Origin of the sequence: Nocardioides jensenii JCM 1364 = NBRC 14755, from assembly GCF_001552535.1 — a bacterium.
Lineage (GTDB): Bacteria > Actinomycetota > Actinomycetes > Propionibacteriales > Nocardioidaceae > Nocardioides > Nocardioides jensenii.
In genome coordinates this window covers 1-54,032 of sequence record NZ_BCRJ01000004.1, presented here as the reverse complement: position 1 = coordinate 54,032, position 54,032 = coordinate 1, and the positions used below count along the sequence as shown (strand labels likewise).

The 54,032-nt window shown below is 68.3% G+C and carries 65 protein-coding genes and 1 riboswitch (1 of these 66 running past the window's edge); of the genes, 41 read left to right on the top strand and 24 right to left on the bottom strand.

Annotated elements, in window-relative coordinates; genetic code table 11:
- The 14 genes from NJ4_RS02300 to NJ4_RS02235 form a co-directional block, all read left to right on the top strand.
- Positions 1 to 1,244 carry the 3' portion of a helix-turn-helix transcriptional regulator gene (locus NJ4_RS02300; RefSeq protein WP_067429570.1) on the top strand. It extends 409 nt beyond the left edge of the window, so only the last 1,244 of its 1,653 coding nucleotides appear in the window; the start codon falls outside the window, past its left edge; it ends in the stop codon at positions 1,242 to 1,244.
- 36 nt (positions 1,245 to 1,280) lie between these two features.
- Complete coding sequence (gene dop / locus NJ4_RS02295) at positions 1,281 to 2,789, top strand: depupylase/deamidase Dop (protein ID WP_067429567.1); 1,509 nt, start codon at positions 1,281 to 1,283, stop codon at positions 2,787 to 2,789.
- A gap of 84 nt (positions 2,790 to 2,873) precedes the next feature.
- A complete protein-coding gene (locus tag NJ4_RS02290) occupies positions 2,874 to 3,071 on the top strand; it encodes a ubiquitin-like protein Pup (protein ID WP_067429563.1) in 198 nt (65 codons plus the stop codon).
- 4 nt (positions 3,072 to 3,075) lie between these two features.
- Entirely contained in the window at positions 3,076 to 3,918 is an 843-nt protein-coding gene (prcB, locus tag NJ4_RS02285) for a proteasome subunit beta (RefSeq protein WP_067429560.1), read from the top strand.
- Between the two features lie 21 nt (positions 3,919 to 3,939).
- A complete protein-coding gene (gene prcA, locus NJ4_RS02280) occupies positions 3,940 to 4,884 on the top strand; it encodes a proteasome subunit alpha (RefSeq protein ID WP_082748104.1) in 945 nt (314 codons plus the stop codon).
- A gap of 235 nt (positions 4,885 to 5,119) precedes the next feature.
- Complete coding sequence (gene pafA / locus NJ4_RS02275) at positions 5,120 to 6,481, top strand: Pup--protein ligase (protein WP_067429557.1); 1,362 nt, start codon at positions 5,120 to 5,122, stop codon at positions 6,479 to 6,481.
- A 65-nt stretch (positions 6,482 to 6,546) separates the two neighbouring features.
- Complete coding sequence (locus NJ4_RS02270) at positions 6,547 to 7,473, top strand: FKBP-type peptidyl-prolyl cis-trans isomerase (RefSeq protein ID WP_067429554.1); 927 nt, start codon at positions 6,547 to 6,549, stop codon at positions 7,471 to 7,473.
- A 30-nt stretch (positions 7,474 to 7,503) separates the two neighbouring features.
- Positions 7,504 to 8,478 (top strand): helix-turn-helix transcriptional regulator, encoded by a 975-nt coding sequence (locus NJ4_RS02265; RefSeq protein ID WP_067429550.1) that lies wholly within the window; start codon positions 7,504 to 7,506, stop codon positions 8,476 to 8,478.
- A complete protein-coding gene (locus tag NJ4_RS02260) occupies positions 8,475 to 9,458 on the top strand; it encodes a helix-turn-helix transcriptional regulator (protein WP_067429547.1) in 984 nt (327 codons plus the stop codon). Before NJ4_RS02265 ends, NJ4_RS02260 begins: the two co-directional genes overlap by 4 nt.
- Before the next feature lie 37 nt (positions 9,459 to 9,495).
- Positions 9,496 to 9,765, top strand: a complete 270-nt coding sequence (tatA, locus tag NJ4_RS02255) for a Sec-independent protein translocase subunit TatA (protein ID WP_067429545.1) — start codon at positions 9,496 to 9,498, stop codon at positions 9,763 to 9,765.
- A gap of 19 nt (positions 9,766 to 9,784) precedes the next feature.
- Positions 9,785 to 10,624 (top strand): twin-arginine translocase subunit TatC, encoded by an 840-nt coding sequence (gene tatC / locus NJ4_RS02250; RefSeq protein ID WP_067429542.1) that lies wholly within the window; start codon positions 9,785 to 9,787, stop codon positions 10,622 to 10,624.
- Positions 10,621 to 11,046, top strand: coding sequence for a hypothetical protein (locus NJ4_RS02245; RefSeq protein WP_067429539.1), 426 nt, complete (start codon positions 10,621 to 10,623; stop codon positions 11,044 to 11,046). The genes tatC and NJ4_RS02245 overlap by 4 nt, the downstream gene beginning before the upstream one ends.
- Before the next feature lie 28 nt (positions 11,047 to 11,074).
- Positions 11,075 to 11,956, top strand: coding sequence for a diacylglycerol kinase (locus NJ4_RS02240; protein ID WP_082748102.1), 882 nt, complete (start codon positions 11,075 to 11,077; stop codon positions 11,954 to 11,956).
- Complete coding sequence (locus tag NJ4_RS02235; protein WP_245644412.1) at positions 11,953 to 14,694, top strand: DEAD/DEAH box helicase; 2,742 nt, start codon at positions 11,953 to 11,955, stop codon at positions 14,692 to 14,694. Before NJ4_RS02240 ends, NJ4_RS02235 begins: the two co-directional genes overlap by 4 nt.
- Before the next feature lie 9 nt (positions 14,695 to 14,703).
- Here NJ4_RS02235 and NJ4_RS02230 read toward each other — a convergent pair whose 3' ends face one another.
- A complete protein-coding gene (locus tag NJ4_RS02230) occupies positions 14,704 to 15,072 on the bottom strand; it encodes a DUF3054 domain-containing protein (RefSeq protein WP_067429530.1) in 369 nt (122 codons plus the stop codon).
- 53 nt (positions 15,073 to 15,125) lie between these two features.
- Positions 15,126 to 16,034 (bottom strand): 5'-3' exonuclease, encoded by a 909-nt coding sequence (locus NJ4_RS02225; RefSeq protein ID WP_067429978.1) that lies wholly within the window; start codon positions 16,032 to 16,034, stop codon positions 15,126 to 15,128.
- A gap of 52 nt (positions 16,035 to 16,086) precedes the next feature.
- Between NJ4_RS02225 and NJ4_RS02220 the strand changes: the two genes are divergently transcribed.
- Complete coding sequence (locus NJ4_RS02220; RefSeq protein WP_217996718.1) at positions 16,087 to 16,527, top strand: Lrp/AsnC family transcriptional regulator; 441 nt, start codon at positions 16,087 to 16,089, stop codon at positions 16,525 to 16,527.
- Positions 16,528 to 16,599: 72 nt separating this feature from the next.
- Here NJ4_RS02220 and NJ4_RS02215 read toward each other — a convergent pair whose 3' ends face one another.
- Positions 16,600 to 17,073, bottom strand: a complete 474-nt coding sequence (locus NJ4_RS02215; RefSeq protein WP_067429524.1) for a VOC family protein — start codon at positions 17,071 to 17,073, stop codon at positions 16,600 to 16,602.
- Positions 17,074 to 17,209: 136 nt separating this feature from the next.
- Complete coding sequence (locus tag NJ4_RS02210) at positions 17,210 to 18,664, bottom strand: KamA family radical SAM protein (RefSeq protein ID WP_067429521.1); 1,455 nt, start codon at positions 18,662 to 18,664, stop codon at positions 17,210 to 17,212.
- A 634-nt stretch (positions 18,665 to 19,298) separates the two neighbouring features.
- Here NJ4_RS02210 and lnt point away from each other — a divergent pair.
- The 3 genes from lnt to NJ4_RS02195 are packed head-to-tail and all read left to right on the top strand — an operon-like array spanning position 19,299 to position 22,115.
- Entirely contained in the window at positions 19,299 to 20,837 is a 1,539-nt protein-coding gene (gene lnt, locus NJ4_RS02205; protein WP_067429519.1) for an apolipoprotein N-acyltransferase, read from the top strand.
- Positions 20,834 to 21,586 (top strand): polyprenol monophosphomannose synthase, encoded by a 753-nt coding sequence (locus tag NJ4_RS02200; RefSeq protein WP_407668038.1) that lies wholly within the window; start codon positions 20,834 to 20,836, stop codon positions 21,584 to 21,586. The genes lnt and NJ4_RS02200 overlap by 4 nt, the downstream gene beginning before the upstream one ends.
- Positions 21,587 to 21,605: 19 nt before the next feature.
- Complete coding sequence (locus tag NJ4_RS02195; protein ID WP_067429515.1) at positions 21,606 to 22,115, top strand: FxsA family protein; 510 nt, start codon at positions 21,606 to 21,608, stop codon at positions 22,113 to 22,115.
- Here the strand turns inward: NJ4_RS02195 and NJ4_RS02190 are convergent.
- From NJ4_RS02190 to NJ4_RS02180, 3 genes are all read right to left on the bottom strand, one after another.
- Positions 22,112 to 22,501: an RNA polymerase-binding protein RbpA gene (locus NJ4_RS02190; protein ID WP_067429512.1), complete on the bottom strand. Its 390-nt coding sequence runs from the start codon at positions 22,499 to 22,501 to the stop codon at positions 22,112 to 22,114. The genes NJ4_RS02195 and NJ4_RS02190 overlap by 4 nt on opposite strands.
- Positions 22,502 to 22,679: 178 nt before the next feature.
- Positions 22,680 to 24,038 carry an MFS transporter gene (locus NJ4_RS02185; RefSeq protein WP_067429509.1) on the bottom strand — a complete coding sequence of 453 codons (1,359 nt, stop codon included), beginning with the start codon at positions 24,036 to 24,038 and terminating at the stop codon, positions 22,680 to 22,682.
- A gap of 4 nt (positions 24,039 to 24,042) precedes the next feature.
- Positions 24,043 to 24,837 (bottom strand): glycerophosphodiester phosphodiesterase, encoded by a 795-nt coding sequence (locus tag NJ4_RS02180; protein WP_245644411.1) that lies wholly within the window; start codon positions 24,835 to 24,837, stop codon positions 24,043 to 24,045.
- Between the two features lie 105 nt (positions 24,838 to 24,942).
- Between NJ4_RS02180 and NJ4_RS25885 the strand changes: the two genes are divergently transcribed.
- Positions 24,943 to 25,206 (top strand): TFIIB-type zinc ribbon-containing protein, encoded by a 264-nt coding sequence (locus NJ4_RS25885; RefSeq protein ID WP_067429503.1) that lies wholly within the window; start codon positions 24,943 to 24,945, stop codon positions 25,204 to 25,206.
- A gap of 127 nt (positions 25,207 to 25,333) precedes the next feature.
- Here the strand turns inward: NJ4_RS25885 and NJ4_RS02170 are convergent, their stop codons facing one another.
- Positions 25,334 to 26,863, bottom strand: a complete 1,530-nt coding sequence (locus NJ4_RS02170) for a UDP-N-acetylglucosamine 1-carboxyvinyltransferase (RefSeq protein WP_067429500.1) — start codon at positions 26,861 to 26,863, stop codon at positions 25,334 to 25,336.
- A 66-nt stretch (positions 26,864 to 26,929) separates the two neighbouring features.
- On the opposite strand from NJ4_RS02170, the gene NJ4_RS02165 reads away from it, so the two are divergent.
- Together NJ4_RS02165 and NJ4_RS02160 are read left to right on the top strand one after the other, a co-directional pair.
- Positions 26,930 to 27,946, top strand: coding sequence for a zinc-binding dehydrogenase (locus NJ4_RS02165; protein ID WP_067429497.1), 1,017 nt, complete (start codon positions 26,930 to 26,932; stop codon positions 27,944 to 27,946).
- Positions 27,943 to 28,131, top strand: a complete 189-nt coding sequence (locus NJ4_RS02160; RefSeq protein ID WP_067429495.1) for a hypothetical protein — start codon at positions 27,943 to 27,945, stop codon at positions 28,129 to 28,131. The genes NJ4_RS02165 and NJ4_RS02160 overlap by 4 nt, the downstream gene beginning before the upstream one ends.
- A gap of 25 nt (positions 28,132 to 28,156) precedes the next feature.
- Here NJ4_RS02160 and NJ4_RS02155 read toward each other — a convergent pair whose 3' ends face one another.
- Entirely contained in the window at positions 28,157 to 28,474 is a 318-nt protein-coding gene (locus NJ4_RS02155; protein ID WP_067429492.1) for a hypothetical protein, read from the bottom strand.
- 103 nt (positions 28,475 to 28,577) lie between these two features.
- Complete coding sequence (locus tag NJ4_RS02150; protein ID WP_067429973.1) at positions 28,578 to 28,892, bottom strand: HU family DNA-binding protein; 315 nt, start codon at positions 28,890 to 28,892, stop codon at positions 28,578 to 28,580.
- A 247-nt stretch (positions 28,893 to 29,139) separates the two neighbouring features.
- Here NJ4_RS02150 and NJ4_RS26850 point away from each other — a divergent pair, with 247 nt between their 5' ends.
- The 3 genes from NJ4_RS26850 to NJ4_RS02140 are packed head-to-tail and all read left to right on the top strand — an operon-like array spanning position 29,140 to position 31,134.
- Complete coding sequence (locus tag NJ4_RS26850; RefSeq protein ID WP_281178237.1) at positions 29,140 to 29,820, top strand: potassium transporter TrkG; 681 nt, start codon at positions 29,140 to 29,142, stop codon at positions 29,818 to 29,820.
- On the top strand, positions 29,757 to 30,470 hold the full coding sequence (locus tag NJ4_RS26845; protein ID WP_281178236.1) for a potassium transporter TrkG: 714 nt from the start codon (positions 29,757 to 29,759) through the stop codon (positions 30,468 to 30,470). The genes NJ4_RS26850 and NJ4_RS26845 overlap by 64 nt, the downstream gene beginning before the upstream one ends.
- On the top strand, positions 30,463 to 31,134 hold the full coding sequence (locus tag NJ4_RS02140) for a potassium channel family protein (protein ID WP_245644410.1): 672 nt from the start codon (positions 30,463 to 30,465) through the stop codon (positions 31,132 to 31,134). Before NJ4_RS26845 ends, NJ4_RS02140 begins: the two co-directional genes overlap by 8 nt.
- Before the next feature lie 11 nt (positions 31,135 to 31,145).
- On the opposite strand, the gene NJ4_RS02135 is transcribed toward NJ4_RS02140, so the two are convergent.
- Positions 31,146 to 31,460, bottom strand: a complete 315-nt coding sequence (locus NJ4_RS02135) for a DMT family transporter (protein WP_067429491.1) — start codon at positions 31,458 to 31,460, stop codon at positions 31,146 to 31,148.
- Positions 31,461 to 31,472: 12 nt separating this feature from the next.
- Positions 31,473 to 31,537, bottom strand: a riboswitch (guanidine-III (ykkC-III) riboswitch).
- 57 nt (positions 31,538 to 31,594) lie between these two features.
- Here NJ4_RS02135 and NJ4_RS02130 point away from each other — a divergent pair.
- Together NJ4_RS02130 and NJ4_RS02125 are read left to right on the top strand one after the other, a co-directional pair.
- Positions 31,595 to 32,134 carry an MOSC domain-containing protein gene (locus NJ4_RS02130; protein ID WP_067429488.1) on the top strand — a complete coding sequence of 180 codons (540 nt, stop codon included), beginning with the start codon at positions 31,595 to 31,597 and terminating at the stop codon, positions 32,132 to 32,134.
- A gap of 19 nt (positions 32,135 to 32,153) precedes the next feature.
- A complete protein-coding gene (locus NJ4_RS02125; protein ID WP_067429484.1) occupies positions 32,154 to 32,507 on the top strand; it encodes a DUF488 domain-containing protein in 354 nt (117 codons plus the stop codon).
- Between the two features lie 36 nt (positions 32,508 to 32,543).
- Here the strand turns inward: NJ4_RS02125 and NJ4_RS25880 are convergent, their stop codons facing one another.
- Positions 32,544 to 32,690 carry a hypothetical protein gene (locus NJ4_RS25880; protein ID WP_169799200.1) on the bottom strand — a complete coding sequence of 49 codons (147 nt, stop codon included), beginning with the start codon at positions 32,688 to 32,690 and terminating at the stop codon, positions 32,544 to 32,546.
- 167 nt (positions 32,691 to 32,857) lie between these two features.
- Here NJ4_RS25880 and NJ4_RS02115 point away from each other — a divergent pair, with 167 nt between their 5' ends.
- Positions 32,858 to 33,310: an SRPBCC family protein gene (locus tag NJ4_RS02115; protein ID WP_067429476.1), complete on the top strand. Its 453-nt coding sequence runs from the start codon at positions 32,858 to 32,860 to the stop codon at positions 33,308 to 33,310.
- Positions 33,311 to 33,325: 15 nt separating this feature from the next.
- Here NJ4_RS02115 and NJ4_RS02110 read toward each other — a convergent pair whose 3' ends face one another.
- On the bottom strand, positions 33,326 to 33,883 hold the full coding sequence (locus tag NJ4_RS02110) for a pyridoxamine 5'-phosphate oxidase family protein (protein WP_067429473.1): 558 nt from the start codon (positions 33,881 to 33,883) through the stop codon (positions 33,326 to 33,328).
- Between the two features lie 90 nt (positions 33,884 to 33,973).
- Between NJ4_RS02110 and NJ4_RS02105 the strand changes: the two genes are divergently transcribed.
- The 5 genes from NJ4_RS02105 (at position 33,974) to NJ4_RS02085 (ending at position 37,190) form a co-directional block, all read left to right on the top strand.
- Positions 33,974 to 34,447 (top strand): GNAT family N-acetyltransferase, encoded by a 474-nt coding sequence (locus NJ4_RS02105; protein WP_067429469.1) that lies wholly within the window; start codon positions 33,974 to 33,976, stop codon positions 34,445 to 34,447.
- A 79-nt stretch (positions 34,448 to 34,526) separates the two neighbouring features.
- A complete protein-coding gene (locus NJ4_RS02100) occupies positions 34,527 to 34,883 on the top strand; it encodes a VOC family protein (protein WP_067429966.1) in 357 nt (118 codons plus the stop codon).
- 79 nt (positions 34,884 to 34,962) lie between these two features.
- The gene (locus tag NJ4_RS02095) at positions 34,963 to 36,255 is read left to right on the top strand and encodes a lipase family protein (protein WP_169799199.1); all 1,293 of its coding nucleotides are present in this window, start codon (positions 34,963 to 34,965) and stop codon (positions 36,253 to 36,255) included.
- A 117-nt stretch (positions 36,256 to 36,372) separates the two neighbouring features.
- A complete protein-coding gene (locus tag NJ4_RS02090) occupies positions 36,373 to 36,723 on the top strand; it encodes a helix-turn-helix transcriptional regulator (RefSeq protein ID WP_157550641.1) in 351 nt (116 codons plus the stop codon).
- Between the two features lie 56 nt (positions 36,724 to 36,779).
- Positions 36,780 to 37,190, top strand: a complete 411-nt coding sequence (locus NJ4_RS02085) for a VOC family protein (protein ID WP_067429958.1) — start codon at positions 36,780 to 36,782, stop codon at positions 37,188 to 37,190.
- Between the two features lie 132 nt (positions 37,191 to 37,322).
- Here the strand turns inward: NJ4_RS02085 and helR are convergent, their stop codons facing one another.
- Positions 37,323 to 39,473, bottom strand: a complete 2,151-nt coding sequence (gene helR / locus NJ4_RS02080; protein ID WP_067429464.1) for an RNA polymerase recycling motor ATPase HelR — start codon at positions 39,471 to 39,473, stop codon at positions 37,323 to 37,325.
- A gap of 231 nt (positions 39,474 to 39,704) precedes the next feature.
- Here helR and NJ4_RS02075 point away from each other — a divergent pair, with 231 nt between their 5' ends.
- Positions 39,705 to 40,211 (top strand): GNAT family N-acetyltransferase, encoded by a 507-nt coding sequence (locus NJ4_RS02075; protein ID WP_067429459.1) that lies wholly within the window; start codon positions 39,705 to 39,707, stop codon positions 40,209 to 40,211.
- A gap of 73 nt (positions 40,212 to 40,284) precedes the next feature.
- Here the strand turns inward: NJ4_RS02075 and mraY are convergent, their stop codons facing one another.
- The 3 genes from mraY to NJ4_RS02060 form a co-directional block, all read right to left on the bottom strand.
- On the bottom strand, positions 40,285 to 41,370 hold the full coding sequence (mraY, locus tag NJ4_RS02070; RefSeq protein WP_067429455.1) for a phospho-N-acetylmuramoyl-pentapeptide-transferase: 1,086 nt from the start codon (positions 41,368 to 41,370) through the stop codon (positions 40,285 to 40,287).
- Positions 41,371 to 41,853: 483 nt separating this feature from the next.
- The gene (locus NJ4_RS02065) at positions 41,854 to 42,222 is read right to left on the bottom strand and encodes a DoxX family protein (protein ID WP_082748099.1); all 369 of its coding nucleotides are present in this window, start codon (positions 42,220 to 42,222) and stop codon (positions 41,854 to 41,856) included.
- A 4-nt stretch (positions 42,223 to 42,226) separates the two neighbouring features.
- Positions 42,227 to 42,820: a TetR/AcrR family transcriptional regulator gene (locus NJ4_RS02060; protein WP_067429449.1), complete on the bottom strand. Its 594-nt coding sequence runs from the start codon at positions 42,818 to 42,820 to the stop codon at positions 42,227 to 42,229.
- 112 nt (positions 42,821 to 42,932) lie between these two features.
- Between NJ4_RS02060 and NJ4_RS02055 the strand changes: the two genes are divergently transcribed.
- Together NJ4_RS02055 and NJ4_RS02050 are read left to right on the top strand one after the other, a co-directional pair.
- A complete protein-coding gene (locus NJ4_RS02055; RefSeq protein WP_067429447.1) occupies positions 42,933 to 43,745 on the top strand; it encodes an inositol monophosphatase family protein in 813 nt (270 codons plus the stop codon).
- Positions 43,746 to 43,757: 12 nt separating this feature from the next.
- On the top strand, positions 43,758 to 44,093 hold the full coding sequence (locus NJ4_RS02050) for a TraR/DksA family transcriptional regulator (protein WP_067429445.1): 336 nt from the start codon (positions 43,758 to 43,760) through the stop codon (positions 44,091 to 44,093).
- 70 nt (positions 44,094 to 44,163) lie between these two features.
- On the opposite strand, the gene NJ4_RS02045 is transcribed toward NJ4_RS02050, so the two are convergent.
- Positions 44,164 to 44,571, bottom strand: a complete 408-nt coding sequence (locus tag NJ4_RS02045; protein WP_067429443.1) for an NUDIX hydrolase — start codon at positions 44,569 to 44,571, stop codon at positions 44,164 to 44,166.
- 58 nt (positions 44,572 to 44,629) lie between these two features.
- Here NJ4_RS02045 and NJ4_RS02040 point away from each other — a divergent pair, with 58 nt between their 5' ends.
- Positions 44,630 to 45,124 (top strand): CinA family protein, encoded by a 495-nt coding sequence (locus NJ4_RS02040; RefSeq protein WP_067429441.1) that lies wholly within the window; start codon positions 44,630 to 44,632, stop codon positions 45,122 to 45,124.
- A gap of 31 nt (positions 45,125 to 45,155) precedes the next feature.
- On the opposite strand, the gene NJ4_RS02035 is transcribed toward NJ4_RS02040, so the two are convergent.
- The 6 genes from NJ4_RS02035 to NJ4_RS02010 all read right to left on the bottom strand — a co-directional run bounded on the left by NJ4_RS02035 (position 45,156) and on the right by NJ4_RS02010 (position 48,557).
- Positions 45,156 to 45,668: a COG4315 family predicted lipoprotein gene (locus NJ4_RS02035; protein ID WP_067429437.1), complete on the bottom strand. Its 513-nt coding sequence runs from the start codon at positions 45,666 to 45,668 to the stop codon at positions 45,156 to 45,158.
- A 15-nt stretch (positions 45,669 to 45,683) separates the two neighbouring features.
- The gene (locus tag NJ4_RS02030) at positions 45,684 to 46,340 is read right to left on the bottom strand and encodes an anti-sigma factor family protein (protein WP_067429434.1); all 657 of its coding nucleotides are present in this window, start codon (positions 46,338 to 46,340) and stop codon (positions 45,684 to 45,686) included.
- Positions 46,333 to 46,845, bottom strand: coding sequence for a sigma-70 family RNA polymerase sigma factor (locus tag NJ4_RS02025; protein ID WP_407668037.1), 513 nt, complete (start codon positions 46,843 to 46,845; stop codon positions 46,333 to 46,335). Before NJ4_RS02025 ends, NJ4_RS02030 begins: the two co-directional genes overlap by 8 nt.
- A gap of 192 nt (positions 46,846 to 47,037) precedes the next feature.
- Positions 47,038 to 47,691 (bottom strand): hypothetical protein, encoded by a 654-nt coding sequence (locus NJ4_RS02020; RefSeq protein ID WP_067429431.1) that lies wholly within the window; start codon positions 47,689 to 47,691, stop codon positions 47,038 to 47,040.
- Positions 47,688 to 48,068, bottom strand: coding sequence for a VOC family protein (locus tag NJ4_RS02015; RefSeq protein ID WP_067429427.1), 381 nt, complete (start codon positions 48,066 to 48,068; stop codon positions 47,688 to 47,690). Before NJ4_RS02015 ends, NJ4_RS02020 begins: the two co-directional genes overlap by 4 nt.
- Before the next feature lie 66 nt (positions 48,069 to 48,134).
- Entirely contained in the window at positions 48,135 to 48,557 is a 423-nt protein-coding gene (locus NJ4_RS02010; protein ID WP_067429424.1) for a hypothetical protein, read from the bottom strand.
- Between the two features lie 23 nt (positions 48,558 to 48,580).
- Between NJ4_RS02010 and NJ4_RS26475 the strand changes: the two genes are divergently transcribed.
- The 5 genes from NJ4_RS26475 (at position 48,581) to NJ4_RS01985 (ending at position 54,017) form a co-directional block, all read left to right on the top strand.
- Positions 48,581 to 49,993 (top strand): GrpB family protein, encoded by a 1,413-nt coding sequence (locus NJ4_RS26475; RefSeq protein ID WP_245644409.1) that lies wholly within the window; start codon positions 48,581 to 48,583, stop codon positions 49,991 to 49,993.
- A 14-nt stretch (positions 49,994 to 50,007) separates the two neighbouring features.
- Positions 50,008 to 51,165 carry a GDSL-type esterase/lipase family protein gene (locus NJ4_RS02000; protein ID WP_067429422.1) on the top strand — a complete coding sequence of 386 codons (1,158 nt, stop codon included), beginning with the start codon at positions 50,008 to 50,010 and terminating at the stop codon, positions 51,163 to 51,165.
- Between the two features lie 55 nt (positions 51,166 to 51,220).
- Positions 51,221 to 52,369, top strand: a complete 1,149-nt coding sequence (locus tag NJ4_RS01995) for a methyltransferase domain-containing protein (RefSeq protein WP_067429420.1) — start codon at positions 51,221 to 51,223, stop codon at positions 52,367 to 52,369.
- A 120-nt stretch (positions 52,370 to 52,489) separates the two neighbouring features.
- A complete protein-coding gene (locus NJ4_RS01990; RefSeq protein WP_067429417.1) occupies positions 52,490 to 53,230 on the top strand; it encodes a D-Ala-D-Ala carboxypeptidase family metallohydrolase in 741 nt (246 codons plus the stop codon).
- Positions 53,231 to 53,306: 76 nt separating this feature from the next.
- Entirely contained in the window at positions 53,307 to 54,017 is a 711-nt protein-coding gene (locus tag NJ4_RS01985) for a transporter substrate-binding domain-containing protein (RefSeq protein ID WP_067429416.1), read from the top strand.
- Positions 54,018 to 54,032: the final 15 nt, after the last annotated feature.

Genomic DNA, 54,032 nt, shown 5'->3' with positions numbered 1-54,032 from the left:
TCGCTGAGAGGGTCGGCACGCCTCCTCCCCAGCTGACCGGCGAGAACGGGCGGCCCCATCCCTGGAGCGTCGTGATGTCGTGCACCTGGGTCCGGTTGCTGGCCTTCCGAGGAGACACGGAGTCCGGCCGCAGGGCGCTGCCCGAGCCCGGGTCGGCGGGAACGGTGTCGACGCGACTGCTGGTGGCGGCCACCGAGTGCCTGCTGCGCGGCAGCGCCGCCGAACTCGTCGTGGTCCGCCGGATCGCTGCCGAGCTCGACCAGCTCCACCCGGCCCCGGCCGACCACCTCGCGTCGGGCATCCATCTGCTGGCCGGCTACGGGCTCGCCAGTGTCGGTGAGCTGGAGGAGGCAGCGCGGTTCGCCTTCAAGGCGGGGTGTACCCCGGACCTGGGCGCCCTGGCGATCGTCGACCGCGCACTGTGCCTCGAGCTGGTGACGGCGACCGCGATCGCGCACGGCGACAGTGGTGCCGCCGAGGCCTGGGCCCAGATGGCACTGCCCTTGCTCGAGTCGCCGATCGCGGACTCGACGGTTCACCGCATCCTGGCCAGAGTGCACCTGCTCGAGGGACGCCTGGTCGAGGCCACCCACCATGCCGAGCGCGCGATCGCTCTGGCCGAGGCCGCCGAACGCGTGATGGAGGTCGAGGAGGGGCGAGTCGTGCTGGCACGTGTCCGCCTTGCCGGATCGTTGACCGGCGCGAGGGACAGCACGGTGCGCCCGGTCGTGGTCCGGGCCGACGAGGTGGGCCACCTGGCCGCGCGACGCTCGCGTGCCCGGACCCTGCACCCGTCCCGCACGCCCCCGGCGTTCCCCGGCCGCGGTTGGAGCACGCTCTCACCCGAGGAGCGTCAGGTCGCGGAGCTGCTGGCCACAGGTTCGTCCAACGCCCAGGTCGCCAGGGGTCTGTCGCTCTCGCCCCCGGTGGCACGCGAACGCATCGCCGGCGTGCTCGCCACCTTCAGGGTGGCCACCCGCAACGCGATGGCCGAGCAGGTGGCGGCCGGCGTACGACGTGAGCAGCTGCCGCCGCTGCGCCGACTCACGCCGCAGCAGTTCCGGGTTGCCGAGCTGATCGCGACGGGTGCCCGGAACACCGAGATCGCGGCGACCTTGGGGATCAACCAGAGCACGGTCGAGAAGCACGTGACCGCGATCCTGCGCCGATGGCACCTGGCCTCGCGCGCGGCGGTCGCCGATGCGCTGCTTCGGCCGCAGAGCGACGCCCGCCGGGCACAGTGACTGTCTTGGTGGTCCGGCCCGAGTAGGCTCGAACGCATGAGCGTACGACGGGTGATGGGAACTGAGGTCGAGTACGGCATCTCCGTCCAGGGGCAGCCGAACGCCAACCCGATGGTCGCGTCCTCACAGGTGGTCAACGCCTATGCGTCGGCGACGCTGAAGGCGCGCCGGGCGCGGTGGGACTTCGAGGAGGAGTCGCCGCTGCGCGACGCGCGGGGTTTCGACATGTCCCGGCAGGTGGCCGACGCCAGCCAGCTCACCGACGAGGACCTCGGCCTGGCCAACGTCATCCTCACCAACGGCGCCAGGTTGTACGTCGACCACGCCCACCCCGAGTACGCCACACCCGAGTGCACGAACCCGCTCGACATCGTGCGGTGGGACAAGGCGGGGGAGCAGGTGATGCTCGACGCCGCGCGGCGGGCCTCCGCCATTCCCGGAGCCGCCCAGATCCTGCTCTACAAGAACAACACCGACAACAAGGGTGTCTCCTACGGAGCCCACGAGAACTACCTGATGCGACGCTCGACGCCGTTCGCCGACATTGTGCGGCACCTGACCCCGTTCTTCGTCTCCCGGCAGGTGGTCACGGGCGCCGGCCGGGTGGGCATCGGCCAGGACGGCCGCGAGCACGGGTTCCAGATCAGCCAGCGCTCCGACTTCTTCGAGGTCGAGGTCGGGTTGGAGACCACGCTGAAGCGCCCGATCATCAACACCCGTGACGAGCCGCACGCCGATCCGGAGAAGTACCGCCGGCTTCACGTGATCATCGGCGACGCCAACCTGTCCGAGGTCTCGACGTACCTCAAGGTCGGCACCACGGCCCTGGTCCTGGCGATGATCGAGGACCGTTTCATCACGGTTCCCCTGGCCGTGGAGGCTCCTGTTTCCTCGTTGCGGGCAATCTCCCACGATCCGACCTGTCGCCATCTGGTCACCCTCGAGGACGGCCGCAAGATGACCGCCGTCCAGCTCCAGATGGAATACCTCGACCTGGCCCGCAAGCATGTCGACGACCGGCTCGGCGACGATGCCGACCCCCAGACCCGCGACGTCCTGGCCCGGTGGGAGTCGGTGCTGACCCGTCTCGAACGCGACCCGATGGAGTGCGCCACCGAGCTCGACTGGGTGGCCAAGCTGAAGCTGTTGCAGCAGTACCGCGACCGTGACGGCCTGGAGTGGAGCGACGCGAAGCTGCACCTGATCGACCTCCAGTACGCCGACATCCGTCCGGAGAAGGGCCTCTACCACCGCCTGGCCCGCATGGGCAGGATGGAGCGGCTGCTCGATGACCCGTCCGTCGAGGCGGCGATGCACGACCCGCCGGTCGACACCCGCGCCTACTTCCGGGGCCGGTGCCTGGAGCAGTACGCCGACTCGGTGGCCGCCGCGTCGTGGGACTCGGTGATTTTCGACCTGCCCGGTCGCGAGTCCTTGCAGCGGGTGCCGACCATCGACCCCTTGCGGGGCAGCCGGGCTCATGTGGGCGCGCTCCTGGACCGCTGCAAGACCGCGGAACAGCTCTTCGACGCCCTGACCCACTGATTCGCGTCCGTTGGTCGAGACAACTCACCGGTTGGTCGAGCCTGTCGAGACCATTTCTTCCTCCGAGTGGATAGGGTCGAAGACATGGCACAGGAGCAGAAGCAGCCGAAGAAGTCGACCGAGGAGACTCCGGTCGAGGAGGAGACCGTCGCGCCCGAGGTCTCCGATCGCAAGGAGCAGCTCGACGAGGACATCGATGCGATCCTCGACGAGATCGACGACGTCCTCGAGACGAATGCCGAGGACTTCGTGAAGTCCTTCATCCAGAAGGGTGGGGAGTGACCCGGTGAGCGCGCCCACCTACGGGTCCCGCCTGCCCGCGACCTTCCTGACCCCCGGCACGTCGTCGTTCGCCGACTTCATCGGTGAGCACTCCCCGGACCTGCTGCCCTCGAAGCGAACCGTGCCCCAGGGCAACGTCGGCGACCTGGCCCCGCACGGCACCACGATCGTCTCGGCGACCTTCCCCGGCGGCGTGATCATGGCCGGCGACCGTCGTGCCACGATGGGCAACATCATCGCGCAGCGCGACATCCAGAAGGTCTTCCCGGCCGACGAGTTCAGCTGCGTCGGCATCGCCGGTGCCGCCGGTCTCGCGGTCGAGATGGTGCGCCTGTTCCAGACCGAGCTCGAGCACTACGAGAAGATCGAGGGCACGACGCTCTCCATCGACGGCAAGGCCAACCGTCTCGCGGCCCTGATCCGGGCCAACCTTGGGCTGGCCATGCAGGGCCTGGCCGTCGTCCCCCTCTTCGCGGGCTATGACCTGACCGCCTCCCAGGGACGGATCTTCTCCTACGACGTCACCGGCGGTCGTTACGAGGAGACGGCGTTCCACTCGGTGGGCTCCGGGTCGATGTTCGCCCGCGGGTCGCTGAAGAAGCTCTACCGCGACGACCTCACCGAGACCGAGTGCGTGACCGCCGTCGTGCAGGCGCTGTACGACGCCGCCGACGACGACTCCGCCACCGGTGGCCCCGACGTGAGCCGTCGCATCTTCCCGGTCGTGCAGGTGATCACCGCCGACGGCGGGCGTCGCCTCGCCGACGACGAGGTCGCCGCGATCGCGGACCAGGTGATCGCCGGCCGCCTCCAGCGTCCCGACGGCCCCGCCGCCTCACTGGTCTGACCCGAGCCAAGGATTTCTCACATGAGCATGCCGTACTACGTCTCACCCGAGCAGCTGATGAAGGACCGCGCCGACTTCGCGCGCAAGGGCATTGCCCGTGGCCGGTCCGTGGTCGTCGTCCAGTTCGCCGACGGTGTCCTGTTCGTCTCGGAGAACCCCTCCCAGGCGCTGCACAAGGTGTCCGAGATCTATGACCGGATCGCGTTCGCGGCGGTCGGTCGCTACAACGAGTTCGAGAACCTCCGCATCGCCGGTGTCCGCCTGGCCGACATGCGGGGCTACGCCTATGACCGACGCGACGTCACCGGGCGTGGTCTGGCCAACGCCTACGCGCAGACCCTCGGCACGATCTTCTCCAGCGGGGGAGAGAAGCCCTACGAGGTGGAGCTGTTCGTCGCCGAGATCGGTGACGAAGCAGCCGACGACCAGATCTACCGGCTCACCTACGACGGTCAGGTCGCCGACGAGCACGGGTACGCCGTGATGGGTGGCGCGGCCGACCAGGTGGCGTCGTACCTCAAGGGCAACTACGCCGACGGTGCCTCGCTGGACGAGGCGATCAAGCTGGCCGTCTCCGCGCTCGGTCACTCCGACACCGACGACCGGGTGATCGCGGCCGACCACCTCGAGGTCGCCGTCCTCGACCGCACCCGCACCCAGCCGCGCAAGTTCCGCCGGATCCGTCCCGAGGCACTCGACGGCATCCTGGGCGAGCGCGGACCCGAGACCCCGGACGAGCCCGAGGCCGAGGACACCCAGGCCGGCGCTGCGCCGACGGTGCCGACCGGGCCCGACAACCCCACCGACCCCACCGACACGGTGAGCGGCTCCACGCCGCCGCTGGAGGACCCGGTCACCGGTGAGCCGGCCTCCGGGGAACCGGCGTCCGGTGAGCCGCCCACGGCACCCCCGACCGCGCCTCCCACGCCGCCCGCCCCGGGTGGCGAACCGCCCATCGCGCCCTGACCCACGACTTGTTGATCTTCGTCCGTCGAGTTGTTGATGTTCGTCGGTCGAGTCTGCCCCTGACGATCGCGCGCAAAGCAGGCCCGGAACACCCGCGGCACCAGGGAATGCTTCACCGCTCATCGCTTCCCCAGCGCAGCGGCGAGGAGCGCTTGACGCACCTCTTGGACGTCTCGCGGAACGGGTAACGGTCAACCTCCCACCGGGATGCCCATGCTGTGACTAGTGTTGGGCCATGGACCGCCGGATCTTCGGAATCGAGAACGAGTACGGCGTCACGTGCACGTTCAAGGGACAGCGTCGACTCAGCCCCGACGAGGTGGCCCGCTACCTCTTCCGCAAGGTCGTCTCGTGGGGGCGCAGCAGCAACGTGTTCCTGCGCAACGGTGCCCGCCTCTACCTCGACGTGGGCAGTCACCCCGAGTACGCCACGCCCGAGTGCGACGACATCAACGAGCTGGTCACCCACGACAAGGCGGGGGAGCGCACCCTCGAGGGTCTGCTGGTCGACGCCGAGCGACGCCTGCACGACGAGGGCATCGCCGGCGACATCTACTTGTTCAAGAACAACACCGACTCCGCCGGCAACTCCTACGGGTGCCACGAGAACTACCTCGTCGGGCGGGCCGGTGAGTTCAGCCGTCTGGCCGACATCCTGATCCCGTTCCTGGTCACCCGCCAGATCGTGGTCGGCGCCGGCAAGATCATCCAGACCCCGCGCGGTGCGTCGTACTCCGTGAGCCAGCGGGCCGAGCACATCTGGGAGGGAGTCTCCAGCGCCACCACCCGCAGCCGGCCGATCATCAACACCCGCGACGAACCGCACGCGGACGCGGAGAAGTACCGCCGGCTGCACGTGATCGTCGGTGACTCGAACATGAGCGAGACCACGACTCTCCTGAAGGTCGCCAGCTGTGATCTGGTGCTGCGGATGATCGAGGAGGGGGTCGTGATGCGCGACCTCACCATGGAGAACCCGATCCGGGCGATCCGGGAGATCTCCCACGACATGACCGGACGCCAGAAGATCCGGCTGGCCAACGGCCGTGAGGCCAGCGCGCTGGAGATCCAGCTCGAGTACTTCACCCGGGCCCGCGACTTCGTCGACCGCCGTGAGCTGCGTACGCCGGTCATCGACCAGGCCCTCGACCTGTGGGAGCGCGGACTGAAGGCCATCGAGTCGGGTGACCTCGACTCGGTCGACCGAGAGATCGACTGGGTGATCAAGTGGAAGCTGATCGAGCGTTACCGCGCCAAGCACGGCCTTCCGCTCGGGCACGCCCGCATCGCCCAGCTCGACCTCGCCTACCACGACATCCACCGCAACCGCGGGCTCTACTACCTGCTCGAGAAGCGCGGCGCCGTGGCGCGGGTCACCGACGACCTCAAGATCTTCGAGGCCAAGTCCGTGCCCCCACAGAACACTCGCGCCCGCCTGCGGGGTGAGTTCATCAAGAAGGCCCAGGAGCGTCGACGCGACTTCACCGTCGACTGGGTGCACCTCAAGCTGAACGACCAGGCCCAGCGCACCGTCCTCTGCAAGGACCCGTTCCGCTCCGCCGACGAACGGGTGCAGCGACTCATCGACGGGATGTGAGGAAGCCCTGGCCCCTGCGGCTAGGCTGTGCCGCGCTGCTGTTCCCCGATCCGAAGGTGAATCCCTTGCGTCGCGTCCTCGTGCTCCTGGGCACCCTCCTCCTGCTCCTCACCGGCCTCTCCGCATGCGGAGAGGACTCCGGGTCCTCCAGCTCTGAGAAGGACTCCGGAACGGTCACGGTCGCCGGCACGTTCGGCGCCGAGCCGAAGGTGACGTTCGAGGGCGACTACCAGCGCTCGACCACCAAGGCCACGGTGCTCACCGAGGGCAAGGGCGAGGCCGTCGCCACCGGCGACACGGTCGTCGCGAACCTCTACATCGCCAACGGCTTCAACGGCGAGCAGGCGGCCAGCACCTGGGACGAGGGTGGCGCCACGCTCATCGGCATCACCGACAGCACCGTCCCCGGTATCCGCGACGCCATCGTCGGTCAGTCGGTCGGCTCCCGGGTGCAGGTCGAGGCGGCCCCGAAGGACGCCTTCGGCGACGGAGGCAACGAGGGCATCGCCATCGCCCCGGGCGACCCGGTGGTGTTCGTGGTCGACATCGTCAGCAAGCTCGCCGACCCGATCTCCAGCAAGGCGAGCGACCAGAAGCCCGGCCAGCCCAAGATCGTGCAGAAGGACGACCAGGTCACCGGGTTCGACTTCACCGGCACCGCCAAGAAGGCACCCACGACGACTCAGGCCTTCACCATCATCCAGGGTGACGGCCCCAAGATCACCAAGAACTCGAAGCTGGCCGTTCGCTACCTCGGCCAGGTGTGGGGTGGCAAGAAGCCGTTCGACGAGAACTACTCCAAGGACCTCCAGCCGTTGGCCCTGGCCGACACCGTCGCGGGGTGGCGCAAGATGCTGCCCGGCATGCGGATCGGCAGCCGGGTGCTGCTCTACGTCCCGCCTGCCGACGGCTACGGCGCCAAGGGCAAGGGCAAAGACATCAAGGGCACCGACACGATGGTGTTCGTGATCGACATCCTCGGGGTTGTGTGACCCGGATCCAGCGAACGGGAGGAGCCGTAGGTGACCAAGAGTGAACGACTGCTCAACCTGCTGATCCTGCTGCTGGTGCAGCGCCGGCCGTTGTCCAAGCACAAGATCCGCAGCAGCATGCCGCCGTACGCCGAGGCCGGGGACGAGGCGTTCGAGCGCATGTTCGACCGTGACAAGGACGAGCTGCGGGCACTCGGCGTGCCGGTCGAGATCGTCGCACTCGACAGCTACTTCGGGGACGAGGTCGGCTACCGGGTCAACCCGGAGACCTTCGCCCTGCCCGGGATCACCCTGACCGCCGACGAGGCCGCGGTGATCGGGCTGGCCACCCGGGTCTGGCAGCATGCCGGCCTCGCCGCCGCGACCAGCGACGCCCTGGCCAAGCTCAGTGCCGCGGGGGTGGAGGTGGACCGCAGTCGGCTTGACCTGGCCGCACCGGTCGTAGCCGTCTCCGACCCGAACTTCGATGTGCTCTGGCAGGCGTCCCTGGACCGGACCCGTGTCACCTTCGACTACCAGCGCTCCGGCTCGACCAGCCCCGCCAAGCGCCGCCTCGAGCCCTGGGGTGTCGTCTCGTCCTCCGGCCGGTGGTACGTCGTGGGCCGTGACGTCGACCGTGGCGAGCCACGACTCTTCCGGCTGTCGCGGGTGCACGGCGCGGTGAGGCGCTCGGGACGGTCGGAGGCCTACGAGGTGCCCGCGGACGTCAACCTGCGCGAGCTGACCGCGAGTCTGTCGCCCGGGCCCGCGACAGAGACCGGCACCGCCCTCGTGCGCGCCGGGGCGGCCCATGCCCTGCGTCGCTCCGCGACGTCGGTCGAGGCCGGGGTCCACGGGCCTGACGACACCGACGAGTGGGACCGACTCACCGTGGTCCACTCCTCGATCGACAACTTCGTCGACGAGGTGTTGGCCTTCGGCGCCGATGCCGTCGTCGAGTCCCCGGACGAGGCGCGTCAGCTGGCCAGGCAGCGCCTTGCCGCGGTGCCGGGGGTGATCGCGTGACCACCGGAGCCAAGGAGCAGGTGGGTCGCCTGCTCGCGCTCGTCCCGCTGATCCGGCGCGAGGGCGACATGCGGCTCGAGGACGCCGCGGCCAGGCTGGGGGTGCCTCCCGAGCAGCTCGTCGCCGACCTCCGGGTCCTGATCTACTGCGGCTGGCCCGGATGGATGCCCGGAGACCTGATCGAGGTGGACCTCGACGCCCTCGACGGCGACTCGGTGATTCGCATCCACAACGCGGACTACCTCCAGGCACCACTGCGGCTCTCGGCGGCCGAGGCCTCGGCGATCACGGTGGCCCTGCGGACCCTGCGGGAGTCGGCCGACGGGGACACCCTCGAGAGCCTGGACCGGGCCCTGGCCAAGATCGAGACCGTCGCCGAGGACGGACAGCCGGCCGCCCACGTCGACGTGCACGTGCCCCCGGGACAACGGGAGAACGCGGCCCTGCGCGGTCGTCTCGCCCAGGCGATCGCCGACGGCCGACAGGTCCGTCTGACCTACTACGTGCCCGCCCGCGACGAGAACACCGAACGCACCGTCGACCCCGTCGAGCTCGTCGACTCCCAGGGGATGGGCTATCTCCAGGCGTGGTGTCACCAGGCCGATGGCCGGCGGCTGTTCCGGCTCGACCGGATCGTGGCCGACGAGGTGCTCGAGACCGCGGTCGACGTACACCCTGATCTCGAGCCGGTCGACCTGGGTGACGGCCTGTTCCGTCCTGAGGAGGGCAGCCCCCTGGTCACCCTGCGCCTGGCCCCGCAGGCGCGCTGGGTGGCCGAGTACTACCCCGTCGAGGCGGTGCGCGAGCGACGTGGCAACCGACTCGAGATCGATCTCCGGGTGGCCGACCCGCGGTGGTTGGTGCGGCTGCTGCTGCGACTGGCGCCGTACGCCGAGGTCGTGGGGCCGCAGGAGTACGCCGACGCGTTCACGGTGGCTGCACAGCAAGCCCTCAGGCTCTACGGTGGCACCGACGCGTAGTATGTGCAGCGAACCGTTCACTAGGTAAGGGACCCCCATGTTCAGCCGAATCGGCCCGCTCGAGATCACGCTGATCCTCCTCATCGTCGTGCTGCTCTTCGGCGCCAAGAAGTTGCCAGAGCTGGCCCGCGGCACGGGCCGGGCGCTGCGCATCTTCAAGTCCGAGACCAAGGGTCTGATGACCGACGACGACGAGGACGAGGACAAGCCCGCGGCCTCGGCTCCCCCCGGTGAGCTTCCGACGCCCGAGAAGCGTCCCGAGGGCGACTCGCTGAAGTCCGAGCACCGCCCCGACACCACCAACTGACCGACCGGCGAAACCTGCTGTGTCGCTCCTCGGTGTCGTCGGCCTGTTCAGCACCCGGCCCAAGAACGGCCTCGGTGCCGACGGCCGGATGGCGATCTCCGACCACCTCCGTGAGCTGCGGGCCCGCATTCTGCGGGTGACCGTGGTGCTCGTGATCGCGATCTCGGTCGCCCTGTTCTTCTTCGACCAGATCTTCCAGCTGATCCTCGGTCCCTACGAGGACGCCCAGAAGGCGCTCGGTGAGGACGTGGCCACCACGGCGACGATCAACGGCGCCGGCGGACCGTTGATGCTGCACCTCAAGCTCTGCGGACTGGCTGGGGTGGTGGTGACCAGTCCCTACTGGCTCTACCAGATCTGGGCGTTCATCCTCCCGGGCCTGCACGCCGGCGAACGCAAGTGGTCGCGGGTCTTCGCCGCCATCGCCGGCCCGCTGTTCCTGGTCGGCGCCTACATCGGCTACCTCACCCTGCCCAAGGGGCTGGAGGTGCTGATCTCCTTCACCCCGGCCGACCTGACGAACCTGATCGAGTTCAGTGACTACCTCACGTTCCTGACCCGCACCCTGCTGGTCTTCGGGATCGCGTTCGAGATCCCGGTCTTCGTGATCCTGCTGAACCTGGCCGGCATCGTGAAGGGCAAGGCGCTGGGTGACCATCGGCCGTGGATCGTGATCGGCACGTTCGTCTTCGCCGCGGTCGCGACACCGTCGACCGACCCGTTCTCGATGCTGTTCCTCGCGATTCCGATGGTGCTGCTGTTCGCGATCTCCGAGGTGATCTGCCGGATCCTCGACACCCGCAAGCGCAAGGCCGACCCGTCACATGGCATCGGCGACGACGAGATGTCGCCCTTGTGAGCCCTGGCCCACTGGCGCCCCTGGACGCCTTCGACCTGCCCGACTGGCTGGGGGTCGAGGAGGTCACCTGGCACGTCGAGTCCGCGGCCGGGCGGCTCACCGGTCACCTCGTCCACGGACGTCTGACCGCTCTCGAAGGCAGCGAGTCCTGCGAGCTGGCCTGCGACCTCCTGGGTATCGACCAGGCCTGGCCGGAGCCGGTCACCGACGACGCGACCCGGGTCCGAGCACACCAGGCCTGGCGCAACGGTGAGGTCCTGCTGGTCGAGCACGAGGCCCGTCTGACGCTGGCCGTGCCGGGCATCGGCTTCACCGCCGACCGCATCCTCACCTCCCTGGCCCGTCTCGCGAAGGCAGTGGGGGGCCGACCTGAACGGTTCGTCGCCGCGATGCGGCTCGGTGTGGTCGACGACCACGGATAGCGGAGACCCGCCCTATAGGGTCGGCTTCGTGCCCACACGACCTCGCGAGATCGCCTTTCTCGTCAATCCCACGGCAGGCAGGGGAAAGGGTGCCCGGTACGCCGCCCGCGCGGTGCCCCGGCTGCGCGACGCCGGGTTCGACGTACGGGTCCTGCAGGGCAGCACCGCGGAGGAGGCGACCACTCTGGCCCGCGCCGCGGTGGCCGAGGGGTGCCACGCGCTGGTCGCCTGTGGCGGCGACGGACTGGTCCACCTGGCGGTGCAGGCGCTTGCCGGCACGGACACGCCGCTGGGCATCATCCCGGCCGGCACCGGCAACGACGTGGCGCGCTACCTCGACATCTCGCGCACCGACCCCCTGGCGGCCGCGGACACCGTGGTCGCCTCGCGTCGCCGGCGGATGGACCTGGCCCGATCAGGGGACCGCTGGTTCGTGACCGTGCTCGCCGCGGGCTTCGACGCCATCGTCAACGAGCGCGCCAACGAGATGACCTGGCCCCGAGAACAGATGCGCTACAACCTGGCCACGCTCGCGGAGCTGCGGACGTTCCGGCCCCTGCACTACACGCTCGAACTCGACGGTGAGATCCGCACCGTCGATGCGATGCTCGTGGCGGTCGGCAACGGGCCCTCGTTCGGCGGTGGACTGCGGATCACCGAGGGCGCCCTGCTGGACGACGGCCTGCTCGACGTGGTCATCATCAAGGCAATGTCGCGTCCCGAGCTGATCCGCACCTACCCCAAGCTGTTCTCGGGCACGCATGTCTCGCACCCGGCCTACGAGCACCATCGGGTCCGTCGGGTGACCGTGGCCACGCCCGGCATCGTCGGCTACGCCGACGGCGAGCGCTTCGGTGCCCTACCCCTGACCGTCGAGTGCGCCCCGCTGGCGCTGGAGGTTCTGCTGTGACCGACCACCCGTCCCTGCGCGAGTTCTCCACGCTCTACGACTTCCCGCTCGATGACTTCCAGGTGCGGGCCTGTCGCGAGGTCGAGGAGGGCAAGGGCGTCCTCGTCGCCGCTCCGACCGGCTCCGGCAAGACGATCGTCGGCGAGTTCGCCGTGCACCTCGCTGTCCAGTCCGGCCGCAAGTGCTTCTACACCACCCCGATCAAGGCGTTGAGCAACCAGAAGTACGCCGACCTGGTCAGGCGGTACGGCGCGGACAAGGTCGGCCTGCTCACCGGTGACAACACCATCAACGGTGAGGCACCGGTCGTGGTGATGACCACCGAGGTGCTGCGCAACATGCTCTACGCCGGCTCACGGACGCTGACCGGCCTCGGCTTCGTGGTGATGGACGAGGTGCACTACCTGGCCGACCGGTCCCGCGGTGCGGTGTGGGAAGAGGTGATCATCCACCTGCCCGAGAGCGTCGCCGTCATCTCGCTGAGCGCGACCGTCTCCAACGCCGAGGAGTTCGGCGAGTGGCTGGCCACCGTGCGCGGCGAGGTCACCACCATCGTGGAGGAGAAGCGGCCGGTTCCACTGTTCCAGCACGTGATGGTCGGCAAGCAGCTGCACGACCTCTTCGCCGACGAGGAAGAGCTCGCCCAGGCCGGGTTCGCCCAGGAGGGCGCGAAGGTCAACCCGCACCTGCTCCGGGTCGCGCGCGACGACTGGGCGGCCACCCGGTTCAAGGACCGGCGGGACAAGAAGGGAAACCGGGGCCGCGGCTCACGCCCCCAGGGGCGACGGCTCTACCAGCCGACCCGGTTCGACGTGGTGTCCCGACTCGACGCCGAGGGGCTGCTGCCGGCGATCGTGTTCATCTTCAGCCGGGTCGGCTGCGATGCCGCGGTGCAGCAGTGCCTCGATGCCAACCTGAGGCTGACCACCCCCGAGGAGCGCGACGAGATCTACGCCTTCGTCGAGGAACAGTGTCGTGACCTGCCCGACGACGACCTCGAGGTGCTCGGCTACCACGAGTTCCTCGACGGGCTCACCCGTGGCGTCGCGGCCCACCACGCCGGCATGCTGCCGCGCTTCAAGCAGTGCGTCGAAGAGCTCTACCTGCGCGGGCTGTGCCGCGTCGTGTTCGCCACGGAGACCCTCGCGCTGGGCATCAACATGCCCGCGCGCACCGTCGTCCTCGAGAAGCTCTCGAAGTGGAACGGTGAGGCGCACGTCGACCTTACGCCGGGGGAGTACACCCAGCTCACCGGCCGGGCCGGCCGCCGCGGTCTCGACGTCGAGGGCCATGGGGTCGTGCTCTGGCAGCAGGGGATGAACCCCGGTGAGGTCGCCGGGCTCGCCTCCACCCGCACCTATCCGTTGCGCTCCTCCTTCCGGCCGTCGTACAACATGGCGGTCAACCTGGTCCACCAGTTCGGCCGGGAGCGCTCGCGCCAGCTGCTCGAGTCGTCGTTCGCCCAGTTCCAGGCGGACAAGGCGGTGGTCGGGCTGGCCCGCAAGCTGCGCAAGAGTGAGGACGCGTTGGCCGGCTACGCCGACGCCGCCCAGTGTGACCGCGGGGACTTCATGGAGTACGCCGCCCTGCGCCGCAAGGTCTCCGACGTCGAGAAGGGGGCCGCCAAGGCGCGTCGCCGCGACGAGCGTGACGACGTGATCAACTCACTGGTCCGGCTCAAGGTCGGCGACGTGATCCTGGTGCCGAACGGCAAGTTCGCCGGCTACGCCGTGGTCACCGACCCGGGACTCTCGCACGACGAGCCCCGGCCGTCGGTGGTGACCGCCGGGGGCCAGTCCCGCCGGCTGGCGATGATCGACTTCACCACCCCGGTCGAGGCGCTCGACAAGGTTCGGGTGCCACGCAACTTCAACGGTCGCAACCCGCAGATGCGTCGCGACCTGACCTCGACCCTGCGGCACCGCACCCACAAGTTCGCGCCCCCGCCGCCGTCCCGGCGCTCCTCCCGATCCTCTCGGGCGGACGCCACGGCGTTGTCGGGCGTGGAGGCGGAGGTTGCGGCGCTGCGGCAGCGGATGCGCGAGCATCCGTGCCACGACTGTCCCGACCGTGAGGACCACGCTCGGTGGGGAGAGCGTTGGTTCAAGCTGCAGCAGGAGGCAACCACGCTCAAGCGGCGGGTGGAGTCCCGCACCAACACGATCGCCCGCCAGTTCGACCGGGTCTGCGACGTCCTCACCGCGATGGAGTACCTGGACGGCGACAGCGTGACCGAGCGCGGCGTCCACCTGCAGCGGATCTACTCCGACATGGACCTGGTGGCCGCCGAGGCGATCCGCACCGGACTGTGGAACGAGCTCGACGCCTCCGAGCTGGCGGCGGTGCTCTCCGCACTGGCGTTCGAGGCCCGGCGTCCCGACGACGCCCGCTCGCCCAAGATGCCCAGTGGGCGGATCCGGGACTCCTTGCGCGACCTGGTCCACCTGTGGAGCGACCTCGACGAGTTGGAGCGAAGCAACAAGCTCGACTTCCTCCGCGAGCCCGACATCGGCTTCGCCTGGGCGGCGTACCGCTGGGCCGAGGGCGACGCCCTCGACGACGTGCTCGGCGGCATCGACCTGGCCGCCGGTGACTTCGTGAGGGTGATGAAGCAGCTGCTCGACCTTGCGGTGCAGGTCGGGCACGCCTCGGCCGGTACGCCGCTGCGTGCGGTGGCCCTGGAGGCGGCCGACCGCCTCCGCAGGGGTGTCGTGTCCTACTCCTCCGTCGCGGAGTGACCCGACCGCCTAGCGCGCGGCTCGCCCCAGAGCCCATCCGTGCACGGCGCGTGATCCGATCAGGAACACGCCCAGCACCAGCGTGGCCACGACGATGAACGAGAACGCGGTGCCGTCGCCGGTGACCACGCGGAGCAGCATCCCGACGACCACGGCACTGATCACCACCGTGATGCCAGACCCGATGTCGGTGGCCTCGCGCCTGCCGAGCTGACGAATCAGCAGCCAGCCGACCAGTACGCCGGTCAGGAACGGCCACGCGGTGTCGAGGACCCCCAGGACCACGTTGCCCTTGTCGTGCTCCGCACGGCCGATCGCAGCGAAGACGACGACCAGCACGAGGTCGAGGGCCAGGACGGTGAGGGCACGACGCGACATGACCGCCAACCTACCCGGGTCCTTCCGTCTGCCGGCCCGGGGTGGATCCAGCCTCAGCCCTGCAGTGCCTCGACCAGTCGGACGGCCGAGCTGCCCAGGTCCCACTGCTGGTCGAGCTCGACGACCCGCTCGGGGTCGGCCGGCGTACGCGGCATGGTGAGGTCGAGCTCGCCCAGGTCGAGGTCGCGGCGTACGGCGACCACGGTCGGTGCGACCGTCAGGTAGTCGGCGGCGTCCTTGATCTTGCCGCGGGGCCCGGGGCCCATGTCGGCCTCCGGATCCTGGGCAGCGGCCACGATTGTCTTGATGTCGACAAACCGACCGAGCAGGGTGGCCGCCGTCTTCTCCCCGACGCCCTTCACCCCCGGGAGCCCGTCGGAGGCGTCGCCGCGCAGCGTCGCGAAGTCGGCGTACTGCGTGGCGTCCACGCCGTACTTGTCACGCACCCAGGCGTTGTCGACGCGCTCGTGGCGCCCGACACCGCGCGCGGTGTAGAGGACCCGCACCTCAGCGGCGTCGTCGACCAGTTGGAAGAGGTCGCGGTCGCCGGTGACGATGTCGACCGGCATGCCGGCTCCGGTGGCCAGGGTCCCGATCACGTCGTCGGCCTCCATCTCGTCGGCGCCCACGACCGCGATGCCGAACGCCTCGAGCACGGCGAGGATGATCGGGATCTGCACCTGCAGCGGGTCGGGGACCTCCTCGACGTCGGGGTCGGCACCGGCCACCTCCTCGACCACGCGATGTGCCTTGTACGTCGGGATCAGGTCGACCCGCCACTGCGGCCGCCAGTCGTTGTCCCAGCAGCAGACGAGATGGGTCGGCTGGTACTCGGTGACCAGCCGGCTGATGAAGTCCATCAACCCACGCACGGCATTGACCGGGGTGCCGTCGGGCGCCTTCATCGAGTCGGGAACGCCGAAGAAGGCCCGGAAGTAGAGGCTCGCGGTGTCGAGGAGCATCAGTCGCTGGATGGTCACGGCGGACAGTCTGTCACTTCGCTACGCTGCCTGCGTGGAAGAAACCGATCGGGCCATCCTCACCCTGCTGGCGACCGACGGCCGGATGTCCTTCACCGACCTCGGGAAGGCAACCGGCCTGTCGACGTCGGCCGTGCACCAAAGGGTCAAGCGACTGGAGTCGCGGGGTCTGATCAAGGGCTACGGAGCCACGATCGACCACGACCAGACCGGCCTGCCCCTGACGGCATTCATCTCGATCACCCCGATCGACCCGTCGCAGCCGGACGATTACCCGGAGCGCCTCGCCGACATCTCGCACATCGAGTCGTGCTGGTCGGTGGCGGGGGAGGAGTCCTACATCCTCAAGGTCCGGGTGGCCACGCCGGGCGACCTCGAGGAGCTGTTGGCCCGGATCCGGGGAGCCGCCAACGTGTCGACGAGGACCACGATCGTGCTCTCCACGCCCTACGAGAACCGCCCGGTCTCGAGCTGACCGCCCTCTCCGTCTGATGGTCTGTGCGGGTCTCCCCGGCGCACCGGGGAGACCCGCGTCTCAGGGTCGGGCTCACCTGCCGTCGTAGGCGGCCTGGAGCTCGGCAAGGTTGAACTTGCCCTGGGTGGACAGCATCTTCTTCATGAAGCGGGCCACCGCCTCCGGATCGCCGGTCGTGAAGTCGGTGAAGTTGCTGGGCCCCACCTGCCAGGACAGGCCGAACTTGTCCTTGAGCCAGCCGCACGGCTGCTCGGTGCCGCCCTCGACCAGGGCGTCCCAGACTCGGTCGATCTCGGCTTGGTCGGCGCACCGGACCTCCAAGGAGATCGCCTCGCTGAAGGTGAACATCGGGCCACCGTTGATGCCCACGAAGCGCTGGCCGAGCAGCTCGAACTCGACGGCCATGGCGGTGCCGTCATCGCCCATCCCGGTGGCGTCGTACCTCACGACATTGAGCACCTTGCCGTCACCGAGCGCCGCGATGTAGTGGTCGATCGCTTCCTCGGCGTTGTTGTCGAACCAGAGGTTCGTGACGATCTTCTGCATGGGAGTCCTTCCGTCGGGGGTCTCTCGGGTGGACCTCGATCAGCCCCCGGACTCATCGCTACCCAGGGAAAACGCCAACGGGTGCCATCCACAAGGATGGCACCCGTCAGAGCGTCCCCCCGGACGAACTCGTGGCTCAGTGGGCCTGCAGCGCGGCGGTACGCCGTGAGGCCTCGGCGACCTCGGCGGCCAGCAGCGCGGATTCGTCGAGATTTCCGTGCTCGGCCCACCACTGCTGGCCCTCGACCGGCAGGGTGTGGATCGGGTCGTAGTAGTGGTACTCCCGGGAGAGAGCGTCGGCGTCCTGCGCCTCGATCGAGGTGCGGTAGTTCTTGGTCCAGCCGGAGATGCCACGCACCTGGTCGTACGACGCCAGCTGGTGCACCCAGCGCTTGCCGACGAACGGCACGTCGCAGACGATGCGAGGCGTCGCGAAGCCGGGCAGGTACCCCATGATGTGGTGCTGCAGTCGCTGTGCGTCGGCCACCGAGACCCGCCAGTGCTCCGAGTACGGGATCATGTCGCACATGTAGAAGTAGTAGGGCATGATCTGCGCGCCGTCGAGCAGGCGGAAGCACAGGTCGAGCAGGGCGTGCGGGTCGGCGTTGACCCCGTTGAGCAGCACCCCTTGGTTGCGCACGTCGCGGACGCCGGTCTCGAGCATGGTCGCTGCGGCCTTGGCCACCAGCGGGGTCACGGAGTTCGCGTGGTTGACGTGGGTGTGGATCGCGATCGACACCCCGCGCGACCGGGCCAGCGTGGCGACCCGGGTCATGCCCTCGACGACGTCGTCCTGGAGCCAGTGCTGCGGGAGCCCCATCAACGCCTTGGTGGCCAGACGCACGTCGCGGATGTTCTCGATCTCGAGCAGCCGCATCAGGAAGTCCTCGAGCCGGGCCCACGGCATGTTCGCCACGTCGCCGCCCGAGACGACCACGTCACGCACGGACGGCGTACGACGCAGGTAGTCCATCATCGAGTCGAGCCGGTCGACCGGCTTCGCGGTGAACTTGAGCTTGGCGATCACCGGGGTGGAGTTGCCGACCAGGTCCATGCGGGTGCAGTGGCCGCAGTACTGCGGGCAGGTCGGGAGCAGCTCGGCCAGCACCTTGGTCGGGTAGCGGTGGGTCAGCCCCTCGGCCACCCACATGTCGTGCTCGTGCAGCGAGTCGCGGGTGGCGTGCGGGTGCGAGGGCCAGTCGGTACGCCGGTCGGAGAAGACCGGCAGCATGTAGTGGCGCACCGGGTCGGCGTAGAACGCGTCCGTCAACGACCCCGGCCCCGCCGGGTCGTCGTGCGGCGCCATCGTGTTCATCATCTGGGGCGGCACGAGCATCGACATCGTGGCCCGCTCGGACTGGTCGCGTTCCAGGTCGGCGTAGAAGCGCTCGTCGACCAGGTCGCCGAGCAGTTCGCGCAGCTGCTTGAGGTTCTTGACGCAGTGGGCACGTTGCCACTGCACGGACTCCCACTCGGCGACCGTGACGTCCTTCCACCCCGGGAACCGGGTCCAGTCGGGTTCGACGAGCTCGTCGCGGCGGTAGGGGTACGGCTGGCCGGTGAGGGTGGCGATCGAGGTCTCGATGCTCATCGGGGTCTCCTGATGGGGTACGACGACTGGGCGCGAGGCCTCACGCGTGTGATGTGTGCCTCAACCACCAGCGTAGATGGAGATTGTTCTGCGAATCAAACTTTGCACCGCAAAATCTCCTGACATGTTGTCATCTGGATGGACGGCGTGCGAGCCGAGGGGGATGCGCGGGCGGCAGGGCTGCCTCGGGGGACCGTTGGGTCGCTCCGGGAGCGGGCAGACGTGCGCCTTAGGGCACCCTCTCGGCGTGTCGCGGGAGACACGCCGAAGGCGGTGGAAATCAGTGGTGAATTCTTGGTGTCGAAGCCATCGCCCTGACCTGCGACAACACACGTTTGTGCAGGTCATCGCCAGGTTGACAGTGCCCGGTGTCGTGGGCAAAAGTGCCGGGGTCCGTCCATGCAGATCGTGATGGCGGACCGGCGTCCAGGTGGCCGTCGGAGACGGTGCGAGCACCACGTGCCGGTCCCCGATGGCTCGCGGAGGTCGGTGCCGCCGCTCGAGGGCGGATGCGGGAGGACCACGAGCTCCGTAGACAACTTCGCACCGACGGCCGCCAGTCGCCGGTGAGGAGGTCCGAAGGGTTGGTCGGTCCTCCCGCGCCTGCAGGGGTCCGCGCGGGTAGCCTTGCCGGGTGCTCCGGATCCTGCTCGCCCTGACCAGCGGGATCGCACTCGGACTCGCCTTCGAGCCGGTCGGCGCCGTCGTGCTGCTCCCGCTGGCCCTGGCTCTCTTCTTCTGGTGCACGCTGCATCAGTCGGTGCGGTTCGCTGCCCTGCTCGGTCTCGCGTTCGGCGTGGCCTTCATGCTCACCCTGCTCTTCTGGCTGCGGGTGATCGGGACCGACGCCTGGCTGGCTCTCTCCGGGTTCGAGGCGCTCTACTTCGCGCTGGCAGGTGCCGGGCTGGCCGGGGTGTCGCGCAGTCGCCTCTGGCCGCTCTGGTCGGCGGTCGTGTGGCTCGCGGTCGAGACCTTCCGGGGTGCGTGGCCGATGAGCGGCCTGACCTGGGGACGGGTCGCCTTCGCGACGATCGACACCCCGTTCGAGCGGTGGTTCCCGTGGATCGGAGCCAGCGGGGTCAGCTTGCTCGTCGCACTCTCCTCGGCGCTGCTGCTGTGGTCGGTGCTGCACGTCCGAGACCGACAGGTGCTGGCCGGGGGAGTCCTCAGCGCCACCGTCCTGACCGTCGTGGTCCCGTGGTTCGTCCCGGTCCACGCCACCTCGGACAACACGGCGACCGTGGCCGTCGTACAAGGTGACGTGCCGGGGCACGGTGACGATCTGATCGCCCACCACCGCGAGGTCACCGCGAGCCACATGCAGCTCACCCAGGACCTGGCCGAGCAGGTCGACCGGGGTGAGCGACCGCGCCCGAGCTTCGTTGTCTGGCCCGAGAACACCACGGCCGTCGACCCCTTCCGCGACCTCAGCGTCCGGCAGATGCTCGTGATGACGTCGCGGATGATCGGCGTACCGATCCTGGTCGGGGCCATCGTCGACGCCGCCGACGACGCCCACGTGCTCAACCAGGGCATCGTCTTCGACCCGGTGACCGGGGCCGGCGACCGCTACACCAAACGACACCCGGTGCCGTTCGGGGAGTACATCCCCTATCGCAAGCACTTCGGTGCCTCGAACTTCGGGCGCCTCGCGATGATCCCGCGCGACATGCTCAGCGGCACGGGTGTGGAGCCGTTGCGCATCGACGGGCTGCGGGTTGCCGACGTCATCTGCTTCGACGTCTCCTACGACGACACGATCAGTGACCAGGTGCGCCGTGGTGCCGACCTGCTCGTCGTGCAGACCTCGAACGCGATGTTCATCCACACCGGTCAGATCGAGCAGCAGTTCGCGATCAGCCGACTGCGTGCCCTCGAGACAGGTCGCACGGTGGTGGTGGCCGCCGTCAACGGTCGCAGCGGGGTGATCGGACCCGACGGCAACGTGATCGCCGCGATCGAGCCACGCACCCGGGACGTCCTGGTCCAGGAGATCCGCCTGGCCGACGGCACGCCGCCGGCGATGGTGGTCGGGCCGTGGCTCGGACGCCTCTCGGTGCCGCTCGCCCTCGGTGCGGTGTTGCTACCGCTGCTGTCGTATCGTCTGCAGCGCAGGAAGCGGACTCCCGATGAGGCGGAACCCGCACCGGACGACCAAGGGGACGACACGTGACGTACGACGGACTGGGCCGCGTCGTGATGGTGATTCCGACCTTCAACGAGTCGCTCAACATCGAGTGGATCGTCTCGCGCCTGCGTGAGGCTCAGCCGGGGGTCGACGTGATGATCGTCGACGACAACTCGCCCGACGGCACCGGCAAGCTCGCCGACAAGCTGGCCGAGGCCGATCCCCAGATCACGGTCGTGCACCGCACCGAGAAGGCGGGCCTGGGCGCGGCCTACTTGCACGGCTTCCGGGTCGCCCTCGACCTGGGCTTCGACGTGATCGGCGAGATGGACGCCGACGGGTCGCACCAGCCCGAGCAGCTGCACCGGCTCCTGGACGCGCTCGAGGACGCCGACCTGGTCATCGGCTCGCGGTGGATCCCGGGTGGCTCGGTGGTCAACTGGCCCAGATCGCGTGAGTTCCTCTCCCGCGGGGGCAACCTCTACGTCCGGATGCTTCTGGGCGTGAAGATCAAGGACGCCACGGCCGGATTCCGGGTCTTCAGGCGAAGCACGCTGGAAGCGATCGACATCGACACCGTCGAGTCAACCGGCTACGTGTTCCAGACCGACATGGCCTGGCGCACCCTGCAGACCGGTGGCACGGTCGTCGAGGTCCCGATCGAGTTCATCGAGCGGGAGCGCGGCGACTCCAAGATGAGCGGGTCCGTGGCCAGCGAGTCCCTCAAGCGGATCACCCGGTGGGGCCTGCACGAGCGTTGGGCCCGCATCAAGCGCACCTTCCGGCGCCGATGAGCACATCGATGGGCGCGCGATGACCCGTCGTCGCCGGTTCCCCGCCTGGCTCTTCGCGATCCTGTTCTTCGGGATCCCGCTGCTGGAGCTCTACGTGCTGATCCAGGTCGGCCAGGTGATCGGTGTGGGCTGGACGATCCTGCTCCTGATCGCCGACAGTCTGCTCGGGGCGTGGCTGATCAAGCACGAGGGCGCTCGTGCGATGGCGGCGCTCAGTGCCGCACTGTCGAGTGGTCGGATGCCCGCGCGCGAGATCGCTGACGGCATCCTCGTGCTGGCCGGCGGCATCCTGATGCTCTCGCCAGGCTTCGTTCTCGACGTGGTCGGACTGCTGCTCGTGCTGCCGTTCACCCGACCCCTGGCGCGCAGGGGACTCTCTCGCTTCGTGGCAGCGCGCCTCGTGACCGACCTGCCGTTCGGCGCCGGTGGTTCCGGGGACGGACGAGGCGGAAATGACAAGCGCCCCCGACCCGGTTCACAGGGAACCGTGGTCGAGGGCGAGGTCGTCGATGACGACCCGACTGACTAGGCCGTCGTCTTCTTCTTGCGGCTCTTCGAGGCGCGGTGCAGGTGCGCCGGGCCGATCTCTCCGTCACGGAGCAGCGTCAGCCGCTCAGTCAGGATGTCTTCGAGCTCCTTGATCGAGCGACGCTCGAGCAGCATGTCCCAGTGGGTGCGAGCCGGCTTCTCGGCCTTCGCCTCCGGCAGGATGCCGTCGACGTTCAGCGCGACCGCCCCACACCTGGGGCATTCCCAGTTGGCCGGGATGTCCGCCTCGACGGACATCGGGACCTCGAACTTGTGACCCTGCGGGCAGGCATAGCCCACCTGCTGACGTGCTGCGAACTCGATGCCGCGCTCGTCCTCGAAGCTCTGGCCTCCGAGCCGGGCTCCGCGCAATGTGCGCTCCGCCATGAGCTACCTCCGATTGACGTTTGTGGATGTCTTCTCGTGGTTGAGACGGCATTCCCCCACAACCATGACGTGGCCTTCGTGCGTGCCGCGTCACATGTCCAACGTACGACGGTGACCAAGGATTCCTCAGGGACGCGAATGTGGCCGAACGCACGTTCGGCAGGCACTCCGGGAGAACTCAGATGACCGACGGCTCAACGTTACCGGCTTCGCGGATACCGCGCGCGGTATCGACCTTGATCAGCAGTGCGCCACCGATCGCGAAGAACGCGATCAGCGCGAAGATCGCCGGTCGGTAGGAGTCGGTCAGCTGGTAGACGAGGCCGAAGGTGAGGGTGCCGAACCATGACGTACCGCGGTCCATCGCGTGGTAGAAGCTGAAGAACTCACCCTCTCGGCCGCGAGGAATCAGCAGCGAGAAGTAGGAGCGGGCCAGCGCCTGGGTGCCGCCGAGGACCAGGCCGATGGCGAACCCCATCGCCAGGAACGGCGCGATCTGGTCCTTCGGGAGCACCAGCGCCACCGTCACGATGCCCATCCAGATCACCAGCCCGGCGAGGATCACCTGTTTGGCGCCGTACTTCTCGGCAGCCTTGCCGAAGACGAGGGCGCCGATGAAGGCGACGAACTGCACCATCAAGATCGTGCCGATCAACACGGAGGTGCCGAAGCCGAGCTGCTCCTTGCCGTAGATCGAGGAGGACGCGATCACGGTCTGGATGCCGTCGTTGAAGAAGAGGTAGGCACCCAGGAAGGTCAGCGCCATCGGGTAGTTCTTCATGTCCTTCAAGGTGGCCCAGAGCTGTCCGAAGCTCTGCGACACGATGCCGCCCTCCTCGGCGACGACATGGGTGGGGGCGTAGTTCTTCAGACGCAGGTAGGGGATGAACGTGAACCCGGCCCACCAGAGGGCGGCGGACAGCATCGAGAGTCGCACCGAGAATCCCTCGGACATGCCGAACGAGTCGTGGAAGAGGAACATGACCAGGTTCACGACAAGGAGCAACCCGCCACCGAGGTAGCCCCAGGCCCAGCCGCGCGAGGAGACCCGGTCGCGTTCCTCCTCGGTGGAGATCAACGGCAGGATCGAGTCGTTGAACACGGTCGAGGCGCCCAGGCAGAGGTTCGCCCCGATCACCGCGATCGCGCCGATCTGCCAGTTCTCGCCCTTGCAGAAGAACAGCAGGGAGGCAAAGGCGGCACCGGTCCAGGCGAATGCCGCCAGCATCCCCTTCTTGTTCGCCGTACGGTCCGCGACCGCTCCGAGGAGCGGGAGGATGATCGCGGAGAGGATCGTGGAGAAGGTGACGAGGTAGGATGGCAGGGCGCCGGGGGCAACCGAGAGCCCGAGCACGTCGACCCGATTGTCGACGGCCGCGTTCTTCGCGATCTCGATCAGGTAGGGGCCCAGCATGACCGTCGACACCGTGGTGACGTAGGCGGAGTTCGCCCAGTCGTACCAGTACCAGGCCTTTTGCTCCTTCGCCCGGGCCAGCGGCCTCAGGTCCGCAATGCCGGTGACTCCGTCGTCCGTCATCTGCTCATCCCTCCCACTGGCCGCGCTCGACGAGCACGGCCTTGAGTATGTCGGTGCGATCGGTCATCAGGCCGTCGACACCACGGTCGAGCAGCTCGGCCATCTCGTCGGGGTCATCGATCGTCCACACGTGCACATGTGTGCCCATGGCATGAGCCTTGCGCAGCAGCCAGGAGTTGGTCACCGGAATGCCGCGTTTGCGGTGCGGGATCTGCAGTGCGGCCACGTGCCCGCCGGTGAGCAGACGGGCGATGCGCCCGGTGGGGGAGAGGAGCCAGACGGCGACCTCGACCGGGTGTGCCGACGTGGGCACCCGTCCCTGCGTCAGCCGGCGGAAGAGACGGAGGCTGGCACCGGAGAAGGATCCGACCAGGACCCGGTCGTGGGCGTTGCGGGCACCGATGAAGTCGGCCAGCGGTCGTACGGCGGCCGCCGACTTGATGTCGATGTTGAACCTGACCTCGGGGAACTCGTCGAAGAGCTCGGCCAGGGTCGGCACACGTTCACGTCCGCCGATCAGCGCCCCCTGCACCTCGGCGTACGACAACGTCGAGAGCTCACCCTTCTGGTCCGTGACGCGGTCGAGAATGCTGTCGTGGAAGGCGAGCAGCATTCCGTCGCGAGTCGCGTGCACGTCGGTCTCGAGGTAGCGGTAGCCCAGCGCCACGGCATGCCGGAACGCGGCCATCGTGTTCTCGAGCCCCTCGATCTCGGGGTGGAACGCCCCGCCGCGATGCGCGAAAGCGAGCACCCCGGGGGGATCGTCGAGGAAGGGGTATCCGGTGGGCCGTCGGGTCACGACAGCATTCAACACGTCCATGACCTGATCGTGGTTCACGAACCGCGGCGCGGCATGCGTCCGGATACTCAGATTCCTACGCGACAAAGGAGTAGCCTGCGACACATGGACTCGCTGAAGTGCCCCAGGTGTGAGGCGGAGATGGTCGCCAGAGATCTCGGCCGGATGAGCGTCTACAAGTGCCCCGAAGGACACGGGGTGTTCCTCTCACGAGCCGACCTGGCCGAGATGATCGACGCCGAGAACGACTTCCACCGCGAGGGTGGCGGGTTCCACACCGCGCCGCTGCCGCGGATCACGGCCGACATGACCACCCCGCCCCAGGTCGCCCCCCGCGCCGAGGCCTGGGTCGCGACCCTGTTCACCTGATTCCAGCAGCTCGCGAGCGGTCAAAATCACAGGGGAGCCTGTGAAACTGACCGATTGACGGGAAGTTTCGTGTCAATCGGGCAACTTCACAGGCTCACCTGTGAAACTGACCGGCCCAGCCTCAGCCTCAGATGTCGCGGAACGTGACGATGTTGGCGCCGAGGGTGTTCAGACGCTCGGCGAGGTCCTCGTAGCCACGGTGGATGACGTAGGTCGAGCGCAGCACCGAGGTGCCCTTGGATGCCAGCATGGCCAGCAGGATCACCACGGCCGGGCGCAGTGCCGGCGGGCAGACGATCTCGGTGCCCGACCACCGGGTGGGGCCCTCGACCAGCACGCGGTGCGGGTCGAGCAGTTTGACCTGGCCGCCGAGCTTGGTCAGCTCGGTGAGGTAGATCGCCCGGTTCTCGTAGACCCAGTCGTGCAGCAGCGTCTGGCCCTCCGCGACGGCGGCGATGACCGCGAAGAACGGGAGGTTGTCGATGTTGAGCCCGGGGAAGGGCATCGGGTGGATCTTGTCCAGAGGTGCCTTGAGCTGTGACTGGCGGGTGCTCACGTCGACCAGGCGGGTGTGGCCGTTCTCGGCGACGTACTCGTGGGAGCGGCTGTAGTTGAAGCCCATCTCCTCGAGGGTGGCCAGCTCGATCTCGAGGAACTCGATCGGCACCCGGCGGATGGTGATCTCGGAGTTCGTCACGATGGCCGCGGCGAGCAGCGACATGGCCTCGATCGGGTCCTCGCTGGGCGCGTAGTCGACGTCGACGTCGATCTGGGTCCGGCCGGTCACGGTCAGGGTGGTCGACCCGACGCCTTCGACGACCACGCCGAGACGCTGCAGGTAGAAGCAGAGGTCCTGCACCATGTAGTTCGACGAGGCGTTGCGGATCACGGTGGTGCCCGGGTGCAGGGCTGCGGCCATCAGCGCGTTCTCGGTGACGGTGTCGCCGCGCTCGGTGAGCACGATCGGGCGAACCGGCTCGATGGCACGGTTGACCGTGGCGTGGTAGCTGCCCTCGGTCGCCTTCACGTCGAGGCCGAACGGACGCAGGGCGGCCATGTGCGGCTGGACGGTGCGGTCGCCGAGGTTGCAGCCGCCGGCGTACGGCAGGTCGAAGACGTCCTCGCGGTGCAGCAGCGGGCCGAGGAACATGATGATCGAGCGGGTACGCCGAGCCGCGTCCTCGTCGATGTTGGCCAGGTCGAGCTGAGCCGGCGGCACGATCTCGAGGTCGTTGCTGTCGTTGAGCCAGCGCGTCTGCACGCCGATGCTGTCGAGGACCTCGAGCAGGCGGTTGACCTCTTCGATGCGCGCCACCTTGCGGAGCGTCGTACGGCCCTTGTTGAGCAGGGAGGCGCAGAGCAGGGCGACGCCGGCGTTCTTCGACGACTTCACGTCGATCGTTCCGGACAGCGTGGTGGGGCCGGTGACGCGCAGGTGCGTGGGCCCGCCGGCGCCGAGCGCGACGATCTCGGAGTCGAGTGCGGAGCCGATGCGGGCCAGCATCTCCAGGGACAGGTTCTGGTGCCCCTTCTCGATGCGGTTGACCGCCGACTGACTGGTGGCGAGCAGATCGGCCAGCTGCTGCTGGGTGAGGCCGCGGTGCTTGCGGGCGTCGCGGATCAGGTTGCCGATGCGTCCGAGGTAGTCCTGGGTCATGACGACGACGGTATCTCAGATATGAGATACGGCCAAGATCCCGCGCCGCGTGCAAGGATTCCGGTCATGCGCGCCACCACCATCCACGGCTCTCGTGACATCCGACTGTCCGAGGTGCCCGACCCCACGATAGACGCCCCAACCGATGCCATCGTCAAGGTCACCGCGGGCTGCGTCTGCGGCTCCGACCTCTGGCCCTACCGCGGTGAGAACCCGATCACGGCAGGAGACACGATCGGCCACGAGGCGGTCGGCGTCGTCGAGGAGGTGGGCGCCGCGGTGACCAGCTTCAAGCCTGGCGACTTCGTGGTGATCCCGTTCTGCCACGCCGACAACACCTGTCCGCACTGCGCAGTTGGCATGCACTCGGTGTGCAACAACCTCGGCTTCACCCAGAGCGGCCAGGCCGAGTACACCAAGGTGTTCCAGGCCGAGGGTTCGCTGGTCAAGACCGACGGCATACCGGACGCCGCGTTGCTCCCGTCGCTGCTCGCCCTGTCCGACGTGATGCCGACGGGCTGGCACGCAGCCACGGCGGCCCGGGTGAAGGCCGGCGACACCGTGGTCGTGGTGGGTGACGGCGCGGTCGGCCTGTGCGGCGTCCTGGCCGCGGCTCAGATGGGAGCCGAACGTGTCATCGCGATGTCGCGCCACGAGTCACGCCAGCAGATCGCCACCGCCTTCGGTGCCACCCACGTCGTCTCCGAGCGAGGCGACGAGGGCGCTGCCGTCATCGCCGACCTCACCGACGGCGTGGGCGCCGACGCCGTTCTCGAGTGCGTCGGCACCGATCAGGCCATCAACACCGCGTTCACGGTGGCCCGTCCTGGATCGACGGTCGGCTTCGTCGGCGTACCCCATGGCGTGGAGCTCCCGGTGCGCACGATGTTCCGACGCAACGTCGGCCTGGCCGGCGGCATGGCGCCGGTCCGGGCGTATCTGCCCGGCCTGCTCAAGCTCGTCGTCGACGGCACGATCAACCCCGGTCTCGTCTTCGACCTGAGTCTGCCCCTCGACCAGGTGGCCGACGCCTATCGGGCGATGGACGAGCGAACCGCCACGAAGGTGATGGTCCAGCCGTGAACCGCACCGCGCGCATCGTCCTCGGCTCGCTGCTGATCGTGCTGGGGTTCATCTTCTGGGGTCAGGGCCTCGGCGCCATCGAGGGCAGCGCCATGACCGGCAGCACCTTCTGGGCCTATGCCGGTCCGGTGATCGCGGGCTTCGGTGTCGCGTTGCTGGTGGTCACGTTCCAGAAACGGGAGTGACCGGGTCTGGGCGAGGTTCGGCTCCTCAGGAGGCTCGCGCGATCTCGACCGCGGCCGCGTGCAGCGCCTCCGAGGCGCGGGCCCGGGTGACCTGGTCGGCGATCTCGTCGAGCGTCCGCGCCAGCAGCCATTGCAGCTGATCGGAGTGGTGCGTGGTGCGACGCAGCAGCGGCAGACGGCCGTGGCACCACGCACGCACCAGTGGGGCGATCGAGCGCGCCGGGTCGACACCCCGGGCATCGGCGGCCACTGCCACCCGCACGATGCGATGCGCGGTGCAGACGATGCCGATCTCCTGGCGGGCCAACGAGACCGGGTGGTCGTGCCTGAGAGCGAAGGTCATGTGAGACAGGAGGATCTGGGACGCCGCCAGATACCTGATTCCGTGACACAGCGAACCCCGCCCCGTCAGACGACGAAGCGGGGTTCGGGTGAGACAGTCGGCGTCAGCCGCGGGCCTTGCGGATCGCTGCCTGGTCCTTCTTCGTGGCGGCCACGTAGGTCTTGAAGCCAGAGCCGGCCTTGAAGGCGGGAACGCTGGTCTTCTTGATCTTGATGGTCTCGCCGGTCTGCGGGTTGCGGGCCTCGCGAGCCGCGCGCTCACGCTTCTCGAAGGTGCCGAAGCCCGGGATCTGCACCCGGTCGCCCTCGGCGACTGCGTCGCTGATGGTGTTCACGACGGCGCCCAGGCCGGCCTCGGCCTCCTTGCGGGTCCAGCCGGTCTGCTCGACGATCGCGTCCACCAGTTCACGCTTGTTCAATTTCTCCACCATTTCATGGTCTTGAGGATGTCCGTACGCCCCGAAACTAACGACCGTCGCCAAGGTTTTCGGGGCAGGACACACGCGACACGCCCAGAAAACCGGGGTTTCTCGCGATGAGAACGGCTGAAACCCCCACCGCGCGCGGGTTCTGGGCCACTCCAGGTCGTCGAACGGCCGGCCCGCGACGGACCATCCTGCACGAGCATCGCCGGACGCTAGGGTGTTCCAGATTCCGAGAGGTTGGATGAAGCGCACACTGATGCATCCCACGCGCATCGTGCCTTTTGCGTTCCTGATGGCCATCACGGTGGGCACGATCCTGCTCTCCCTCCCCGTCTCGACGCCGGGGCCGACACGGCCTCCCATCCTGACGGCCGCATTCACGAGTGTGTCCGCAGTGTGCGTCACCGGGCTGACGACGGTGGACACCGCGACGTACTGGTCGCCCTTCGGCCAGGTCGTCGTGATGTGCCTGATCCAGGTCGGCGGCTTCGGCATCATGACCCTGGCGACCCTGCTCGGGCTGCTGGTCAGCGGGCGCCTGCGGCTCAGCTCCTCCCTGATCGCCCAGGCCGAGACCCACACGATGAACATCGGCGACGTGCGCCACGTCGTACGCCGGGTGGCGATCACGATGCTGGCCTTCGAGGCGGTGTTCGCGTTGGTCCTCGCCGGCAGGTTCCGGGCACGGTGCGACGATGCGTGGGGCGAGGCGCTGTGGCACGGGCTGTTCCATTCGATCTCCGCGTTCAACAACGCCGGCTTCGCGCTCTACAGCGACAACCTGATGGGGTTCGTCTCCGACGCCTGGATCGGTTCCCGATCTGTGCCGCGGTCATCGCGGGAGGGCTGGGCTTCCCCGTGCTGTTCGAGCTCCGGAGGAAATGGCGCCGACCTCGCATGTGGACCGTGCACACCCGGTTGACCGTCTACGGGTCCGTGTTCCTGCTCGCCGTCGGCACGCTGGCCTTCCTCGCGCTCGAGTGGTCGAACCAAGGCACGCTGGGCGACCTGTCGCCGTGGGGCAAGGTCGTGGGTGGTGTGACGGGTGGCGTCGTCCCACGGACCGCCGGCTTCAACACCGTCGACTACGCGGCGATCACCCCGGAGACGATGGCGGTCAACTACCTGCTGATGTTCATCGGCGGTGGTTCGGCCGGCACGGCCGGTGGCATCAAGGTCACCACGTTCTTCCTGCTCGCGTTCGCGATCATCGCCGAGATTCGCGGGGAGCGGCAGACCAACATCGCGCACCGCAGCATCAGCCACTCCACGATCCGCCAGGCGCTGACGGTCGTGCTCCTCGCCATCGCCGCGATCTCGACAGGCACGATGGTGATCCTGATGTCGACGGACTACGCGCTCGACGTCGTGCTCTTCGAGTCGATCTCCGCCTTCGCCACGGTCGGTCTGTCCACGGGCATCACGCCCCACCTCCCGCCCGTGGCGGAGGTGACGCTCATGATGCTCATGTACGTCGGCCGCGTCGGCACGATCACCGTCGCCTCAGCCCTTGCCTTCAGATCCACGCACCGTCACTACCAACTGCCCGAGGAGAGACCCGTCGTTGGTTAAGTTCAAGAAGGAAGAGCCGCTGTCGATCGTCGTGATCGGCTTGGGGAGGTTCGGCACCGCGGTGGCGACCTCCCTGGTCAGGATGGGCCGTGAGGTGCTCGCCGTCGACGAGCGCGACGACCTCGTGCAGCGCTGGTCGGACGAGCTCACCCATGTGGTGCAGGCCGACAGCACCGACGAGCAGGCGCTGCGACAGCTCGGCGTCAGCGAGTTCGACCGCGCGGTGGTCGCGATCGGCACCGACATCGAGGCGAGTGTGCTGACCGTGCTGGCCCTGGCCGAGGCCGGCGTCCCCGACATCTGGGCCAAGGCGATCACCAGCAAGCACGGCAAGATCCTGCAACGGGTCGGCGCGCACCACGTGGTCTACCCGGAGTTCTCGATGGGGGAGCGGGTGGCGCACATGCTCACCGGCGGGATGATGGACTACATCGAGTTCGACGACGACTTCTCGATCGCGCGCGCCCCGGCCCCGCAGGAGACCTGGGACAAGACCCTGGCCGAGTCCTCGCCGCGCACGCACCACGGCGTCACCATTGTCGGGGTCAAGCGCCTCGGTGAGGACTTCACCTACGCCCGCCCCGAGACGAGCGTGGCCCGGCACGACCAGCTGATCGTGTCCGGACCGACCGCCAAGGTCGAGAGGTTCTGCAGCCTGCGCTGAGCGGCGTGCCCTCAGTGCACGTACTTGAGGCCGACCACGCACCCGATGAGGCCGACGAGCAGCAGCACCTTCGCCAGCGACACCGGCTCCGTGCCGGTGATCATCGCCCAGGCGACCGTCAGGGACGCGCCGATACCGACCCACACGGCGTACGACGTGCCGACCGGGAGCTCGCGCATCGCCCACGCGAGGCCCGCCATGCTGACCACCAACGCGGCCACGAAGGTGATCGACGGGACGGGGCGGGTGAATCCCTCGGAGCGGCCCAGGGCGGTGGCCCAGACGGCCTCCATGACACCGGAGAGGATCAGGACGAGCCAGGACATGAGATGTCTCCTCCAGCGCCGTCTTGTCGCGTTCCGGGTACGGCACCGCTCGTCCGGGAGCCGTGTGCAGGCTCTGCTCGCATGCTCTCACCGGCCGGGTCCACCGGCAATTCGCGAAGTGTCAAGATGGACGGGTGCCAGCAACAGTCACCGCCGTCCACGCAAGTGCGACCCATTCCTTCAGCAAGCTGCCGGCCACACGCATCCAGCTCATCGAGGGACAGGGCGTGGAGGGAGACGCCCACTGCGGGGTCACGGTGAAGCACCGCTCGCGGGTGGTCGTCGACCCGTCCCAGCCCAACCTGCGCCAGGTGCACCTGATCCATGCCGAGCTGTTCGACGACGTGATCTCCGCCGGCTTCACCGTGGTTCCCGGAGAGCTGGGGGAGAACGTGACCACCTCGGGCCTCGACCTGCTCGCTCTGCCGGTCGGAACCCGGCTCTCGATGGGAGAGGCTGTGGTCGTCGTCACCGGCCTGCGCAATCCGTGTCGGCAGATCAACGACTTCCAGCAGGGGCTGCTCAAGCAGGTGGTCCACACGAACACCGACGGCACCGTGGAGCGTCTCGCGGGAGTCATGGCGGTGGTCTCCCGCGGGGGGCTGGTCCGCCCCGGTGACGCGATCGGGATCGAGCTGCCGCCCGAGCCCCACTTCCCGCTGACGCGGGTCTGAGTCGACCGGAGGAACAGTCATGGACGTGCGGATCAGACGGGCGTACGACGACCCGTCAGGCAATGACGGCACCCGGGTGCTGGTCGACCGGGTCTGGCCACGCGGGGTGAGAAAGGACGCGCTGGCCCTGGATGACTGGAACAAGGACGTGGCGCCGTCCACCGCGCTGCGGAAGTGGTTCGGGCACGACCCCGAGAGGTTCGAGGAGTTCCGGCGCCGCTATCTCGCCGAGCTCGAGGACGATCCAGGCCGCAGTGCCATGGCCCGGATCCGGGAGAGCGTGACGGGTGAGCGGCTCACTCTGGTGACGGCCACCAAGGACGTGGCGCACAGCCAGGCCGCCGTACTGGCCGGGCTTCTGACGGCCGACTGATGCGGGTCCGGCTGGGCGGCCGCGGCGTGACGCGGCTCAGGCGGCCGAGGAACCCGGCATCGGCTGCGGGACACACGAACAGCTGTCGGAGCACGACAGGTAGGTGTGCACGGCATGGCCGCAACCGGGGCACGGCAGGTCATGGGAGAGGTGTGCCGGGTTGGTCTGGACGGTGTCCCACATGGTCGTGCCCTCCTTTCGTCGGTTGTCGATCGAGGAACGTCGACGCGGAATGCTGATACCCACTCTGACCCGCTCCACCCACATTTTTCGTCGCAATATGCGACAGATGGGCCGAAGAGGTCAGGGGAACCACCTGATCGGCCGATGCCACGTGGCAGGGTGGCGCCATGCGCGGATCAGTGACCGTCCACATGCAGGCAGCGCCCGACCGGGTCTGGGCCCTGGTCAGTGACGTGACCCGGATCGGCGAGTTCAGCCCCGAGACGTTCGAGGCGGAGTGGACCGACGGCGCCACCGGCCCAGCGCTCGGTGCGCACTTCCGCGGGCACGTGAAGCGCAACGGCGTCGGGCCCGTCTACTGGACCAACTGCAAGGTCACCAGCTGCGAAGTCGGCACGGACTTCGGGTTCGCCGTCTACGCCGGCGGGCAGCGTGCCAACAACTGGCGCTACCAGTTGCGGGAACGCGACGGCGGAACGGAGGTCACCGAGTCGTTCGAGCTGGGTGGGCATCCAGCACTCCGGGTCTACGGCCTGGTGATCGGTCCGCTGCGGCGACGCACGAACCTCCGCGGGATGCGACAGACCCTCGAACGGATCAAGGCCGTGGTCGAGGCCTGATCGGGGCGGTCTCGGTCAGTCGCAGCAGGCACCCTCGGGGAGACCTGTGGGGAGGCCGTCGATGTTGAGTCGGTTCTTCTCGTGCCAATACTCCACCAGGCCGTCCTCGCCCTTCTTGCGGGCCCAGCTGTCCATCAGGTCGCGTTGACCCTGGAGCTCCATCAGCGGAACGCCGTACCCGCACGAGGTCTGCACCAGGTCGATGTCGAGCACGAAGAGGTTGCGCGCGCCCAGCATCGGCGGGAACAGGCCGTAGAGCTCATCCCACGCGTCGTCCCCTGGGTGCACGGCCCGCGCCTCGCCGTACAAGCGAAGGATCAGGGGCTCGCGGACGAACGAGCAGAACATGATCGTCATCCGGGGTGTGTCCAGCAGGTGTGCCGCGGTCTCGTTGCCGCTGCCGGTGCCGTTGAGCCAGACCACGCGAGTGGGGGAGAGGACCCGGAGCGAGTCGAGACCCTTGGGTGAGACGTTGACGCGTCCGTCGCGTGCGGCAGTGCCCACGAAGTACATCGACTGCTCGCCGATGAACGTGCGCAGTCTGTCGCTCAGCTCGGGGAACTGCTTGGCCATCGGGCGCCTTCCTGGTTGCTCGTCGACCGTCATCCTCACACGCGGTTTTTCCGGGTGCTGCAGCGCACGGCGCCGTGTCAGGATCGACGCATGAGCCAGTCAACGATTCGCCGTGCGTCCGCGGCTGATGGGCCCGCCCTCGCGGCCCTGCACCTCGACGTCTGGGACGACGGGTACGCCGGGCTCGTGGCGCAGGCGATCCTTGACGCGCGGCGAGCAGAGCCGGCCGCAGACCGTGTCCGGCGATGGCAGGAACGTCTCGCGAGCACCGAGACCTGGGTCGCAGAGGACGGGCAAGGCCTGGTCGGCTTCGCCAGCGCTGGCGCCGGCCGTGACGGTGCGGGCGCCCGCGAGCTGATGGCGCTCTACGTGCGCGCCCGGGTTTACGGAACCGGTGTCGGTCACGCCCTGATGCGGGCCGCGCTCGGCGACGACCCGGCGTACCTGTGGGTGCTGGCCGGGAACGAACGCGCCCTGCGCTTCTACGAGCGCCAGGGATTCCTGCCCGATGGCCAGGAGCAGGACTGCGAGGAGGGGCACGAGCTGCGCATGGTGCGCTCCTGAAGGACAGGGAGAACTTCCGCACGCTCCACGGCGCAGATCAGGTCACGGATCGTCCGCATCTCTGCGTAACGTGACCGGCATGGCCATCGCACGCTATCCGAGCTTCGTCATCGACTGTCCCGACGCCGGCGCCCTCGCCCGCTTCTACGGCGCACTCCTCGACTGGGAGGTGAAGGCCTCCGACGACTGGGCGGAGATCCGTGCCGAGAACGGCAACTGCATCGGTTTCCAACAGGTCGCCGACTTCACCCCACCGCAGTGGCCCGCTCAGGGCACGCCCCAACAGATGCACCTCGACGTCATGGTCGACGACCTGGAGGTCGCCGAGGCTGCCGTGACCGGGCTGGGTGCGGTCAGGCATGAGCACCAGCCGGGCACCACCTTCCGGGTCTTTCTCGATCCGGCGGGCCATCCGTTCTGCCTCTGCGTGGACTGAACCGCGCTCGAACCTACGGTTCGGTAACATCTCGCGGGATCCGCCGCAGGCCCTGTGGCGGCAAGTGAAGGAGAGTCGCGTGGCCCTGAGCAGTGCGCACGATCAGGTCGAGTCGGCGTACGTCGACACGGCCAGGCCACTGCGCCCACAGGACGACCCCTTCTACGAGGCGCCCACGGGCCTGGCGGCGCTGGCGCCCGGATCCATCATCCGAACCCGTCAGGTCCGCATCGCGTTCCTCGGTCTGGTGCCCCAACGCGGGATCACCGCCTGGCAGCTGGCTCATCGCAGCAACGACCTGAACGGCGAGCCCGAGGTCGCGGTCACCACCGTGCTGCTGCCGCGAGACTTCCAACCGGAGGGCCAGCACCGGGTGATCGCCTACCAGTGCGCCATCGACGCCATCTCGGACAAGTGCTTCCCGTCCTACGCGCTGCGTCGTGGCGCGCGCTCCTGGGGTGCGCTGCCGCAGTTCGAGCTGTTGCTGATCGCCGAGTTCCTCGCTCGAGGCTACGTGGTCACCCTCTCCGACCACGAGGGTCGGGGCGGCTACTTCGGGGCGCCTCGGGAGCCGGGGCACCGAGTCCTGGACGGCATCCGCGCGACCCTGCGACTACCGGAGCTGGGGCTCGACGATGGCACACCGATCGGGATCTTCGGCTACTCCGGCGGCGGGATGGCCTCGTCCTGGGCGGCCGAGCTGGCACCGACCTACGCACCCGAGCTGAACCTCGTCGGCGCCGTGCTCGGATCCCCGGTTGGCGATCCGGGGGAGGCGTTCCTCAAGCTCAACGGAGGCTTGAATGCCGGCCTGCCGGCGCTGGTGGTCTCTGGACTGCGCCACATCTACCCCGGGCTCGGCCGGGTGATCCGGCAGCACGCCAGCGTCGACGGCCAGCGTCGTCTCGACGCCCTCGAGGAGATGACGACGGTGAGCGCCGTCGCCCGTTACGCGTACGACGACTTCGACGACTATCTCGACTCCGCGCTCGCCGATGTCCTGGCATCGCCCGAAGTGCTCGAGGTCTTCGACGACCTCCGGCTCGGCAAGAACGTTCCGGACTGCCCGTTGCTGGTCCTGCAGTCGGTGAACGACCAGATCATCGATGTCGACGACGTCGACGTCCAGGTGGGCACGTACGTCGACGGTGGCGCGCGGGTGCGCTACCTGCGCGACCGGCTCAGCGAACACATCAGTCTGATGGTGATCGGCATGCCCACCATGCTCGACTGGCTCGAGCAGAGGTTCCTCGGCGGCGAGGCCCCGACCGGCACCAGCACGGTCTCGTCCGTGGCGGGTTCGGCCAGGGCGTGGGCGGGCTACCTGCATCTTGTCGGCTCCACGGCGAGAACGCTGGTCGGCCGGGCATGAAGCCGTGGTCGCGAACACCGACCGCTGCGTGGGACGATCGGTGGCGTGAGCAGCAGTCCAGGAATTGACGAGGACCGGCTCCGGGACCTCGCGTTGCTGCGACGCGTCCGGGACCGGATGGATCGTGACTACGCCCAACCGCTCGACGTGGAGGCACTGGCGCGGGGCGTGCACATGTCAGCGGGCCACCTCAGCCGCCAGTTCAAGCAGGCGTACGGCGAGTCGCCGTACAGCTATCTGATGACGCGTCGGATCGAGCGGGCGATGGCACTGCTGCGGCGCGGCGACCTGAGTGTGACCGAGGTCTGCTTCACGGTCGGGTTCTCGTCCCTCGGCACGTTCAGCACCCGGTTCGCCGAGCTCGTCGGGGTGCCGCCCAGCGCCTACCGCGCGCGAGAAGAGGGACAGCACCCGACCTCTGGCCTGCCTGCTTGTGTGGAGAAGCGGGTCAGTCGCCCGATCCGGTGAGGATCGATCAGGAATGAAGAAGCCGCCACGCGGTCAGCGCCGCTACCGTGATCGGCATGAGCCTCAGCATCCAGTCCAGCTTCCTCCCTCACAATGACCCCGACGCCTCGATCGCGTTCTACCGCGACGTGCTCGGCTTCGAGGTCCGCCTCGACGTCGGCGAAGGAACCGTCCGGTGGGTGACGGTCGGCCCGAAGGACCAACCAGACACCTCGATCGTGTTGCACCCACTCGGTGTCGACCCCGGGGTGACCGAGGAAGAGACACGCACGATCTCGGAGATGATGGCCAAGGGCACCTTCGCCACCGTCGTGCTGGCCACCTCGGATCTCGACGGTTTCTTCGACCGGGTCCAGGCCACCGGCGCCGAGGTGATCCAGGAGCCGATCGACCAGCCCTACGGGGTCCGCGACTGTGCCTTCCGAGACCCGGCCGGCAACCACGTGCGGGTCAACCAGCAGGCCTGACCAGGCCCAGCCAGATCGGCATCGTGCTCGCCCACCTCGAACCCGATCGGTCCCATGACTGGGCAGGCCACGGTTCCGAGCGCGTTCGCGCATTCGTCGCCGGGGAGTCCGACGTCTTCGTCGCGGATCAGGTCAGCCACCCGTGAGGATCACCAGTTCCCGGGTGGCCCGCGTCATCGCGACGTAGCGGTCGACGGCTCCCTCGATGCCGGTGCCGAACTCCTCCGGCCTGACCAGGACGACAAGGTCGAACTCCAGCCCCTTGGCCAGCACCGGCGGCAGTGAACGGACCCGGCCAGTGTCGGAGAGGTCGGGATCCCCGATCACGCACGCGGTCCCGTCGTAGTGGGCGGCCAGCCAGGCGGTGACGATCGGCTCCAGCTCGTCGGTTGAACCGTGCCGGACCGGCACGCCGCTGCTGCGGATCGACGTCGGCACATTCGCGTCGGGAAGCTCGCCGCGGATCACCAGCTCGGCCTCGGTCATCACCTCGGCGGGGGTGCGGTAGTTGAGGGTCAGTCCGGACTGGGTGATCCGGTCGAGGCCGACGCGCTCCAAGCGCTCGTGCCACGACTCGATGAAGCCGTGCCGGGCCTGGGCCCGGTCGCCGACGATGGTGAAGCTGCGGGAGGGGCAGCGCAGCAACAGCATCTGCCACTCGGCATCGGTGAGCTCCTGGGCTTCGTCGACGACCACGTGAGCGAATGGGCCCGCCAGCAGGTCGGAATCGACCTGCTCGAGCGCCTTCTGGTCGACGAGGTGGCTCTGCATGTCCTGGACCTTCAACATCGAGACGAGGCCGGTGCCGAACTCGTCGCCCCCGGCCGCAACCAGGTCGTCGACGACCAGGTCCATCTGTCGGCGTTCGGCGGCGACGGCCGCCTTGTGGCGGCGGGCCCGACGAGAGGCCCCAGGGTCTCCGAGCCGCAGCAGCGCGGCATCGAGGAGCGGCAGGTCCGACACCGTCCAGGCCTGGGGATCCGGGCGCTGCAGTCGCGTCACATCATCAGGACTGAGCTGCGGCGCGCACCTGCGCAGGTACGCCGGCACCTCCCAGAGATCCCCGACCAGGTCGTGGGCTTCGATCACCGGCCACGCCCTGGTCAGCGCCTCCCACAGGTGGGCGTTGCGGGCCAGCGATGTGCGCACCATCTCCTCGGTGACGTCGTCGTCGGTCTCGTGCTTGTCGGTCAGAATGCTCAGCAGCTCCTCCCAGATCTGGTCGCGCGCTTCGTTGTGCGGCGTGCCGGAGTCCACCGACGCGAAGGCCTCCTCCCAGTCGGAGCTGTTGACCCAGACGTCGGCCCACTGGGTGTCGACCTCCAAGCCCTCCTTCGGCGGTTCCTCATAGAGCCGCACCGCTGGTTCGATCGCGTGCACCATGGCGGCGCTGGCCTTCAGGCGCGCCACCTCGGGGTCGGTCTCGTCGGGGAACTTCTCGGCGTCGGCGACGAGGTCACGCAGGGTGCAGGTCTGTACGCCGTCCTCGCCGAGACTGGGAAGCACGTCGGCGACGTAGGTCAGATAGGGCTGGTGCGGCCCGACGAAGAGGATGCCGCCACGTCCGTCGGCCAGACGGGGGTCGGAGTGGAGCAGGTAGGCGGCGCGGTGCAGAGCGACCACGGTCTTGCCGGTTCCCGGCCCGCCGTCGACGACGAGGGTCCCGCGCGAGCCGGCGCGAATGATCGCGTCCTGGTCGGCCTGGATCGTGCCGAGCACGTCTCGCATGGCCGACGAGCGTGAGCTGCCCAGGGTCGCGATGAAGGCAGACTGATCGTCGAGGGCGGCGTGGTGACCTTCGAACTCGTCAGGGGCGAAGACCTCGTCCCAGAAGTCGGTGACCCGGCCACGCGTGAAGCGGTACCTGCGTCGGCTGGTGAGTCCCATCGGGTTGGCGTGCGTGGCCCCGAAGAACGGCTCGGCAGCGGGGGATCGCCAGTCGACGAGCAGCCGGTTGCCGTCGCGATCGGTGAGTCCGAGGCGGCCGACGTACACGACACTGCCGTCGGCGCCGTCCATGCGGCCGAGACAGAGGTCGAGGCTGAAGCGCCGCAGGGTGCGCAGGCGGGCGCTGAGTCGGCGTACCTCCTGATCGCGGTCCATTGCCTCCTGACCGATGCCGCCGGGAGCCTTGCGTTCGACGTTGAGTCGATGCTGCAGGTCGGCCAGGGTGTCGGTCAGGGAGTCGGTGATGGCCGCGAAGTGGCGGTCGTCGTCGGCGACGAGTCGTGGATCCGCCTTGGCGGCGAGGTTGTCGGGGAGGGCGAAGGCGCTGGTGGTCACGAGATCTGCTCCGGTTGAGGTAGCCCTGCCGGCGCGGACGACTGCGTCGCGTGGGCAGGCGAAAGGAGGGGCTGAGGCGAGCGGGACCGTGATTGTGCGTCATGACGGGGGCCTTGCCGCAAGCCCCCCATTGCGCTATAACTTGGAAGTGGAAGGGCACCCCGGTGGGTGTCCTTTCTGCATGTGGTGGCACCTCGCGCCGACGTGGGGGTGTCTCTCTAGACTCGCGGCATGCCGCACCTGCTGCCGGACCCGACGGACCGGCTGACGTTTCGTCGCATGGGGCCCGATGACCTCGACGAGATGGCAGCGTTGATGGGGTCTCCCGAGGTGATGGAGTTCTACCCGAGGACGAAGACCCGCGACGAGGCGTCCGAGTGGATCGCGTGGAATGAGCGCGGCTATGCCGAGGACGGTTTCGGCCTGTGGATCCTCAACGACGACTCCGGCCGATTCGTGGGGGAGTGCGGGTTGAGCTGGCAATGGGTGGACGGAGTCCAGCACCTCGAGGTCGGCTATCACGTCCTGCCGCGGTTTCAGGGACTGGGCCTGGCCACCGAGGCGGCCAGGTCCTGTCGCGATCTCGCACGGACGCAGGGGATGGAGCGGCTGATCGCGATCATCCATCGCGACAACCGGGCCTCCCGACGGGTCGCGGAGAAGGTCGGTCTGGTGATGGAGCAGGAGACGGTGAGCGCCTTCGGTCAACCGACGCTGATCTACGCCACGAGTCTGTGAACACCCATCCTCAGTCTGCCTGCAGTCCCAGTTGCCAGGGGGGAGTGACTGGCTTCCTCGTGGGCGCGCCGGATCAGGCGAGCCAGGAGGCATAGAAGATCCCGAGCCCTGCGGCGACGCAGATCCCGGCGATGATCCAGAACCGGATCACCACGGTCACTTCCTCCCATCCGGCGTGCTCGAAGTGGTGGTGGATGGGGGAGATCCGGAAGATGCGACGCCCGGTGCCCGTGAGGCGCCTGGTCAGCTTGAAGTAGGTCATCTGCAGAATCACCGACATCGTCTCCAGGACGAACAGCCCGGCGATGACGGCCATCAGGAGCTCGGTGCGGGACATGATCGCCAGCCCGGCAAGCGCTCCTCCGATGGCGAGAGAGCCCACGTCGCCCATGATGATGCGAGCCGGCTTGGCGTTCCACCACAGGAAGCCGATGGATGCCGCACTGATCGCGGCGGCGAACACCGCGAGGTCGAGAGGGTCGCGCACCTGGTAGCACTGCGACGCCACCACGGTGGGCCGCGAGGACCCGCACGACTGGTTGTTCTGCCAGACGTTCACGAGCAGATAGGCGCCGAATACCATGGCCGACGTGCCGGCGAGCAGCCCGTCGGCACCATCGGTGAGATTGGCACCGTTGGAGGTCGCGGTGACGATGAACCAGATCAGCAACAGGGTCACCACCAGAGGCAGCTTGACGCCCCAGTCGTGCGTGGTGGAGAGGTGCTGGGACGCCGGTCGGACGCCACGTTCGTCGGCGAAGAAACTCGTCGCCAGGACGCCGAAGACCAGCGCGACCAGCGTTTGGCCCGCCATCTTGGCCCGACTGCTCAGCCCCTGGTTGTTCTGCGTGTAGACCTTGATGAAGTCATCGAGGAAACCCACGACCCCGCAGCCGAGGAACAACAACATCAGGAGCCAGGCGCTGGCACTCGGCCGCCCGCCGGTCAGAACCGTCGCGAGCAGGTAGGCCGCAATCGCACTCAGCAGGATCACCAGGCCGCCCATGGTCGGCGTACCCCGCTTGACGTGATGCGTCGTGGGGCCGTCGACCCGGATCGGCTGGCCGAAGCCCTGTCGGGTGAACCATCCGATCGCGATCCGGGTCCCCGCCAAGGAGCAGATCATCGCCAGTGCGCCGCTCAGGAGTATTGCCCGCATGAAGTCAAGTCCCTCTCGTGCTCGATCCCTGCCACGGCATCAGGGAGTCGTCGAGCCGCCTATTGTGCGCACGGGGGGCGGCGAGTCGGTCGAGGCTCACCGGCAAGCGGCCCATCGGATTGGCTCACGGGTGCAGCGATGACTCCGAGACAGCCGTTCTCACCATCGGCCGCCTCGAGGACAGGGAGCCGCGTTGAGTGCACGATCCGTGTCGAGAACCGAGCGATTCTCGACACGGATCGTGCACTCAACTCCGGCGCATCCGATGAGGGCGTCGACCGCCCACCGTGGCGGAAGCGCATGCGCCATGTCACGTCGCACCGCGGGCTGTGCCTTGATGCCCGCCTCCGCTTCTACCCGCGTTGGTTGCTCGCCGATAACGTACATTATGTCAACTAATACCGAAGGTGCCCGCGCTCAGTCATGTCGACTCGCCTGCGTCACTCCCCTCGCGCTCCCTGTGACTGGTCTCGCGAATCAGGATCAGATCGACTGGCCGACGAACGAATACAGCAGCACGGCGGTCGCGAAGAACAGCATGCCGAGACAGTTGAGCCAGAACTCCTGCTTGAGGAAGCGCGCCCTGATGTGCGCGTACGCCGCGGCCAGGAAGTAGGCGATCACACCGAGATTCGAAGCCAGGCCGACGCCCTCGACCTTGAGGCCGACAAGCAAGCCTGCGGCAGCCAGGAGCTTGACGACGATGAGCACCCACCACCAGTCCCGCGGAAACCTCACTCCGTCGAGACAGTCGCGGATGAACCTTGGCGGGTGGATCGACATGACTGCGTCACCGAAGAGGGCCGCTGCCAAGATGGCTGTCGGCCACCAGGGCTCGGGAAGAACGGACAACGGACTAACCTCTCGGGCTTGCGATGTAGCTGAAGACGTCGCGCATCTCTTGGACCGAGTCCGGGGTGTGGCTCCCGCTCTTTGCCGCGGAGGCGCGGATCACTCCGAGATAGGCGAAGTAGATGGCCTTCGCGGCCACCTCAACATCCTTGGGGTCCATGCCGGACTCCCCCAGGACGACGGCAAACTCGTGAATGAGGTCATCGGCGAGACCGTGGAAGAGCGCTGAGTCGTGATCGCCGCTCGTCAGGATGGCGCTGTACTCGCGAGACAGCTGGGTGTCCTCGGCGAAGATGGCCAGAAAGGGTGCGACGACTTCGAGAAGGCGATCGGCCGGGTTGGCGTCCGGCCCGGTTCTTGCCTGCGGGACGCCATCGCGCTTGCGACCGACGTGAATCTCTCCGATCGATCTGTCGAACATCGCGACCAGCAGTCGGGCCTTGTCGCCGACGGCCATCACGCTGCCGACACTGACCCCGGCGTCCGTTGCGATGTCTCGAACCGTCGTCGCCCGGTAGCCCCGCTTTCGGAAGAGTCGCTCTGCGGAGCTCATCACCTTGTCGTGGGTTCCCTGTCGCAACTCCTCCCGTGTCACCATCGGAGCTTCCTTGACTGAACGTGTTCACTGAACATGTTCATGACCGTACTTGCCGACCATCAACGGGGTCAAGACGGACACTGCGTGACCCGGGTCGCCGTACGGTTCTCGCATGGGTCTGAGTGACGTGGAGGTTGCCGTTGCCGCGGCTCGAGCCGGCGCCGACGTGGTGGCTCGCAGCTACGGCGGACGTCATACGCGGTTTGCCAAGTCAGCCACGGACTTCGCCACTCAAACCGACATCGACGCAGAGCAGGCCATCGTGCAGGTCCTGCGCGAGCAACGTCCCGACGACGCCCGCACCGGAGAGGAGTCCGGCAGCTCCGGCGGCGAGCACGCGGTACGACGATGGCTGGTCGATCCACTGTGTGGCACCCTCAACTTCGCCGCCACCACACCTCTGGTCGCCGTGAACGTCGCGCTGATGTCGGGCGACACGGCCCTGGCGGCCGCGTCCGTGGACCCGATTGCTCGCGAGATCTTCTTCACTGACGGTATTCGCGCCTTCATCCGTCGGGACGGCGACGATCAGGCACTCGGCCCGACCTCCGAGTCTGGACTGGTCGACATCAACTGCGACGGCCCGTTGGACCGGGCTTTTGTCGGTGGTCAACTCGTCGGCGACCCCGAACTGCGCAAGGCCTTCGGGCCGAGGGTGATCTCCTCCACGCTCGCCGTCGCATGGGTCGCGGCGGGGCGTCGTGCGGCGTACGTCTCTGACGGACAGTTCCGCAACAACGTGCACTTCGCCGCTGGCCTCGCGCTGTGTCGCGCATCCGACTGTGTCATCAGCGACCTCGACGGCAACCCACTGCACACGGACCGGGGGCTCATCGTCTCGGCCGACCAGGAGACCCATGACCGGATGCTCGAGCTCGTCGAACCGCATCTCCGCGCTGCCCGCTCAGGCGTCAGGACGGGTTGAGGACGATGTCCGATGGCTGACATCCGCGCCGCCCTCGAGCGGGAACGGCGAGCGACCCATGATCGGCTCGCGGCGTTGACCGCCGACTTCGAGGAGGTCGTGGCCGCCTCTCGCGACACCAACGCTGACGACGAGCACGACCCGGAGGGCTCGACCATCGCCTTCGAGCGCTCCCAACTCGATGCGCTGGTGCGGCAGGCGCGAGCTCACCTCGGCGAGATCGACGCTGCCCTCACTCGCCTGGCGGCAGGCACCTACGGCAGGTGCGAGCAGTGCGGTCGGCACGTCCCCGATGGCCGCTTGGCGGTCCGGCCGACCGCCCGCACCTGCGTCGACTGCGCCTCCTAGATTCGGCACCAAGGAGCTGCTCGGCTCCACGGTCGGCGAGCCACGCGGCGGCACGGCCACCAGCATCCGCCTAGCTTCCCGAGGCGCTGCGCACGGCACGCAGGAGGTCCGGTACGGCAGCCGCATCCGCAAGCACCAGGCCCGGGATCTGACCAGGGCTGAACCACCCCAGATCGTCGTGCTCGTCCGGCGCGAGGTTCGTCGGTTCTCCGATCCATTCCGTGACGAGGAACGCATGCATGTCGATGTCGGGGTCGCTGAAGGCCAGGTCGATGGGGCGCGGGTTCTTCACCCGGACCCCGATCTCTTCCAGGCACTCCCGCCGCACTGCCTCCCGGGGGCTCTCCCCCGGCTCGATGTGGCCGCCGATCAGGTCCCAGCAGTCGGCGTAGTAGCGCCGTTGCGGATGACGATGCCCCAGCAGCAGGCGACCGTCGCGGACCAGAGCGGCCGTGGCAATGGCATGACGCAGGGGCATACCAGCCAGACTAATGACAGTGACGCCCGACGCCCCGGCACCGTGGTGTGATGGCTTCATGACCAGCCTCGACGAACGCCTCGCCACAGCTTTGCTCTTCCACGAAGCAACCGTCGCTACCGCTGAATCGTGCACAGCGGGCCTGGTGGCAGGTCGTCTCGCGGACCGGCCTGGCTCCTCGGCCTATCTGATCGGCGGCTTCATCACCTACGCCAACGAGGCCAAGACTGATGAGGTCGGCGTACCCGAGGAGCTGCTGGAACGCGTCGGCGCAGTCAGTGAGGAAGTCGCGGTTGCCATGGCCCAGGGCGCACGAGGGCGACTGGGTACGACGTACGGCGTGTCCACCACGGGAGTGGCCGGGCCCGACGGCGGAACGCCCGAGAAGCCGGTCGGGTTGGTCCATGTTGCCGTCGCTTCGGCTGATCGCGTCTGGCACCGGCGCCTGCTGCTGGACGGTGACCGGGCAGGGGTGCGGGCCGACTCGGTCACCCAGGCCCTCGACCTGCTGCTGGAGGCAATCACCGGGCGCGGACAGGTGGTGACGACGTGAGTCGTCACCACCTCTCGGCTGCCGGTGTCCACTAGTAGTCGTACCCGTTCCCTGTGTCAGGGCCGGAGGAGGTGTCCGACGGGGTAACTCCCCCGGCAGCCACGACGTGCCAGGTGAAGCTGACCCCGTCGAACTCGTCGGTCACATTGTTGCCAGTGACCTCTCCGCGACCCTCCATCGAGAAGGTGTAGACCGGAGCACCCTCGAAGGTCACCTGCTCCTCGTCGGTGTCGGTTCGGGTCAGGGTCCCGAAGTCGCCGGCCGTGGCACTGCCGGACGCGACCACTGGCTTCCAGACGTCAAGGCAGGGGCCGGTGCACAGCACTTTGCCCGACTTCTCCTCCTCGGCGACGTAGACCGCACGGCCGTCCGCGTCGACGTACACGTCTCCCGCACCGTCGAGGCTGCGCACCGTGAGCGGGCCCGCGCTCGAGTCGGACCCGGCGGTGTCGTCGTTCGAACCACCGTCGTTGCCGCACGCCACAAGGGTTGTGGCCAGGCTCGGAACGACGATGGCGACCAGGATCAGCTTGGTGATGTTCATCGGATCTCCCATGAGTCAGGGCGACAGAGTGAGCACGGGGGTGTCCGTGCGATTGCGCACCTCGACGGTGGCGATCTCGTCGAGTTCCAGGGAAGTCGACCCGTCCACGGTCATCCTCTCCCCCGGCACGACCGCCCAGGTCGCCAGTTTCTGGACGGTGCCGTCGGTGTCGGTGACCACCAGCCGGTAAGTGCCCGGCCGATAGTCGGACCTGTCGTCGTACCAGCAGTGCAGACGAATGTGGGTGCCCCAGGCCTTGCCGTCGAGCACGGCCTCGGCATGCACCGGGCTGCCGGCCGCGACGGCGGTCATCTCCATCACGCTCTGGTCTGCCTCCGGCAGGGGCGGCCGGAGGGCGATGAAGGCGCCAGTCGCAACAGTGATGATCACCGCCGCAGCCGCTGCCAACAGGACGACGCGTCGCCTGTGTGCGCGTCGGTGGGCCACCTGGGCCAGCAACGCGGGCAGGAGGCTCGCGGGCACTTGGCCGGGGTCGTCGATGAAATCGGGTCGCGGCGCCCTGGCCAGGAGTCCAGGCAGCCCGCTGAGGCGAGTGACACTCGTGGAGCACTCGTCGCAGTCACGCAGGTGCGCCTCGAAGTCGCGACGCTCCTCGGGGCTCAACGCACCCAGGAGGTACGCCGCGTCGTACGCCGAGAACTGGTCAGTCATCCTCGACCCCCATCTCCTGCAGCACGAGGCGCAGCGAGGTCAAGGCGTAGTGCAGTCGTGACTTGACGGTGCCGTCCGGCACACCAAGTCGGCGCGCGGCCTCGGCCGTCGTGTGGCCCCGGTAGTAGCACTCCACGATCACGTCGCGATGGGCAGCAGACAACCGCTGGATCCCGTCGGCGACCAGCCAGGCCTGGAGAGCGGCGTCGGTCTCGTCGCTCGACGGCGGCTCCGGAGGCCTGTCGGTCACCACTTCGGGGTGCCGCACGCGGCTTCGCCAGTCGTCGATCGTGATGCGGCGTGCCACGGTCAGCAGCCACCCGCGTGCCGAGCTGCTGGAACGCGCCAGGACCTCCGGATGCCGCCAGGCGCGCAGCAGCGTCTCCTGCACGACGTCCTCGGCCCGGCCCCGGTCGCCGTTGGTCAACGCCAGCGCGTAGGCCCACAGTGCAGGTGCGTGCTCGTCGTGCAACGCCCGCATCAGGTCCGCCTCTTGCGTCACCACCGTGCCTCCACGACCGTCCGGTCAACTCCAGCATGTCCCACACCGGAGAACACGACGACGGCCCGCGAAAGGTTCACTCGAGCGGCGATGGCCAATCAACACAATGAGGCCCGCTCGACGCCGACGAGCCCCGGACGATGTCCATCGTCATTGATCTCGCTCGGCCGCCTGATGTGCAGGCACACGGTCGTCTCAGAGTCGTTCGAGCCAGTGATGATCGGGCGCAACCTGCACCAAGGACGCGCGCAACCACGCGCGTCGCGGGTCGGTCAGCACCGGAAGGCTCGCCTCGAAGTCAGGATCATCCTTGGCGCGACCGAGGGCGGCCTTGTAGACGAGCACGATCTCGGGCAGGAGATAGCGGATGCCGTCACCGGCCGTCCATGTCACCTCCTCGACCGGAGCCGTGTGGCCGGCGATCCGCTTGTTGGTCCACAGCCCACCTTCATCGGGAGTCAACGGCATGTCGACGATCCACGGGTCCTTCGCGCTCGCGCGCAGCCACAGTTGACTGGCGGGTTCCTCGACGTCGGGCCACCGATCCCCCAGCGGGTGCAGCACTCCCCCGACGTTGTTCCACACGTGCCACCTGTCGCGCATGAACTCGACGAATGCCGGCACGTCGCAGGCCAGGATCGACACGTCGGTGTCCTCGTGCTCGCGGCGGAAGCCCGTGGCCGCCTCGATCGCGCAGCCACCGACCACCCACCAGGGTCGGTCGAAGCCACGCATTTCGGCCGCGAACTCCGAGGGTGACATCGGCGCCCACTCGCCGTACAAGGCCAGGAAGTCGTCTTCCTCGGCCTGCTCCTCTGGAGTCCGCGCCAGCGGGATGCGCTCGCTCACGCCGGTTGCACGAACGTGTGCCGGACCCCGGACATCACACAGAGCTCGTTGCCCTCGGGGTCGGCGAGCACCGTGTGCCGGGCGTCGGGGCCCTGTCCGACGTCGTGGTGGCGCGCGCCGAGCGACAGCGCGCGATCAACCGTCTCCTGCTGGTCCTGCGGGGTGGAGCTGGTCAGATCGAAGTGGGTCCAGTTGGGATACGCCTTCGGTGCGTCGGTCGGCAGGAAGACGATCGGAAGCTGCAGGTCGTTGGCCGGACGCACCACCACCAGGTCGTCGACCTCACTCAGGCCACGGCGCAGCATCCCCGACCAGAAGGCCGCCAGTCGCAGCGGGTCGTTGGCGTCAAGCGCCAGCTCGGCAAGACGTGAGCCCATGCGTTCGACGCTAGGTCTCTGGCCCCAGTAGTGCAACGCAATTCCACCTGGCCCACCGTGGGCTGGTCACACCAGCGTCAGGGTGAACGTGACCCCCGCGTCCATGGTCGGGGTGGTGACCGTGAGCGGTCCGTCGGCGGTGAGCTCGAACTCGTCCTGATCGGACCTGAGGTCGACGCCGGCATCCCCTTCGCGCGGCGACAGGCTCTCGGAGCTCTCAAGTTCGACGCGTCCGTCGTCGATGTGCTTGACGGTGAAGACGATCTCGCCGCCCAGATCGTCGACCCGGAAGGACTCGCCCTCGGACACGGTCACCTGCCGGGTGATCGGCTTCGGCTGCTCCCTGCTCCAACCGGTCCACCCTTGCCTGACGACATCGATCGTCACGGGACCGGCTTGCGCCCCGTCATCGTCGCTGCCTTCACCACAGGCGGTGAGGAGCAAGCAGGAGAGCCCCATCAGAAGCAGGGCAACGAGTCGTGTGTTCATGCCACTACGACGTGGCAGTGGGCATGAAGGTTCCACGTCTGCCCCGCGTGGTCGCCGACGACCACTCTCAGGCAGGATCGAGGCGGCTTGGCCGCGACACCATGGAGGGCACACGGATGGCCTATTTCGAACGCACTGGCAGCAACACCTTTCGTGCCACCGAGCATGTGAGCGGCGCCTGGGACATCAAGACCCAGCACATCGCGCCTGCCCTCGGGCTGCTGGTGCACGCCATCGAGCTCGACCACGCTGCTCGCCGGGCCGATGACCAGTTGCGCATCAACCGCCTCTCGTACGACATCCTCGGCACACTGCCGGTGGACGTCGTCGAGGTCGAGGTGGAGGTGCTCCGCCCGGGGCGCACCATCGAACTGGTCCAGGCCACGATGTCGGCCGCCGGGCGCGCCGGCGTCATCCTTCGGGCCTGGCTCCTGCAGCCGAGCAGCACCGGCACGATCGCAGGCAGTGCGCTTCCTCGACTCCCCTCCCCCGACGAGGTGGCCCCCTGGGACCCCACGTCGATCTGGCCGGGTGGGTTCATCGAGTCGGCCGAGGTTCGTCGTACGACGACCGAGCCCGGACGCGGCGTCGTCTGGTCCCGCACCGCTCAGCCGCTCCTTGCGGACGAGTCCACCAGTCGGTTGGCCGGGTTCATCGGCATGGTCGACATCGCCAACGGCATGAACGTGCGTGTCGACCCCGGGGAGGTTGCGTTCCCGAACGTCGACCTGACCGTGCACCTCTTCCGGCAGCCGGCCGGCGAGTGGGTCGGCCTCGACACCACCGTCTCGTTCGGCGCGACCGGCGCAGGCCTGACCAGCAGCGTCCTGCACGACGTCCACGGGCCAGTGGGCACTGTCGCCCAGGCCCTGACCGTTCGGCCCACCGCACAACAGCCGATCGAGGTCGTGGCGTACGACGACACGTGGCCGGGCCAGTTCGACAAGGTTGCAACCGTGCTCCGCGACGCCCTCGACGGCATCCCGTCCCAGGTCGAGCACGTGGGCTCGACGTCGATCCGCGGCCTCGCCGCCAAGCCGATCCTCGACATCGACGTGATCGTCGACGAGACCGACGTCCCTCGCGCACTGCGAGCAATGGAGGACGCCGGCTACCAGCATCGCGGCAATCTGGGCGTCGTCGGCCGGGAGGCCTTCTTCGCCCCCGACGTCGAACCGCGTCGCCACGTCTACCTCTGCACGGCCGGCACCCTCAACGTTCGCAACCACCTGGCCGTGCGCGAGGTGCTGACCCGGCGCGAAGACCTGCGCGACGCCTACGGCGCCGTCAAGCAACAGCTGGCCGACGAGCCCGGCATGGACATCGACACCTATCTTGCGCGGAAGACTGACGTGCTCCAGAAGGTGCTCGCCGAGTCAGACCTGACGGCCGACGAGCTGCAGCAGATCAGAGAACTCAACAACCCGAACGACTGAACCATCGGAGCATCATGACCACCATCACCACCCCCGTCACCGCCGATCTGGTGCGCGGTGCCCTCGAGGTCGAGCCCACCAGACGTGGCGTGCTCCCCCACCGGCTCCCCGCTGCCGCGCGGGCCCAGATCACCGATGATCAGCTGCGGATGGCCGAGGCCCAGCCCTCCGGCTGTCGGATCGTCTTCCGCACCACGGCCACGTGGGTCGAGCTCGACACCGTGCCGACCAAACGGGTGTACGTCGGTGCGCCGCCACGGCCGGACGGAGTCTACGAGATCGCCGCCGACAGCGAGGTGGTCGGCCGGGGCCACGTCACGGGCGGCAACACGATCACGATCGACATGACCACCGGCAGCTTCACCCATGAGGTCGGCGAGCCCGGCACGGTTCGTTTCGAGGCTCTGCCGGAGGGTGACAAGGAGGTGGAGATCTGGCTGCCGCACAACGAGACCGCCGAACTGGTGGCGCTGCGCAGTGACGCCACGATCGAGCCGGGCTCTGCATCGCCGCGGCCCGTCTGGTTGCACCACGGGAGCTCGATCAGCCATGGCACCGACGCCCCCAACCCCACCGGCACGTGGCCGGCGATCGCGGCCCGGCAGACCGGGGTCGAGTTGATCAACCTCGGCTTCGGTGGCGGCGCGGTGCTCGACCCGTTCACAGCTCGGGCCATGCGGGACATCCCGGCTGACCTGGTGACGGTCAAGATCGGCATCAACCTGATCAACCTCGACGCGATGCGCATGCGCGCCTTCACACCGGCGGTGCACGGATTCCTCGACACGATCCGCGAGGGCCACCCGGACACTCCCCTGGTCGTCATCTCCTCGGTGCTGTGCCCCATCCACGAGGAGACACCCGGCCCCAGCGGGCCAGACATGGAGGCGATGAGTCGCGGTGAGATGCGCTTCGTGGCCACCGGCGACCCCGCCGAGGTCCCGGCCGGGAAGCTCACCCTGCGCGTCATCCGCGACGAGCTCGCACGGATCGTCGCCGAACGCTCCCGGGCTGACTCGAACCTGCACCACCTCGACGGCCGTGAGCTCTACGGCGAGGAGGACGCGGTGGGCCTGCCGTTGCCCGATGAGCTGCATCCCGACGCCGCCACCCATCAGCTGATCGGCCAGCGGTTCGCGGAACTGGTGCTGGCTCCGCGGTTGGATCGCTAGCCCCCCACCGCCCAGGCAGGATCTCGACCATCGATGGAGGCCGTATCGTTGCCGCGTGCAGTGTGGCTACTTCGATGCGGGTGTGTGCCGGTCGTGCACCCACATGGGCGTCGAGTACGCCGACCAGGTGGCCCGCAAACAGACGTTCGTCACGGCGGCCCTCGGTCGTGGCATCGAGTGGGGCGCACCGTTCACCGGCCGCGAGGACGGCTTTCGCAACAAGGCCAAGCTGGTCGTCGGTGGGCGTCGAGGTGAGCCGACGCTCGGCATCCTCGACGCGGGCCGACGTGGCATCGACCTGACCGGGTGCGGCCTCTACGAGCCCGGTCTGGCCCACGTCGTGCACCGGCTCCCGCGGCTGATCGCCGAGCTCCAGCTGACGCCGTACGACGTCGCGAGCCGGAACGGTGAGCTCAAGCATCTGCTCGTGACCCACTCGCCCGACGGCGAGGTGATGGTGCGGTTCGTGCTCCGCTCCCCCGGACAGCTCCCCCGCATCGACCTCGACCGCATCCGCAGTCGGATCCCTGAGGCACGAGTGGTCAGCGTCAACCTCCAGCCCGAGCACAAGGCGATCCTGGAGGGAGAGCAGGAGCAGATCCTCACCACCGAGGAGACCCTGCCGATGCGGGTCAACGACGTCACGCTGCACCTGCGGCCGCAGAGCTTCTTCCAGACCAACACCTTCGTCGCTGCCGGGCTGTATGCCCGGGCCCGCACCTGGATCGAGAAGCTGCGGCCCGGCACCGTGCTCGATCTCTACTGCGGAGTGGGCGGGTTCGGCCTGCACGCCCTGGGGCACGGGGCCCGCCACGTGGTCGGTCTCGAGTCGTCGGCCGAGGCGATCCGCAGCGCCGAACGCAGTGCCGCCGACCTCGCCAGCGCGCTGGCGGGCGAGGGGGTCGCCGGACCGACCAGCGAGTGGCACACCGGTGACGCGACCCGGACCTTGGTCGACCCGACCGCCGATCTCGTCGTCGTCAATCCACCGCGACGCGGAATCGGCCCTCAGCTCTGTGCTGGCCTCGAGGCGAACGGGCCGTCCCATCTCATCTATTCCAGCTGCAACGTCACCACCCTGGCCCGTGACCTCGCGGCGCTGCCGGCGTACGCCGTGATCGAGGCCGGACTGTTCGACATGTTCCCGCAGACCGAGCACCACGAGGTGATGGTGCTCCTCGAGCGCGCCCGACCGGTGAGCTGAGGAGCACTCCGGCGACCCGGCCTCCGAACTGTTCACCTCCTGGGGCTTCACAAGCGCCGTGCGACACGCTGGACTGGGCGTCACGGGCCCTCGGGCCGTTCTCGGGAACAGGAGTGATCCATGCCCATCCGCATGTCCAGTCTGGTCGCCGCACTCGTCCTGGCGATCTCCAGCCTCGTCCTTCTCGGTGCACCACCAGCGACTGCCGACGGCTGCTACACCTGGGGCCGCACCCTGCGCTCCGGAGCCTCCGGCTCCGACGTCGCCGAGCTCCAGGAACGCGTCGCCGGATGGGCGGGCTACGGCGTCAACATGGCCATCGACGGCAGCTATGGCCCCCAGACGACGCAAGCCGTCAAGAACTTCCAGGCCGCCTACGGGTTGAGTGCCGACGGTGTCGCCGGGCCCAACACGATGTCCAAGATCTATGCCCTCCAGGACGCCGACTGCTCACCGATCCACTTCGCGTGGACCGAGGTCGACGGGGGGTGCGGAGCCGGCGGCTACAGCGGCGGGTCGGTGAGCGCGACCACGGTGAAGACCAACCTGCTCCGCTCGATGTGGCGTGCCGAGGCCCTGCGCCATCGCCAGGGCGACAAGCCGATCCGGGTGACCTCGGGCTTCCGGTCGCAGGCGTGTGACCGCCAGGTCGGCGGGTCGGGGACGGGCCAGCACACCTACGGTCGGGCCCTCGACCTGGTTCCTGTCAACGGCAACTCGACCTTCTGCCGCATCGCCCAGGCTGCCCGCTACATCGGCTACGGCACGATCTTCGGCCCTGGCTACCCCGACCACAACGACCACGTGCACGTCGACATCCGGTCGGGGCGAACCTGGAGCGCCCCGAACTGCGGCATCTGAGCAGGCGGCCGCCTGCCCGGTGAAGCACGCGGTGTGCCGCCCGGCGTTCTGGCTCCGCGCGCGTAGGGTCGAAGGCGTGTCCGACAATCTCACGGCCATCGCCCATGACCTCGCCCCCACGGGCACCCTGCGGGCGTCGATCAATCTCGGCAATCCCGTGCTGGCACAGGGCACTGCCGCCTCGCCGTCCGGAATCACGGTCGACCTCGCCCGTGAGATCGCCACACAACTCGGGCTTCCACTCGATCTGCTCTGCTTCGAGGCGGCTCGAAAGTCGTTCGAGGCGATGACCGCGGGCGCGGCCGATCTGTGCTTCCTCGCGATCGATCCCGCCCGCGAGAAGTCGGTCGCGTTCTCCGCGCCCTACGTCGCGATCGAGGGTGTCTTCGCGGTGCCGGCCACGAGCCCGATCAGCTCGGTCGCCGACGTCGATCGTGACGGCGTACGCATCGGGGTGAAGCAGGGCTCGGCCTACGACCTGTTCCTCACCCGCACGTTCGAGCACGCCACGATCGTGCGCGGAGTCGACGGCGTCGACGTGTTCGCCGCGGAAGGGCTCGAGGTCGCGGCCGGCATTCGGCAACCGGTCACGGCGTACGTCGAGGCGCACCACGACCTACGACTGGTCGACGAGCCCTTCATGCAGATCCTCCAGGCAGTGGGCACGACGCGGACGCGCTCGGCCGCGACGGTCGCCTTCCTGATCGGGATGATCGACGAGCTGAAGAGCAACGGCTTCGTCGCAGCCGCGCTGGAACGCTCCGGGCAGGTCGCCACCATCCCCTGAGCGGGTCGGGAACGC

Excerpts from the sequence above, each read along its gene's own strand:
- prcA (WP_082748104.1), top strand. The coding sequence starts at position 3,940 with ATGAGCATGCCGTACTACGTCTCACCCGAGCAGCTGATGAAGGACCGC.
- NJ4_RS02030 (WP_067429434.1), bottom strand. The coding sequence starts at position 46,340 with ATGACTGACCAGTTCTCGGCGTACGACGCGGCGTACCTCCTGGGTGCG.
- tatA (WP_067429545.1), top strand. The coding sequence starts at position 9,496 with ATGTTCAGCCGAATCGGCCCGCTCGAGATCACGCTGATCCTCCTCATC.
- NJ4_RS02170 (WP_067429500.1), bottom strand. The coding sequence starts at position 26,863 with ATGACCCAGGACTACCTCGGACGCATCGGCAACCTGATCCGCGACGCC.
- NJ4_RS02015 (WP_067429427.1), bottom strand. The coding sequence starts at position 48,068 with ATGGGCTCACGTCTTGCCGAGCTGGCGCTTGACGCCAACGACCCGCTG.
- NJ4_RS02090 (WP_157550641.1), top strand. The coding sequence starts at position 36,373 with ATGGATCGTGACTACGCCCAACCGCTCGACGTGGAGGCACTGGCGCGG.
- NJ4_RS25880 (WP_169799200.1), bottom strand. The coding sequence starts at position 32,690 with ATGTGGGACACCGTCCAGACCAACCCGGCACACCTCTCCCATGACCTG.
- NJ4_RS02225 (WP_067429978.1), bottom strand. The coding sequence starts at position 16,034 with ATGCTCCTCGACACCGCGAGCCTCTACTTCCGGGCCTTCTTCGGCGTT.
- NJ4_RS01990 (WP_067429417.1), top strand. The coding sequence starts at position 52,490 with ATGCCCATCCGCATGTCCAGTCTGGTCGCCGCACTCGTCCTGGCGATC.
- NJ4_RS02195 (WP_067429515.1), top strand. The coding sequence starts at position 21,606 with ATGACCCGTCGTCGCCGGTTCCCCGCCTGGCTCTTCGCGATCCTGTTC.
- NJ4_RS02110 (WP_067429473.1), bottom strand. The coding sequence starts at position 33,883 with ATGGCCAAGCAGTTCCCCGAGCTGAGCGACAGACTGCGCACGTTCATC.
- NJ4_RS02190 (WP_067429512.1), bottom strand. The coding sequence starts at position 22,501 with ATGGCGGAGCGCACATTGCGCGGAGCCCGGCTCGGAGGCCAGAGCTTC.
- NJ4_RS02115 (WP_067429476.1), top strand. The coding sequence starts at position 32,858 with ATGCGCGGATCAGTGACCGTCCACATGCAGGCAGCGCCCGACCGGGTC.
- NJ4_RS25885 (WP_067429503.1), top strand. The coding sequence starts at position 24,943 with ATGGACTCGCTGAAGTGCCCCAGGTGTGAGGCGGAGATGGTCGCCAGA.
- NJ4_RS02155 (WP_067429492.1), bottom strand. The coding sequence starts at position 28,474 with ATGACCTTCGCTCTCAGGCACGACCACCCGGTCTCGTTGGCCCGCCAG.
- NJ4_RS02000 (WP_067429422.1), top strand. The coding sequence starts at position 50,008 with ATGACCACCATCACCACCCCCGTCACCGCCGATCTGGTGCGCGGTGCC.
- NJ4_RS02055 (WP_067429447.1), top strand. The coding sequence starts at position 42,933 with ATGGGTCTGAGTGACGTGGAGGTTGCCGTTGCCGCGGCTCGAGCCGGC.
- NJ4_RS02125 (WP_067429484.1), top strand. The coding sequence starts at position 32,154 with ATGGACGTGCGGATCAGACGGGCGTACGACGACCCGTCAGGCAATGAC.
- mraY (WP_067429455.1), bottom strand. The coding sequence starts at position 41,370 with ATGCGGGCAATACTCCTGAGCGGCGCACTGGCGATGATCTGCTCCTTG.
- NJ4_RS02215 (WP_067429524.1), bottom strand. The coding sequence starts at position 17,073 with ATGCAGAAGATCGTCACGAACCTCTGGTTCGACAACAACGCCGAGGAA.
- NJ4_RS26475 (WP_245644409.1), top strand. The coding sequence starts at position 48,581 with ATGAAGGTTCCACGTCTGCCCCGCGTGGTCGCCGACGACCACTCTCAG.
- NJ4_RS02035 (WP_067429437.1), bottom strand. The coding sequence starts at position 45,668 with ATGAACATCACCAAGCTGATCCTGGTCGCCATCGTCGTTCCGAGCCTG.
- NJ4_RS02105 (WP_067429469.1), top strand. The coding sequence starts at position 33,974 with ATGAGCCAGTCAACGATTCGCCGTGCGTCCGCGGCTGATGGGCCCGCC.
- NJ4_RS02230 (WP_067429530.1), bottom strand. The coding sequence starts at position 15,072 with ATGTCGCGTCGTGCCCTCACCGTCCTGGCCCTCGACCTCGTGCTGGTC.
- NJ4_RS02185 (WP_067429509.1), bottom strand. The coding sequence starts at position 24,038 with ATGACGGACGACGGAGTCACCGGCATTGCGGACCTGAGGCCGCTGGCC.
- NJ4_RS02050 (WP_067429445.1), top strand. The coding sequence starts at position 43,758 with ATGGCTGACATCCGCGCCGCCCTCGAGCGGGAACGGCGAGCGACCCAT.
- NJ4_RS02290 (WP_067429563.1), top strand. The coding sequence starts at position 2,874 with ATGGCACAGGAGCAGAAGCAGCCGAAGAAGTCGACCGAGGAGACTCCG.
- dop (WP_067429567.1), top strand. The coding sequence starts at position 1,281 with ATGAGCGTACGACGGGTGATGGGAACTGAGGTCGAGTACGGCATCTCC.
- NJ4_RS02045 (WP_067429443.1), bottom strand. The coding sequence starts at position 44,571 with ATGCCCCTGCGTCATGCCATTGCCACGGCCGCTCTGGTCCGCGACGGT.
- NJ4_RS02210 (WP_067429521.1), bottom strand. The coding sequence starts at position 18,664 with ATGAGCATCGAGACCTCGATCGCCACCCTCACCGGCCAGCCGTACCCC.
- pafA (WP_067429557.1), top strand. The coding sequence starts at position 5,120 with ATGGACCGCCGGATCTTCGGAATCGAGAACGAGTACGGCGTCACGTGC.
- NJ4_RS02165 (WP_067429497.1), top strand. The coding sequence starts at position 26,930 with ATGCGCGCCACCACCATCCACGGCTCTCGTGACATCCGACTGTCCGAG.
- NJ4_RS02040 (WP_067429441.1), top strand. The coding sequence starts at position 44,630 with ATGACCAGCCTCGACGAACGCCTCGCCACAGCTTTGCTCTTCCACGAA.
- NJ4_RS02075 (WP_067429459.1), top strand. The coding sequence starts at position 39,705 with ATGCCGCACCTGCTGCCGGACCCGACGGACCGGCTGACGTTTCGTCGC.
- NJ4_RS02135 (WP_067429491.1), bottom strand. The coding sequence starts at position 31,460 with ATGTCCTGGCTCGTCCTGATCCTCTCCGGTGTCATGGAGGCCGTCTGG.
- NJ4_RS26850 (WP_281178237.1), top strand. The coding sequence starts at position 29,140 with ATGAAGCGCACACTGATGCATCCCACGCGCATCGTGCCTTTTGCGTTC.
- NJ4_RS02060 (WP_067429449.1), bottom strand. The coding sequence starts at position 42,820 with ATGGTGACACGGGAGGAGTTGCGACAGGGAACCCACGACAAGGTGATG.
- NJ4_RS02085 (WP_067429958.1), top strand. The coding sequence starts at position 36,780 with ATGAGCCTCAGCATCCAGTCCAGCTTCCTCCCTCACAATGACCCCGAC.
- NJ4_RS02100 (WP_067429966.1), top strand. The coding sequence starts at position 34,527 with ATGGCCATCGCACGCTATCCGAGCTTCGTCATCGACTGTCCCGACGCC.
- NJ4_RS02010 (WP_067429424.1), bottom strand. The coding sequence starts at position 48,557 with ATGAACACACGACTCGTTGCCCTGCTTCTGATGGGGCTCTCCTGCTTG.